Raw genomic sequence first — 56,192 nt, 5'->3', positions numbered from 1 at the left:
CGCCACATAATGCAATCAATAACCGTTTCATTATCGTGCCCTCGATACCAGCCAATCCTGAGCAACCTGATGACAATCGCCACTGCTGGCAATCCGTTCAATGGCGGATACCAAACGAATATTGCCGTACATCACATCAAAGCCTTGCTCACAGCGCACCACCAGTGCAGGCACTTGCGTAATGCCGTATTGTGTAAAGGTTTTCGGGTCGATTTGTACGCCCCCCTCCCCGCTATCTTTGGTTAATTCAAATACCGCCGTGGCGGTTTTGCGAAAGTCATTGTCAATCAAGCCATTAATCAAGGTGGGGATACCAAGCTGCGTGGCCTCCGGCACCATCTGTTTGAGTCCCGCTTCAGGAATAGAAAACGACACAAAATAGATAAACGGACTTTCCTGAGCTGCTTGAGCTTTAGCCACATCGGCAACTTGTTGCTGCGCTTGCTGCTGTTTGGCTAATAAGCTATCAATCCAGGCTTTATCCTTGGCCGAAATTTCAGGGGGTTTAAAACCATCCGTCGGCAAGGACTGTTCGAGCATGGCCGCGCTTTGGTCGCGTAGCTGTTCTAAAAACTGTTGGTCATCCGTTAAGGCATAACCAACTGGCGCAAGCACCAAGCTTACGAATAAAAAGAAAACGGATTTCATGAAAAGGACCTCGTGTTAGAGGAAAACGCAGTTACGTTTACGCCAAATGAGATAACCGAAGTTTTTACGACTGTTGGGTGAGGCATGCCCCGTTTGCCAGCGCATCACGGACCGACCAAAAGGATGACATTGCGCGGTATCCGGGTACATATTCACCATTTGATAGCGATAACGGTCTTTCGGGATAATCGGGGACGGATAGGTGTAGCACACCTCCTGATTTTTCCCAACGCTGTTCATCACCAACCCTTGCCGATGTAATTTAAACGCCATGCGCTCAGACAGCAGAACCGAGGAAGCCTGTGGGCTAAATTCATTCCCCGTATACCCCGTAAACGGATACATACTGCCTTGAGAACCCGCACACCAAAAGAGCGCATTTAAGGGCTTGCTGCCAATACTGGCAATCGCATCCGCAGCACACGCCCCTTGCGCGATAGGATTGGCAAACACAAACGCTTCAGGGGCAATAATCGACGACAACGAACTGTCATTCCACAAGGGATCTAACTCCGACAAATAGGCGATATCCATATCCCCGCGCTCTAAACAGCCTGCCGAGGTAATGATATTGAGCCAATAGGTCAGCGGGTATTTGTACCAATGCACATGGTAGAACGCCCCTTGAGTGGCAGGGTCATTTTGCGTACCTTTGCCCCCGCCCATTTTACCGACATTGATGTTAAAGCCGCCTAAATTCACCATGCAATACGGTGAACGCGTCACATCCGTTAGGGCAAAGGGCTCCCAATAGCCAATGGCAAGACCAATGCGGTATAAAATTCCCATCGGGCAAATCTGTATCGGCATCGAAGGGTTTTCTGTATCCGGTGCCACACCTGGGAAAACGGGGACATTACCAATGGTCATTGGAAACAGGCAATCCCAACAAATATCGGTGATCGGGTTGACAAAATTCCCCTCGCACATCGCATCGGCTTTGGCTAGCGTTGTCACACTCACACAGCCAAGGACGCAAATACTCAATAACCAACGGATGAATTTACTCATCGCCCCTCCTGCATTGCTACTGAGACGATTTTGAGTTTGTCGCCCTCTTGTGTGACGACGGCGGGAATATACTGAAGCCCGAGCTGACGACTTAAACTGCCCCCTTGGTCAAAGAACACACGCGTATTCAGCGCCTGTGTGGCCTCCTTGATATTGCCGTTGGTTAAAATGACTTTATAACGCAAGGTCGCGGGCTGCTGTGCATTCATCCACGCGATTTGGCGCGGATCATCCGCATCTAAAAAGTACAAGGTTTGCCCGAGTGCCACGTGACTGAGTGGGTTTATTTTGTCGCCTTGGCGGGCAAACACCACGCCATTGTGATCGGCATAATCCCCTTGAACCGTGAACGTCGGGTCGTACCACAGTGTGTGTGCTTCAGTATCCGTACTGAGCCAATCCACAGGCGGTGGACGCAGGGTATTTTCAATCACGCGATCTTTAAAATCCTGCTGCATCTGCGCGATTTCCCCCGTACCCTCCATCTGCTTTAACCGCCCCTGAATAAAGTCCAACATACTTTGCTCTTGAACGGGGTACACATCCCCCCAGACACCGAGGCCTTTGGCGGTAACAAGACAAGGTAAACAAAACAGCAATACCATTGTAGACTGTCGCATTCGCTTCATTTCCCCTCCTTATTGCGCCATTTTGTCGACGATCGCGGCTTGAATATCGACAGTGATATCTTCTGCGCCCATCACCACCGCAGGGGTGACTAAAATCAGGGCCTGATGGGTGTGTTGGTACTCGGATAAACTGTCACTGAGCGCCACTTGAAAACGGTGGGTGGCTTCCGCGATTTGCTGTTCATTCAATGGGTTTTCTGCATTAAATTGCAGGGCCATCTGTTGCTGATACTGGTTGACCGTGCCTGTCATGTCGAAAGTGACGGTGACTGGGGCAAGCCAGCGCACCACAAACACCGAAATACTGAAACTCAGTACCACCGCAATGACCATAAAAAAGCTCATGGCTTTTAAGCATTGTTTGCGGCGACGGTTCATGCCCCGTGCAGGCGTTTTGACTGCCTTGTCGACTAATGTCGTGTTTGACTCTGCCATTGGGATAAGGTCTCCATTTCTTGTGGGAATTTGCGTTGAGCTAGTGCCAATAACGCCGCTTGTTGTGACAGTCCTTCCGCCATGCGGTTTTCACGAAATTGGAAGTCATCCCCATCGGTTGAGTACAATGCCCGGCTAATCGGATCGGTTACCAACCGATGGAATGAGGAGCGCCCCGCAATTCGCAGCATAAAGGCACTAAAGTGTGCATCCCCTGCGGCAGGGAACCCTTCAATAATGGTGCGTTCAACAGGATTGAACTGGTCGGGGTTCTTCTGATTGTATTTACGGAACGCTTCCATATTTTGGCGCAAGATAATTTTGAAGGAGGAGTTACTCCACGCGGCTTTCGCGGCGGTGCTGGCGCCATCACCGTCAAAGTCGTCAATCCCTTGCGAGATGGTAATGTAAGAGCCACCGTATTTACGGGCAGTTCGATAGCCGCCTTCAATAAAGTCGGCGACAAAGGAGCTCTTGTTATCCAGCAGTTTCCAACCTTCATCAATGGCCGCGAGTTTTTTGATACTGCGCGGAGTTAAATACATTCGTTGTTGGATGAATATCATCATGGAAAACATGACCGCCGCTAACAGGTCGGGCTTGTTTTGCAGTCCACCCATTTCAAGTACGGTAAAACGCACCTGCTCATTCAGTGCCGGTTTGTCACTGTTAAAATACGCCCCGTACAGCCCTTTGGTGGTGTATTTTTTCAATGCCACAATGATTTCTTGCATCTTATTTTGAACCGTACTTTGCGGATCAAAATAAGCGGCTTTCACTTCGGCTTCGAGGTAATCATGAACGTCATCAATCAGGACTTTATTCCCTTTACGTCCATTTGGCCCTTTTCCTTCCCATACCTCTTGAACGGCATTAAGTAAGATGGATTTGGACACGTCATCCATATCACCGGAAGGATTCGCCAACACGATGAGCAGGTCACGAATACTTTCTGCAGCCTCTTTAATGTCCACGACCCCCGCAAAAGGATTAAACTTAAGGTCACGGGCATCAACATAAACGCCCCCGAGGCTGTGACACAGTTCTTTATACGAATCCCCCATATCCAACACATACGCCCAACCGCCTGCATCAAGCACTTGACGAATAAGCGCTTGCATGAGGAACGATTTACCACTGCCTGACGTCCCACAAACGGCGGCATTAAAGTTGTCGTTACCGAGACCTGAACCCCGCTCAAAAATGTCGAGAAAGGAGAGTTGATGCCGATACGACGGGATAGGTAAGCCTTTTTGACAAATTCGATTATCAGCCACCACAGGCAATAAATTGGCGACATTAAAGGTTTTGGCCCTCAGCGTGCCGCCAGAACGTACCATATCCCCCCACAGCCCTTCTTGCATCACAAAAGGGAACAGCGCCAAGTAGTTGCGTAATTGCATAAAGGTCGGTGGACACAGCTTCAAATAATTGGTGGTGTAGGTATTCATCAACGCCATTTCTGCTTTTAACGCTTTATCATCATCGTCTTCGCAAAATAAAGTGATACCGTAACTGAAACGTGCGAGGGCAATTTGATTGGTATCCAGCCCACTCTGTAGCCCCTTCCACTCATCGGCTTTACGCTTAACCCCAGGCACCCAATTGATGTACTTGGAGTTAGCCCGACTGTTATTGGTAATAAATTTTCGCTTGGCCTCATTTTGGGTTTTCACCAAATCTTCAACATACACGGTCATGGTAATGGCGAACGGGCAGGACACACTGGACGCAGGATCAAGCAAATTACTCAAGTTATCGCCCGTTTGCCACAAGGCAAACTGTGTCGGGTTTTTCTCCAACATATAATTCATGATACGGGTTTGGCTTTTTTGACCTTTTTCCATCGATAACGACTGATGAATGGCGTCGGGGCGGATTTCTAGCGTTAACGAACGGTCAGCACATTGGTCGTTGAGCGATTCATACGGATCAACTTTGCTACTTGGCAATGAAATCTGGTCATGCCGAAAGTTGCTGATTTCACGTACCAGTTGCAGTAACCCTTTATCGTTCATTTGCTCACAGTGCAGGGATGCGCCAGCCAAGGACTCCATGACGATACTGAGGGTTTGATTTACTTTTTGTAACGTCAGGGCATCGGCTTTTTTATGCTCTTCGGCATAACACACAAACAAACGGTAATTGCGTAGTGATAACGGCAGATTGAGCTTGTTATCTAACCCCACCAAGGCACCGCGCTCGTAAAACGCACGCGTGATATGGTTAAACTTCTCCGCTTCTTCACCTTGCCACCCAAAGTCTTTCAGACCATAGCCTAGCTGTTCACTGATGCACTTACTGCCCAATAACATAAAGGTTAAGGGGATTTTGCGTGGGAGCTTATTACGCAAAAAATAATCCAGTGCATCGACAATTTTGTCATTGGCCCCCACTAAGGGTGTGCACTCTAACGCAAAACCAATGGTGGTTTTATTGATAAACAGACCGGATTTGGCATCGTAGTTGCGATACGGTAAAAGGCTGCAAAAGGAGGGGTAATCCATATTCTCCAATGCCTCTGCCGCCCGTTTATTTCCATCCGGCTCTCGCCATGCGGTAAATAAATTTTTGAATAACGCTTCTTGCAATGATACCGGTTCGGGCTCGTCATCAAACACAATGTCTTTTGACTTAGGGAGAAACGGGGCAAGTAGCTTATCGATTAAGGATGGTTTTTCGTTCATCTTACTGGACTCTCCACTGACCATCTTTCACCACAAAAGAGACAACCGCAGGCTGATACAGGTTATCTTGTTCATCTATCCACGGGGCTATCCATAAGCGAGCCGTCGTGGTCGGTAATCGTTGAGGCGGTGCCATACCAATATCACTCCAACTCGCCCAGGCTTGTGCCGTGTGTTGAATGGGGGGTAGTGTATTGGATGGCACGGATTTTTTAACGGATGCGGATGAAGGCTTGAATGCACCTAATGCCCCCACATTTTGTGAAGAAGCGCGATTATCCTGCACCACAGTACGAACAGACTGAGCTGGAGACGCGGTTGTCACAACTGGCACAGTCGGGGTTGCCAACGGTGCTAACCGCGGCAGTTCGACTCGCTTTTGGGATATGCCCTCCCCATTAGCAGGATGGTTCCACGTGAAATTTTGCTGTGCTGCCTTTTGATTGGCTTCTTCCATCGTCATGCAGCTATCTTGCGCGGTGGCATTACAATCAAAGGAATCTTTCATGCCCGCTGTACAACCGGCGAGCAAGGTTAATGCGCCTAGAATTAGGAATTTTTTCATAAAATGAACCTTATAAATGAATGACAAAAAGAAGTGTTTTGTGGAGAAATAACGATGAATTTGTGTCGCCGCTTATTCAGTGACGAATAAAAATATTTTTATTCATAACCATTTAATTAAATACGGTTAATTAACGGATAATCATGTACTTTTTGAGACAAGTGAGTTTCTAGGAATTTGAATTTAAACGAAAGACGTTACTTGATGATTTTATACCAAAGCCTAAACCCGTGAAATTTAACACCACCAAGGCTTCCAATAGTTGGAGGGACCTCATATTCCAAGGATTCGATATTAATGATATCGGTTATATTATTTTCATTTAGCCATTGGTTCATTTCATCATTCATTAGCCGTCGGTCACGCCTAACACTTTTTAAATTAGAAATAATAACCCCATCTATCGTAAAATCTTTAAACTGTATATCCATTATTAATCCTGTTGATAATTTGAGAAAACGAACCCGATGGCTGAAATGAATTTAATCCTTCTCTTCGCATTGTTCGGGTATTACACTGATTTTAGGGGTATTCCAAATTTAGCTTCACCTGCACGGATAGCCCCATTTAGTGCTAACCCTAAGAATATAATGGCAATCACAAGTATCGGAAAAGTCATTGATTCCATTACTACCTGCCCCCTTAGCCTGTTATTTAATGGTTTCAAAGCTGCGGTTATCGACGACTTTGGGAACTTCTTTGTTGAGGATTTTAAGAAGTAATACCGAACGTGCTTCCCCATCGGGTTCGTTATAAATCGCTTGAATACCCACAAAAATACCGTCCGTAATGACGACTTCATCCCCTTTTTGCGGTAAGTTATCACTCATCTCTTTCACGAAATCAGGTACAACCAGTGTCGCAATCACTTCATTAGGTACAACCACGGGGTTCTGACCAAAGCGGACAAAGTAGTTCACGCCACGTGTCGAGCCAATCGTCGAAAAGTGAATGACTTCATAATCAAACTTCACAAATAAATAATTGGGAAATAACGGCTCCATCACTTTCTTACGGCGATTCCTCACCATTTTCTCAGTTTTGTAGGTTGGGTTATGTACAGTCACCCCTTGACGCTCAAGGTGCTCAATCGCGCGTAAAACCTGGTCACGTTTACAATATAATAAATACCACTTTTCCATGATGACTCACTTTAGTTGATGGTCAGCACTCAGGATTTGTACAACCCAAACACTTAACCCGCTGTAAATCGCTAAAAAGATGACCGAGTCCCAACTCACATGATGGGAAACAAATAACGCGGCCGGAGAAATCGTAATGAGCGTCATAAGTAACGAACTCAAACGCATCCGCTTTTTTAGCTGACGAATTCGGTTTTGCATTGGGCTGTACCTGAATGATGACAATGAAAATTAAGAATAAATACTGAAAGGACTTCGGTTACTGTGGGATAGTCTCAGCGGGGACGGCATCCCCTAAAGAAATCCGCTCTAATGCTTGTTTTGAAACGGTGATACCTTGATTAATGGAGTTTTCCAGCGAGTTCCCCGCTTGTTTTTGCGATTTGGCTTTCTTCATTTGTTCAATAAACTTCAACTGAAAACCTTCCTGGAACACCACCGTAATTTCAATGCCTGCCCCGATGGGAATAACCGGATGGTATTGCTCAGCACGTTTAATGAAATATTCCGACAACATTTTTCCGGATTGCTGTACACCGCCACCGACACCACCGCGTGCCACATCGGCCATCGTGGTTGTGCTACTGGCACCAATACCCACCGTTTTATCACCCACTTTTGAAAAACCGGAACCGACCGCTTCAAGAAAGCCACCGCCAAAGGCGTAGCCGACTAACTCACCATTTCGGATGACCGGCTCGCCTTTAATCCCATTTTTCCCCATAAAAGAGACGTGGCCTTTAAAGGGCATATCGATGGTATGACCAAACAGTTTGCAAGACAGTCGGTCGGTACGCACCAATCCGCGTTCACTGGAAATATCGCCATACACCCCAGCGGTAACGGCACAACCACTTAAATCATACTCTTCGTTATTCGGCATAATCAGTTTACCCGTTAACCGAAATTGCATTGGAGAGGGATTACTGTTTCCCGTCACAGACGCATTCGCATCAGCCCCTTCAATCACCATCGCTTTGGCAAAACTGCCTGATGGGATGTAGGGCAAATCCGGTAAATCGGTGTTTTCCTGCTCATCCTCATACTCAATCGTCATCGAGGATAAACCTTGTTTTAGTACGGGATTCACATTAATTTGTGGTTGCCCGACTGGATATTGCCCCCCTTGATAAAATGCCGTTGGCGGCGGAATGATTGGCTGACTGGCTTGTGCATTCGGTGTGGGTAGTGTTCCTACGGGCAGTTGCTGCGGTTGTGGCAAACCGTTATTGCTATTACCGTGTATGAAATCGTTTCCCATTTTCGTGAGTTCTTCACCTAAGGCAGTTAATTCTTTATCCTGCTCAGTAATTTTATCGCGATACGCACGGTTTTCTTGTTCCAGTTTCGCAATACGGGCGTTCACTTGCTTCATTTGCTTATCCATTTGAGAGGCCGTGGATTGCAAATCGGCCATCGCCGATTTTCCCACATTCTTATCAAAGGATGATGTCACGACGCCTGTCATATTGGGGGCAGGCCGCGATTGTTTTGCGGCCGCTTTTGGCTTCGAAGGTAAGCTCATGTACCAAGCTGCGCCACCAATCCCCGTTAATCCCAAGGCCAATAACACAAACAGAGCCGTTTGTTTTCGCTTTGCACGAACATTAATATTTGCCATTTTCAACCTCATTACTAACGGTTAACCAGACCGTTGCTGTGGCACCCGCCAACACAGTATCGCTATAGGGATAGATAACCACAGAGCGGACATTGTGCTGATTGAACAACCGCTCACTTAGCGGTTGTGAGACGGCGCTGGTGTTCATCACATCCAGTTGGTATACCCGTAGCTCTCCCCCATTCCACATTTTGTTTGCTGTCACCCGATAGGCTGACGGTAATGCGAATGACGGTAAAGCCGTCACAGGCGCAGGAATAAACCCATTCGGCGTTTGTTGGTTCAGTAACGCTTTGTGAATTTCAACCAAGACACGTGGATACGGTAAAGCCCTCTCCCAACGTTTAGCGACGGCACTTTGTGCCGGTTGATTGGAGATAAACTGCAACACGCGACCATCACGCTTTTGCGGAACAGCCACAACCGACACCGTTAAGCCCCCTGCCGTTCTGACGTAAAACGTAAAGGGCTTAGTTTGCGCGGTCATTAATACCACGCCCCCATTCGCAACACCTGTTGCCCCTTTTTGATTGCCATTGATAAACATGCCTTGAGCACTGTCGATGGCCACAATTCTGTCACCTGGCACAACCAACATATTCGGTTCACTGTTGCTAAAAGCCACCTTCACTTGTGAATCCGGAGACACCGGAATTTGGGTTGGCAACTGCGCTGTTGGTTCGGCACGCACTGTCGAGACAAAACCACAAAATGCTAACGCTAAACAGAGAAGCTTTATCGGATTACTTTTTTTCTTCATCAATAATGTCCTCAAAGCTGATCACTTCACTAATTCCATTGACATACTTGATATGCAACCGTAATTTTTTATGTTCAGGTAACGATTCGCGCTTACCTATCCACGTTTTTAGCTCACCTTGAATATCAATAATGCCGTCAGCGGGATAGACTTCCATTTTGGTCATGTAAAATGCCGAGGTGACGTTGTTATTGATGATTTCTTTGGCTTCGACCGCCAACACATCTTGCATTTCAGGTCGCGCCTCTTTGGCTACATACCGTAATAACGATTGATGGTTTGCTTTCACTGATTCCGGACTGACGTTATAGCGTAAAAAAAGTAACGACTGTGCGACGGATTCAAGGTAGTTCGCATCCGCATGCGAGCGCGTTAAGGTAAATGGGGTATCAAAAAACATCGGGATATACGTTTCTTGTCGACTATTGAGTAAATCATCTAATCTCAGCCACGCGAAAATATTACCTGTCAAACTGAGGCCTAACATAAAGGTCAGTGTAATAAACAATAACGAGGTGTATTTCGTGGCGGATTTAGCTGCGCTCAGTTTCATGGCAGCCTCCTTCCTATTTTAAATAAAGTCTGAACGCAGAGTCAGGGAGAGATTTATAAATGCTTTTAAAGCAGTAAGCGGGTAAGTACCAATAACAGGCATTGAGTAACCACTGACTTCCCCGCCCTTTTTTGAAGTACCTCAGGGCATACCAGAGCAACGTACCAACCACAAGGCCAGTCATGTAATGTCCGTCATAAAAGCCCCATAACATGGGGCCTAGTAGAACGGCGGTTTCATCATTGGGTAATGGAAGAATACCGCCTTGCTCGGTTAACGTCTGAGGGAAAATGAATCGCTGGGCACGTTCGTTTTCCATCATCCAACTCCTAATCCATTAACCGCCTGTTGATGGTGCTTCGATTAAACCAAAGACGATTTTAGTTCCCACAATGAAAACAGGAATGAGCAGGAGTAACGCGGGGTTTTGTGCTCGCATAAAGGCTAAGAATACCAACACCGCTTCACCGATCATGATGTAGTACATCACCGATGACCCTTCACCGAAGGTATCGCCTGCATCCTCTGCCCCTGCGGCCGCTAAATCGGCGGCTTGTGCGAAGCCACGTGCGGCCATCCATAAGAGTAATGGTGAAGCAACATATTTATACAGCGATTTAGCGACTTTAGAATTCAGTGAATTCCAAGCTCGTGCAAAAATACCTTTTCTTTTTGTTACCGGTGATTCAATAGCAATTTGACTCATACGTTTTCCTTGTTAATAGATATTTCAGTATTTTCAAAATAAACTCCTAAAGAGTTTCGAATAACTTCTGAGCTTTTAGCTCGCTTTATTCCTTCGTTAATCTCAAAGAAATAAAGCGAGATAAAAATTCATTTAATTTAAATGCGCTACCGCCCCAGCCCGACAAATCCATTTTTAATGGCAAAGTCTTCCCGCTGTCTTTTTATTTAACAGTTTATATAATCAAAAAAAATTAGGCTGAGATTATTTCCCAATAATTATCATCTATTTTTTCAATGTTTTTTAAGCTATGAGCAAGACGTATCCTAATTTCTTCTTTTTTAGTTCTTCCAGATAATTCAATTGCTTTAACTAACCATTCTTCTGTTACTAAACTAATATCAACACTAATCTTTTTATGTTTGTTTGCATTCATATCCTTACCCATCCCTTTGGACTGAATTTATATTACACAAATAAAAATCAATGTCTTGGGACAGCTGTCCCAAATAAAGGGGGGTGATTGTGATGATATTCACAAAAACACCCCTAAAAAGCATATAAAACCATAAATAATTAAAAATAAAATATTTAAATCTAACTTTTTCTATATTAAAATCTTTCCATCTTCACTTAAGCGAAAATTAATAAGTTCTACCGTATTTTTATCAATATAATTACACCATCCATATTTCCTGGCTATTGCTCGCAAATTTTTTTGATTTAAAACTCCTGAATTGGTGTAATATTTATTTAATGAGTTTTCAACTTGTTTTTTATTTAAATGGCTAAACTCGGCAATCCATCTAATAGACTTTCCTGTTAAAAAAAGCCAAATAATATGCCAAGATATTCTCTCTTCTTTCTTTGTTTCATTATTCACAGTTAAAGAAACAGGATTAATATTATTATAATTGTCAATTGGGAAACCATCATCAACAAAAAAACCATCAGCAATATTAATTGTGTTAAAAATAGTTTCATGGCTAAAGAAATCACTAAACTTGCTGAAAGTTGTTATTGTGTAGTTTTTATCATTAAATGATATACATTTAATATGAACATAAAAAAGATAATAAAATTCAGATTTAAGCTTATAGGCGAAAAAAAGTGATTTGCTGTTTTTGTTAGTGATCACTTGTTTCTCCAAAGCCTCTAATTTTTTTAATTTGGGAAAGTTTTTCAAAAGAAGAGGTGATTTTGATGGAATATTAACCATCTGACAGAAATCATCACTGACATGAGTGATATCATGTTGGCTATTACGGATATAAAAGAGACGTTTATCATTAAATTGATAAATGATATCAAAAATCACTTGAGATCCACATTGCGGATCAATATTATTGAAGGTAGTCATTTAACCGTCCTTAACTGTGGGGTTATTTGATTAGCCCAATAATCGAGCTGTAACTCGATTATTGGGTGATTCTATTTATTCTAAATATACCATGTTAGTAATAATTAAATCAATTAATATATTTTTATTTTAATAAAAATATATCCTATTTTACTCGCTATTTGATTAGATTCACGTAATGTAAATAAGCTATTTTAAGTTATCCTTATATTCGCTCTTACATTACCATTTTTTAATTGCTATCAGGAAAATACTCATCTAATATTGATTGAGTTCTGTTTTTAAAATCTTCAATATATTCTCGATAGTTATATCGATTATCATTTTTTATTTCTTCTAAATCAAACATCATTTTGAATAAAATTTGAATACATTGACGTGATTTAGTCACCTCTTCCAATAATTGTTTTTTATAACGCTCCTCTAAAGATAAACCATCATCCCCTTCTTTGTCTTTTTCTAAGTTCTCAACAACGCGCAATCCAATATCCAGTAATTCAGAGCCAACACTGGAAATGTTTGCATCAGCACCATCGTTTTTTCGTTTATCCACAATATTACGAATTCCATCTAACGTTTTTTGCTTCATATATATATGTTGACGTGGCATTCTTTTATTTCCTTAGTTTTTACTAGCCTCTATTTGTGGGCTACGGTCAATTAACACACAGCCCACAAATAGCCCACCAAATACAATCATGAAAAATAAATGACATATAAACAGTATATTACAATAGACCACCATTAGCCCACTAATTTTAGTGAAAAATTGTATATATTTGATATTATTAGCAATACACACAGAGTGCATCTATTTAGCCCACATATAGACGCTATTGGTGGGCTAGTAATGGGCTTAACACTAAGATTTTTAAAATTTTCACCGCTTTATTTTTAATTAACACCCTGATTTAATGATAAATTCTTGCAAAATGAAATTTTGCGTGGGGTGTGATGTCTTTCTTTCAGAGGAGCGTATTTATTGCTCCTCCTTTCTTTTGGCTTGCATTTAAATGGTGCTTTATTTTTTAATTAAAATGGGCGATTCTGAGTTAAGCGTATTTATTATTTTATGGGGTTTATATGCGAATGATCTGTATTCTCATTGCGTTAATTTTCTCACCTTTTTCATTTTCGTTTGATTGCTATGATAAAGCAGGAAAAGATTATCAAATTGACCCTGATTTATTACGCGCGGTTGCCTTTCGTGAAAGTTCATTCCAACCGAATGCAATTAATCAAGCATCATCGACACGATACGCGATTGGATTAATGCAAATTCATTCACAAAATTTTAATGAATTAGCCCAGTATGGCATTACAGAAAATCATTTAAGGCAAGACCCATGCATGAATATTTATACGGGTGCATTTTATCTCGCGAAATTTATTCGCATACAAGGGGATATTTGGAAAGGTGTGGGGGCTTATAATGCAGGGTTAAAAAAATCCGAGGCTCAAGAACAAAAAAGAAATCAATATGCGCTTGAGGTCTATCACATTTATCTTAACATTAAAAAAAATAACTAAACTTACTCCTTTTACTTTCTATTTTTAACGCTATAATCACGTTTAATATTAAGTAATGCATGTGGTTTAGTATTAAAACGAGAAACGCGCCTTTAGGCGCGCTTTCTTTAATAACTGTTTTTTCTTAATACTCGACCAATTTCTCCACCTATCCCATCATTCCCAATAATTTGTTCTCGTCCTATTTTGTATAATATTCCTTGATGATAATTTTCAACCGTCATTAGCGCGGTATCAAACTCATAAGACTCGCCATATTTATCAATCAATGATTTGATAGCCAATGCGATTATTTCATCACTGTAATCCCGATGTGTAAAAACATAATCAGCACCACCATAAACTACGTTAAAAGGTGATGTTTCACTATAATGATAATCGGTATAACTATCAAAACGCGATGTTTCATATTTATTGATTATAGATTCGACTTCCTCCACTGTCGGACCATCTGTCCAATTTACATGATAAGAACTGTAATACTGTTTACGTACTGAAAATTTTGTTTTTGGAAAATGTTTTTTTAACTCAGCACGGATATTTTTACCGACTATTTTGACTTTCTTATCTGAATTAGAGGTTATCTGTGTTAAGTGTGAATATTCTGTGTTGTTTTTTTGGAATTCGACACCTTGTTTAAATTCATTTATCTTTCGTTCTTCTTCGGCTTTTTCTGCTTGTTCATGTGCCTCAGCTTTTTCAATTAATGATTTAATGGTTTCTTGTTCAACCGTTTCATTTTCAATTTTCCATTGTACGCCGTGGAAAATACTTTCCGGTAAACGATTTGATTTATTCCCATTAAAGAATACGATATCAAATTCCGCATTGCCCCCTGTGACCATAACATTATACATATTCTTTATACTTTGTGGTTTTTGCTCGCCATGAATATTAACAATAACCCCCTTGCCGAGATTATATAAATTAGTGTAAACCACTTGACCAACCGATAATAATGTTTGCTGTTCCATATTCATTTACCTTTTTCTGATTTATTGATTGATGGTGTTCAATTAAGCGCAAGCCTAAGACTTGCGCGTGATAGACTTAATCAATGGCGTTTAATATTTTGGTTTGTGATTCAGGGGATAATGTGAAAATAAAATCCCGTAATTGATGAAAATAAGCAGAAATACGCTCACAATCTTCGTGATGCTCTTTTTCATAGGTCACAAATGAAAAATGACTTAACATCATTAAAGTGACAATAATTCCTGCTTCTTGAGCACTTACATCGTCCATAAATCCATTCGGTGAAGTGAGCATATAGCCTTTTGTCGGTTGCAGATAAAAACCGCCATTCGACAACGTATAAAAATCCCAATAACCGCCGTTATAGGCTACGGCGTTCCGAGTCATCCAGTTATAGATTGCATTTTCAAAGGCAATACAGTACCGCCCTAATTTTGAAGGTAAAAATTTTAAACGAGCTTGAGCATTCTTCACCTCAATTGTCGTGATAACGATTTGGTCTTTTCCATTTCTTTCGTTAGATTCTTGAGCTGCAAGGTTTTGTTGTTGAGTCATTTTAGTGTCTCCTTTGGGTTAATGATTTCTTTCGTTGAGTTCCTTCGCTGCAAAGGCCGTACATAGTCGAAACGAGGAAGGAAGCAAGGGCGGAAGCAAAATTGTTGGAAAGCGCAGCGACAAGAATTTTGCTGGAGTGCACTTTACGCTTGCTGGATGACGAGTTGAGTCTATGTTTAAGCCCGAGCGGAGGGGCTTGGCGAAAGATTAACAACACAGTAGCTGAAAATGACACAACCCGACTTGCGGCGAGAGAATCGAACCGCAAGGCGTCCTTTGAGCTTAACAACGTTAAGCGGTTTATCAGGGGCAGCTCCCGCAGGGAGCTTGCATCCCTGTCCTTTGCGCCACGCGTCAGCGTAAAAAGGCGCAGGGGTTGACGTTGTCGGATTGAGCCTGGCTCGATGCCAGGATTAAGCCGATGCGCAAAAAAGGGGAATAAATCCCCTTGAAATAACGTGAATTAGGCTGTTAAAAAGGATTTAAAGCGAAATGAATTTAACATTAACATCGGGGTATATAGCGTTTGACGAACGTCCAGCGTTAAACTGTTACCAATATTCACAATGGCAGGGATTCCCAATAATGCCAATTGGACGTAGCACATTCGGGCGGCAACCTCATCAATATCGGTACACACTGCGATCATTTGCATTTGTGGGTTGTAACCTTGTTGTAACACAGAATTGGCACAGGCAATCACCATTCCGCCCGCCCCGCACGTTGGCTCGGACACGCTGATATAGCCATTTTTTTCAATTATAGTGCTGCAATCACCGATGATAAGATTTGCCATTAGCTGGCTGATATGAAATGGGGTAAAAAATTGCCCCCATGCCCCTTCGCCTAACTCAAGGGACATAAACACCGCCCCTAAAAAATCGGTGGCTTGCTGGTCTAAGGCATTAACACAAATTGCCATTAATTTGGCGAACACATCTAAATCGGCTCTTTCATAACGCGCAATCACGTTAAAGTAAGTTTGCTCCAACTCAGGACACTGTTTCACGCTGTTTTCTAATGAAATCGCGGCAACATGAATAAAATCCCGAAACACGTCTAAGCGACTGTGATAACGTGCCGTTTGATTAAACAATTGAATAAACTCGGTGTGAAAATCTCGCTTTGACTTGGTGCTAGTTGTTAGGGTTGCTTTTTCGACTGTTTTGTCTGTCTTTGTGTCTATCTTATTGGGTGAGCCTGAAATGATAGGACTGGGGGTTTTTACAGGTTGGCTTAAATCTACATCAAAAAAACTCAATTGTGACATATCGACGCTCCAAAACTGCCCCTGAAAAGGGGCAGTGAGTTAACTTAAATCCACGATTTACGCAGTTCCAAACAGCGCAAGAGTTGCCCCAAACAATGGTTATTCATTGCAGGGATGCGAACGGGCTGTTTGCGTTTAAGCTGTTTGTCGATATGTCGCGCCATTGCCCGATAGGTAGGCTCAATATCACTAATCGCGATATCGTGACGCATGACCCGACGTTTTGACGCAACGGGCATTTGGGGCTTTACAGGGTTGGCAGCGTATGCCATGATATTTGTATTCATCGGATTTACTCCTTTGATTGGGTGAATACCTTGAGTTCCTACGCTAAAGTCGCTCAAGGCACGGATTAAGCAGGCGCAAGCCTGCTTTTTTCATTGTTGCGCTAGTAATCCAGCACAACGCACACGCGAAATAATTTGCGCGTGAGATAACGTTGATACATCCCTAAACGTGAAATAGCGCCCGTCCACTTTGACAAAAATGTCAGTCACGTTCCCCAAAAACATCTCTTGCAATTTAAAGGACTCAGTATTGTTATTGCCTTGCCAATCCAACGGGGGCATAACGGATAATGCATCCATAAATTGCATTAAGGTGATTTCTGTCGGGGCAGTTTTAGCCGCTTGTTCACGTCCTATCCAATACATCATTTCCGCGCTTTGGGTTTCTTGGTAACTGTCTGTTTCGTACTGCTCTAATGCGTGATACATACTGTTTCTCCTTTTATGATTTAGTGGTTGGTTCAATATCGAACTGGCTCGATATTGAATAGCGCGTTACGATTTCGCGCTATTCAATAGGTCGCTTTAACGGTATTGGCGAACCTGTTTTTTAAACGGTTTAAGGTGGTTGGCGCTTTCAATTTCGCGGTAAGTTAAATCGGTGTTTTTTGTTCCATCGGTTAAGGCATATTGGTAATTCATGTTCATTTTTTCCGCGAATTTCGTTTTTTTCAGAAAAGTGAAGAATTCAGCAATGGAATTGAAGTGATAAACGTCATCCGTTTGCCCTGTCACATTTTTCTTATGGGTTTCCGCAATAAAAATTTGATAATTCATGTTGATACTCCTTGTTTTTGGCTTTTAACTCATCTTTCTGGAGGTTTTGGCGTGGCGGTGTTGACGTTTACCGATGGCCTCGTAGTTCTCTTTGAAAGTGTTAATTCATCTTACTGTCAGTTCAGTCGCGGCAAGGGCGATGAAGCCCTCAAGGGAAAGGTTTTGCAGGGGCGCAACGCGGCGAAGCGAACCCTTGCAAGTTCTTGAGCTTAAGGGCGTAATCAATAGCCCTAGCGAATGGGCTGATAGTAAGAAAATAACCGTCGGGTGAGGAGGCAATCGGCCGACACGCAACGCGTGGCGTCTTTAACGGCCGTGCGAAGCACGAAATGCCGTGCAGTTAGGTTTCGCTTGCTATCCGAAGGACAGAGACGCTTGCGGCTCTGCGGAAACCCATTCGTTTTACGAATGGCGTTGAAGTGTAGGCGACAGCTCGAAGAAGTCGAGCTGCCGTAGGAACCCATAAGGGGTTATTGTATTTTTTTGATAAATGAATTTTGATTTAAATTTTTGTCAAAAATCTTCATCTCATTGTTTTTACAAATAAAAATAACGATACGCAATCGCAACCTCAGTAAAATCTCATTTTTTTTAACAAACCCCACGGATCTCAAACGCAAAGACTAGCGGGTTATCCTCGTTTTTTGAGAGATAAAGGGCTGTTCGGGTTTACCCGAACAGCCCTTTATTGCTTTCGTTCTTCAACGGTTCATAAAGGTCGATGACACTCCCCACAATAGACAGTTTTCAGGGAGGTTAATCGCATACCATCCAACTGTGTACTGTTATCCGTCATCTCGCCATTAAAGGCATCATTAACACCCACCTGACCCGAAGTATTATGCAGCAGATAAAAAGGTGCCATTGTAATAACAATGAACACATTGTGTTTGTTTGCTTTTTAATTGCATCATCAACTCACTAATTGGCTCTCAACCTTAAAATAGCACAAGACTGGTTGCTAAAAACGCCCCTTTAACGTCCTGACTGACAGGATAATAATAGGTGGCATACCCTTCTCTAGGCACCGCCTTGTAATAGCCCACGTTGATATCTTCACAGGCTAACCACGTTTCGCGGTCACTCTGTGAAATTTCATTCGCGGCAATTGCTGAATTAACGACCGTTTCTTTTGTGTGCTCACCGCGCATCATTAGCACCAAACTGTCTTCAGTTTCGAGTAAAACCACATTCCATTCATTCATCGTCAACACCCTTTTAACCGATTAATTTATTGGGAATGGCATAATTATCCAGTAATTGCTCACCGTATGATCGGGTATCGATATCGTCATTGAAATCCAAGAGCGCCGACCACAACGGGGCAAAATCAAGGTATTTTCGCAAGTTTAAATTGTTAAATCGCGTCGTCCAGTTTACAAGCAATTCAATCAAATCATACTCTTCAATCCCATCATGATTAAACCGGTTGTACCACGATTTAAACTCACTGGGGGTAATAAAGGCTAACTCAATTTCAGCTTGAGCTAATCGATTTTGATACTGTTGCTGCGCTTTTATTTGGGCTTTTTGTCGGGCACGGCTCACAACTTGGACTTGAGACTGAATTTTACGCCCCTGCCGTTCACGGTCGCGGTAATCCAGCTCAGGAAAAAAATCTCGCACATGATGATCACATAACGGCAACGGACAAATATAACCACGAGACTGAATAAACGTATCAAGGGCGGCAAGATAGCGATTTTTTGACGGCATTTCACGTTTATCATCGAAAGATAACACCAATGTATAGTGCAAATCTTTTGCGGTTATTGACCCTTTATTCCCCGTAAAAATGCGAATTAACGCGCTCGCATAGGGAAATCGTTTTTGGTATTGCCCTTTTTGCATTTTATCTTCGACAAAAAGGATGGCTTTTGCAGCGGCATATTGACGGTCATTAAAAGGCACAAGGGCTAAATGGTTTGGAATAGTTGTCATGATTATTCACACTGCCCTTTCGGGCAGTGTCTCCATGTTGATTATTGCGCGTTATCGGTGTGGTGAGAGTCAGCGTTTGCATCGAGAAAACAGCTCGGCAACCAATGCGACTCTTTAAGGGTATTTTCAGCTAACTCAGCGGCATCCCCTTTTTTCATTTTGACGGCTTCAAGGGCTTTATCTGATGCGCCAGCCTCGGCTAAACAATCGCTGATTTGGTCTTTACTTATACGCCCAAAGAAGTTGGCTTTGGTTGGCTGCCACCACTGGCGAAAATCAAAAGCAATCACCTGTTCAATTGGACGCAAGGCTTTAGCTAACGTGTTATCGTGCGGAGCATGATGGTTCACTTCACTTAGGGTTTGCGCGGAACAAAATGCCAGTAATGCGACTAAATCCGCTTGCTCCCATGACAACAACCATGAAAAATCGGATTGCCACCCTTCGGGGAAACGGGCTGACCATGACTCAAATTGCGTATTGATTAATTGCAATGCTTCGCTGTCTTGGGCGGTCGGGGCATTTTTGAGTAACTCCTCCTGAGTACATGAAAACTTAATGTTAAACGCGGTTTTGGCATACCCTGAACCAAACACCTGAATGCACGCATCATGAACCAAAATCGCCAGTGCCACGTTCGGGTGCTGTGTTAATGCCGCTTGAACCGCTAAGGTGCGCTCTGAGGACAAACTTTTGCACAACGCTGCGCTGTAGGTAGAAACCGTCTCAACTAGAGTCGTTGATTGCTCACTCACACTTTCAGTTTCGCTTTCCACTTCACTGCACTGTGACTCTTGCTGTGCTAAGTCAATGACGCCACGGATGACACAGGGTTCTCCATCACGGTCAAGGTAGACCACTACGCCTTTTGTTGCTTTTCCATCGGCTGTCCACGCCTGATTTTTGGTACGATCTTTAATGTCTTCGATTTGCTTTTCGCAGTCTGCCACGGCTTGGCAAAGGTCAGCTTGTTCATTTTCATCATTCGTTTCCCATGATTGCTGACGTAAATCTGTTTCACGAGCACGCAATTCAGCCAGTAAATCCGCAAATTCAGGGGAAATGACCGCCTCGGGTGCATGACTAATAGACAAGGTTTCCCCGTCATTACCGTAAAAACTCGGACGCTCTAAACGTGCAATACCGAACTGCCAACCCTCAATATCCGCTAACAGTTCCGCACAGACAGTGAGTTTATCGAGTGCTAATTTTTCTAATAATGGGGCATTTTCAATAAATCCGGCTTCGGTAAAGAGGTCAATTTCAAGGGTTCCCCCTGCTTGCTCGTAGGCATCCAACCCAACAAACTTCACCAATCGATTATTTTCGACAGGGGTTTTGGTTTCTTCGACCGCTTCTCGTAAGTAACGTGGCTCTTTTTTCCAACCTATTGCATTGTTCCACACCATGACTTGGCGGTCATGGTCAGGGGTTCCGGCTAACGCTTGCAGCTGGTCTAGGGTGATATTGTCCGCATCCAATTCGGCTAATAGCTCGGGCGCCATGTTTGCTAAACGCAGACATTTTTTCACGTGGTGAGTGCTAAACCCTAATAAGTCACCGATTTCAGACGCATTTTTTCCTGTTTTTTGTAGCTCGATAAACGCATGAAGTTGGTCGGCTGGATGCATGGCTTCACGTTGGCTGTTCTCCGTCAGGGAAATAATCAGCGCATCGGACTCTGAAACCACTTTGACAGGCACAGGGAAACTCGACGCTAAATGCCCTTTTGTCACCAATTGTTGTAACGCCAGTAAACGACGTTGACCCGCTGCAACCCCGTAGACGTCATTGTCCATCGGGTAAACCACCAAGTTTTGTAACACCCCGACCGCTTGAATACTGTCTGCCAGTTCTGACAAGGCTTTTTCATCGACTGGGCGTTTACGGACATTGAGTTCACTCTGTACCAATACCGATAACGGCAATACATGCGCTTCCATGCTGTCCAACGCCTGATAAATTGCGTCGGCTTGTGCGGATTTTGTGCCTTTTTTCGCTTTACGTTGTTTCGGGTTAATGATAGTTTCTAATGTAGACATAATTGATACCTCTATTGTTTTTAATGTGTCTTTGCTAAGGGAGGCTCATGAACTCCCTTAGTACCTAAGAAGCCTGAATCAGTTCAGGACGCAGATAGAACATGTTGTTTAAATTGTCACTAAAGCCAATCGGATAGCCGTCTTTCATAAAAATACTGTTGGAATCGAACGCATCACTGTGCAGCGTGATTTCTTCGTCGTATAACTCCGGTGAAATACCCCCCTCGAATAACTCCAATAACCGTGTTAATGGCGCAATGTAATGCAATAAATCCGCTTTCTGCTCATGCGTCAGTGGGGTTTTAACCCTTCTTTCGTTAGATTCTGGAGCTGCAAGGTTTTGATGTGATGACATTTTTTAATCCTCCTTTGTATTAATGATTTCTTTCGTCGAGTTCCTCCGCTGCAAAGGCCGTACATAGCCGAGACGAGGAAGGAAGCAAGGGCGGAGACAAAATTGTTGGAAAGCGCAGCGACAAGAATTTTGGTGGAGTGCACTTTACGCTTGCTGTATGACGAGATGAGGCTATGTTTTAGGCCAAGCGGAGGGGCTCGATGAAAGATTAATCACACAGGTGATGAAAATGGCAGCACCCGACTTGCAGCGAGAGAAGCGAACGGCAAGTCGCCATTAACGCTTAGCGCAGCTAAGCAGTGAACCAGGGGCGGTCCCGCAGGGAGCTGCACCCCTGCCCTTTGCGCCACGTTGAAAACGGTAAAAGGCGCAGCGGTTGACCTTTCAAGCCGGTTGTCCCCATTTTCCACATTTGGCGAGCCAGTGAGCGCGCCCCAAACAGGCGCGAGAACGAGAGTGTACGGGGAACCTGCGCCAACTGTGTGTAAATGGGGTCAATCCGGCGTTCGGCTTAATACTGGCTCAACGCCAAAATAAAGCCGTTGCCCCAAAACTCAAAATGGGCGTATCCACAAAATCAGTGGATAACTTGAAATAGCCCTGTTAATAACAAGGATAATGGTTTGATTAATGAATGAATATCAGAGCTGTTTAAAAAAGCATCACTTGATGATTAGCATTTTACGATGGGAATATCCGACAATTGAGTTGTCCAGCGGGGTGATAGAAATTGCTGCTTCATTTTCCATAAAGCGGATTGCGATTGTATTCCCTGGCCTGCAAACCAGATAGCGCCTTTTCCTCGATTAATCCGGTCAATTGTCCGCATTAACTCACCACTTTTACGAAAACTATGGCCACTTTCAAACAAATTCAGTTGCACTTGCCCTGAAGGGGTAAACTCACTGAGCAATATCCCACTTTTACTGTATTTCACATTCGGAAGCCAAAGTCGGTCAAACAAAGCGACAGCCGCCTGAATAATCTCGCGCGTATCTTGGGTAGGATAAACCAAGGCTTGGGTTTCTTGTCGATAATAGTACGGGTCATGATGGGAAAAGTGGCTACTCTGTACCCACAATGTGACTAACCGACAATACTGTTTTTCTTCACGTAGTTTTTCTGCTGCACGTTCGGCAAATGCGCACACTGATTGGCGAACTAACTCGTAGTCCATGACTTTATGGCCAAACGAACGAGAGCAAATAATTTGTTGCTTGGCGGGTGCGATTTCTTCCAGCTGAAGACAGGACTCCCCGTTCAACTCTCGTACCGTTCGCTCTAAAACGACGGAATACAGTCTACGCGCCTGGGACGTTGGCAGCCGACTTAAATCCAAGGCAGTTTCTATCCCACTTTGATTTAAGCGTTTTGCCAGTTTACGGCCAATTCCCCAAACATCCCCTACTGGCACGAGTGCCATGAGTTTTTTCTGACGACTGGGCGCACTTAAATCGACAACTCCACCTGTTTTTTTCCATGTTTTGGCGGCGTGATTTGCGAGTTTAGCTAGCGTTTTGGTACTGGAAATCCCCACTCCTACAGGCAAGTGAGCACACCGGAATACATCCTCTTTTAATTTATGGCCAAGCTCATGCCAGGAATACAACGTATCCATGCCTGTCAGGTTACAAAAACATTCGTCAATACTGTAAACCTCAATTTGAGGCACAATTTGAGCGACTACCGCCATAAACCGGTTACTAAAATCGGCATAAAGCGGGTACAGTTGGCTAAGAATTCCCGCTAAAAATAGGCGAGTAAGTGAGCAACCATTCTGCCGCATGGGTTGCTGGCGTCTAACACCAGAAAAATCCCCCTGCCCAACCCGCTGTCTATTTTTTAAGGTGGGCATTCATCTACATGTCTAATTTTTTACCAATTTGATCGCTAAGATGTACTAATTTGATTACCGAGGGAGACTGACGGACTAATTACTTAGGGGCTTAATCGTACAATCTCCACTCGACACCACACAACTCACTTCTGGACATTTCTGAGTTGCATTTTAGCTAATTTAGAAAAACATGAATTAGATAAAGTATGGAAATTTCACTCGCTTTGATGATGGTGCTCACTGATAGGGTATTCAAAACTACTGAACCGCTCAATGGCCAATATTGGTTTGCTTCAACTGTTTAAGCGCCCATCGATCAACTGATACGCACCACTTAAGCAATCATATACATATGCTAACGCAGCAACACGGTTATTTTCATGGGGTTGAATACCTATTTTTGAAGCCCACTTAACTGAAGACCCTTGCTTCATAAGGGATAAAAAATTCTTTCCAATATCAGTACCAGAATCTCCATAAAGACTAGGTGCACTGTAGTTCCACTCATTTCTAATTGCGCTAGGTAAAGCCCACCTGTCATTAGATGAAGATACAATATCCTTTAGCAGTTGACATGCTGTATTGTGTTTATCCGATACTTTTATAGGATTGATTAGGCTACTTACATTTGTCCAAGCGACTTGATGAGGTCTAGCTCCCGTTTTAATGATATCTAGTTTAATTTCATTAAAATTATTACCTTGAGAAGCCATTACAGCAAAGCTACTTGGGCCATCAATGTTAAACATCGATGATGTACCTGCTTGAGCTGCACTTAATAATCGGGTTTGATCTTCTTCTGTCAGGTTGGTTATGAATTTTCCTGCAATCCTTGAAATCTCATTGCACATGAAGTAGCAAGCATAATAAGTTGTAACAACACACCATGCAGCTTGTAGATCACCATTAACCTGTTCAGTTAAGTGTTTAATTTGGTTTTCTACACGAACTTTTCCAAAGTGAAAGTCCGTTAGAATTGCATTTAGATAGTCACTCTTCGGCATGGTAACCTCAAGGCGGCTTGAGTTGATCACTTGAACATCTATATCGACAATAGAGCTAACTAGGGCTTTTTTGAAGCTATTAGCCATCGAATAACTTGATGGCTTATCACTTCTTTGGAATCCCAGTGAAGTAAGCCTGCCTAATACTTCCTTTGATATTTCAGAACTGATCATGATTAAAACAAATCTTGAACCGAGCCAAGTTTGTGGCTATGAATTTCAATTAGCTCTTGCATTTCATCACTCATTTTCTTGATAGCATCACGGTTTGTGCCTGTATGAATAGCAAAGTTGAATGGTTTTAAACCTTCTAAGACTTCCTTTAGTGCGGAGGCAGAGTAGCTTTTTGAATACATCATTGAAAGGCCGCAAACTTGTCCAAAGATGCTAAATACAGCTTCAAAATATGCTGCTGTAGTTAGCTTTTCGCTGCTCCCTAATGTGCTTTCAAGAACACCTTGTACAGCGGAGGTATAGTTTGATAATAGACGTTTTTTATCATCGTAAGCCAAGCTAGATAATGGATGAACTTTCAATATAGGGTCTAAGGCTGCTTGAAATGGAACATGCGAGATTTTACCTCTAGAACTAGAGGTTGCACTGAGTTTTCCGTAAAGGGGAGAATCAGGCTCATTTCCAAGCTCATCGAATAATCGGGCTCTAACAGCATCGAGCGAGTCCTCTTCAGCCAAAAACTTTAACAACTCAAGACGAAGTGTTTTAGGCACGCCTTTCTGGTTAGAGTTTATATCTATAAAGTATTGAACTTCGTTAGTGTGTTCTAAACCTTTAAAAATACACACGGGTAGTTCAATATCTTGCTCTGCCAAATGAGCGCCATATAATCGATGCTGACCATCAATAACGAATAAAGAGTTAGGAATCAGTTCCATCGATAATTCAGAATTACTGAATGATATAACTGAGTTTTCTTGAGCACTCAGAATTACGGCCCCTGGGATTAGATTCCCTGAATCTAAATATTCCGCGATCAGCTTAGCTCGTGGTTCTGACAAATGACGCTGATACCCCTTTTGTGCATCCTCATCTACTCGAGAAACTGTGGCAACTTGCAAAATTTCACTAGCCTTCATTGCCGTAAGGTATAAATCAATATCATCATTACCTATGCTGAATGCCATTTTATTAATTTGAGTCATCAATTTAGTCCTTTTTCTTATTTTTTTTATGATACCAAGAACAACATCTTGTGTCTTAAATTCTGAAAGTTAAGTCACCCGTTTGTGTAGACAAATTACTGGTATTACAAAAAGTAAGTCAAATGGTGCTTTGGTGAAATGTATTTAAACGCTCACAACACACTTAGGGGCAGAGGTGAGTTAGAGCAACCTGTCGGACCTAATTGCATCGTGATTTGAATTTGACAGGTTGAGTCCAGACTAGGATGACCTCGCCACTGTCAGGGTGTGGCCTACTTATAAATGAGGGATATTTCTCCGTACTAATCCACATAAGACAATAGTCAAAGCCGAAGTCATCTGGAAACGACCTATTTTGTTCAATCACATTAACACCTAAATCATCCGTTATTCACACTGCTAAGCCTTCCCCCAGGGGGTTACGCGTTCATACATCTACTTTTTCAAGATATTTCTTAACCAATAGTAAAAATTGTAACCGCCCCTCATCTCGACGTCTAATTTATACAACCTGAAACATTACAACATGTGATGTCTAAAGTATTTCCCAACTGTAAGTGGATAATTTGAAGAAAATACAACTACTTGCTTTTGTTTGATTATCTGTTTGATTTCAAAATAAGGCGCTCCCATGCGGATATAAGGTTTCGCTTCAGCTGAACGCGCAATGACGCACCCATCGTTATTCGAAAGGCAAATAATTGGCTTTCCTTTTAAATCAGGCCTAAAGACAGATTCACAGGCGGTGTACATGGAATTAACATCGATGAGCGCAAACATATCTTTCACCGACAGGTATGCACGGCATAACGAACGACACCGAAAATTTGCACGTCCGTATCGTCATTGATGGGGATAGAGGGAAATTGGCTGTTAGCGGGAATAAGCGCTTTAGTCGGTGTGATTTGCAGGTACTTACAGGTGAATTCACCATTGTATTCGGCGACTACAATTTCCCCATGACTGGCAGTAAGGTGACTTTCAACGACTAATAAGTCACCGTCAAAAATCCCCGCATCCTTCATCGAATCCCCTGAAGCACGAAGAAAATAGGTGCTTTCAGGATAGCGAATAAGTTCAGCATCGAGCGATAAACGACGTTCGACGTAGTCTTGAGCGGGACTGGGAAAACCACAGGCAACTAGACTCTCGAAAATAGGAATTTGCATAGGGCACCAATACTGTATAAATACACAGTATAAGTATACTTTACTCCATTTTAAAAAACAAACATGTGAATTTATAATTCACATCTACTATTTCGCATGCGAAATGGTTTTCTAATTCCTTCTATACAAACGTAATACATCAGATGTTAATTTATAATGCTGCTTACCCCACCGTCCAAAAATGTTCTCCTCAATATAATCTCGGTTATTTTTGTCACCTTGATCTCTATAGTAGTATATTAAAATGATTCCTTTATCTTTTAGATAGTTTGCAACTTGAGTTATATTTGTCCTTACATAACCAGTATTTGATTGGAACAAATCAAGATCAATACCATCGAATCCGTTATCAAAAGCATCAAGTAAATATGCTAGCAAGGATGATGATATTGAACGACGTCCTGAAGATGTAATTATTTTTTCTAGTCCCGAAAAAGTCATTTTCTTTTTTTATGCCTTCTAAAATTTGCATCTTCCTCTATGGCTGCAGTAATCCAGCCTGCTGCAATATCTTTATTTATATGTTTAGGTAGATAACTTAACATCTCAGCTATACTATTTTTCTTATATAACCGTTGTAATAGAGATGCCATTCCGCACCATTCTACATGTGTGCTTGGTTTCCATTCATTAGCAAATAATAATAGAAGAGCGCTTTGTGCAGCCCAAAGTGGCGTGTTTGTCGGTGTTGTTTTTGTCCATTGGATTAATGCAGAACCTGGAATTGATTTAGACCTTTCAGTAAGACCGAGTTCAATAGCTGTTTGACATAATATTTTTGATTTTTCTGTTGCTGTACCAGATATTTGCAATAACCATGTTTTAATAATCTGGCCACGAAACTCTGTGGCCATAGTTGAAAATGGCGTACCTATCATTTGATCTGTACTAACCCTTTTACTATTAATTTATCAACATTGACAGAGTTGATGCTATTTTCAAGCTTTACCCATACAACCCCGTCACTTTCAGGCTTTTTATCCGTGAGAATAATACCTATCTTGTTATCAAACTCCACCTGAACATGCCACACATCATTTGTATTAACTTGAGATTTTGAATGAGAAACTTGTTTTGATTTCGCATGCGAAATTTTTTCTTTATCTCTATTTTTTATTTTACTTAATTCATCTTTTGCTTCATTACGAGAAACACCATTTTTTCTTGCTTTTTCAACAAGTTTTTCAGCAATTTTGGGGTTAATTTCATTTATCTGAGTAAGTGTATATGCTAAGTCTACATCTAAAGTTACTTTATCTTTTAGTAATGTGGTAACACTTTCAGGAGCACTTATTAATTTTAAATGTTTACTCACAAATGATGTAGGTTTACCTACAGTTTTTGCTATTTCTTCTCCAGTCATTCCATGAACTGTTTTAAGCTCATTAAATGCTACTGCTGTTGCTAAAGGTTTAAGGCCGGATTGTTGTAGGTTTTCTATCAACTGACCAATAATTCGAAATTTATCGTTTTTGGGTGGAGAACCGACATAAATATCAATAAAGGTATCTCCTCTTTTTTTTGCTGTTCGCCAACGAGTTTCACCCATCCAAATCCTATAACCAGTCCTATCTTTTGGATAACAACGCGGTGGTGTTAATATCCCTACAGTGTTAAATGTATCAGCCATTCCCTCTATTATGGAGTCATCAAAATCTTCCTCTGGACGAACTTGACTCTCTGCATAAACTTCATCTATTGAAACTCTAATTATTTGCCCTTCCGTTTCTAATTCAGGGCGGGCAATATCAGTCATAATTTGGTGAGCAGCAATATCTCTGATTTCCTCATTAGGTGACTTAGTTTCAATAACTTTGTTAATTGCTTCGGTTGCCGATTTACGATTTTGATCACGTAGTCGACTCAAAAATTGTTTTTTAGCCATTTAATTTATCCTACCTGTTTCACAATTCGTTTTGCTAATTCTTCATATTGAATTGCTGGTTTAGATTTAGGCTCATATTCTTTAAATGTCATACCTAATTCTATAGCTTCTTTTGCTGTTGCTTGAGCAAACGAAATATAAGCTAAGATATAATCTTGGGTATAACCTTTATCTTCAAGTATTTCGACTAGCATATTAAGGTTATGAGTATCCACAGCCCCCAAATAACCATCAAAAAGTGGTTTTGAATAGTTCGCAACTGTAGCTTGAGTCACATAGGTTCCCAAAAATTGTAACGATGGATTATAGTTTTTCTTTATTTTTTGCATGTAAGTTAATTGTTTAGCTACAGCATTCCTTGATTGTTTTTCTAGTAAGGTTGGAATTAATAAATAATCAGCAGCCATATGACTTGCTACCATTACATTAGAATATGAAGGGGCTGAGTCTATAAAAATAAAATCATATTTTTCCTTCAATTCTAATATACGATCTCGGAAATCAAACATACAATCAGAGTGTCTATAGTTAACCTCATTAAGTTCACTCGTTGTGCCTATGAAGTCACGTCCATCATCTAGAGTTATCGGTTTAATGTCAGTATTAGAAAAAAACAATTGATAGGTATTAGCCTCACCAGGGGTGAACTCATGCTTTAATGGTTCTTTTTCAATTTCCAATGGAAGTTCATTCGGAAAGGTACGTTCTGTTAACCCTGTAGTCCAATCCGCATCAATTTCTAGAACTGAATACCCCATTTTTTGCAAGTTGAAAGATATTTCATTAGTAGATTGAGACTTAACTACACCACCTTTCTGGCTGCACACTACTATTAGCTTGCCAAGTTTTTTTCCTGTTTTGAGTTCCATATTAGAATCCTTAGTATTTCGCATGCGAAATGTTGAGAAAGGTGTGGTGTGACAAGAATATACTTATATTAATATCAATTTTCATATCCACTCCTATGAGTCAGGCGTTTCGCCTAAAAAGACACAACTTCATGTATCTTTGAAAGCTATGAATCTAAATTCATATCTTGAGGGGATTATATCATAAATTCATTGCATATCAATATTGATATGCAATGAATTTCGCAAGCGAAATTTTCTAAAAAATTATCTTATGCTTACATTAAGAACCTTCAACATACCATTTAAGTATAACTAAATGATAAGTATATCCTAGTTTACAATTTACATATCATTTGAATTACATTTACCCCTTTAACGATACATTATTATTTAAGTCATAATGGAAGAATCTTGAATGGGAGAATGAATAAAGTTTGACGTCATTTGATATTATTAAACAAACTTATCTCGCAGAAAAAAATCAATTCTGACAGTTGGCTTTGAGCGAACTGTGGAAATTTGCAGATTGTTTTACATCTGATGAAGGCATTACTTAAAGGGGGGAGTCAACTGGGAGCAGGTCAGATTAATATCTTTTTACAATTCGACTATGGGAAAAACGATGAGGCTTTACATAATAGGAAACGGATTTGACATTCGACATGGCTTACCAACAGGATACAAGCACTTTAAGTCGTATGTGGCAAAAAATGACCAAGAACTATATGATTCGATAGAAGAATACATACCAGCTGGAGACGAGTGGAACGAGTTAGAAAGTGCTTTAGGTGAAATTGATTATGAGCTTATCCTTCAAAACAGTGAGATGTTTTTGGCTTCGTACAATACCGATGATTGGAGCGATGCCTACCATCACGATTACCAATATGAAGTAGATAAAATCACACGGATGCTGTCAGCTCGCTTGAAGAAGCAATTCGCTGATTGGGTTAAAGGGATTAACATAGCCGATGCTTACAATTCTGAGCAATACATCCCCCCCATACCAAGAGAAAGTCTCTATTTTTCATTTAATTATACAAATACCTTGCAGCAAATCTATGCCGTTCCAGACGAGCAAATTATACATATTCACGGCAATTGTAGTTACGATGACGATCTCATACTAGGTCACAGTTTTAGGGAGGAAAAGTCACTAAATCCATATATAGGACCGGATCAAGATACAAGAATAGCAGAGGCGTACGACAGCATAGACGAATACTTCGGAAATACATTCAAGCCCAGCGAAGACATAATTGAAGACATAATTAAAGAAGAGAGTGTTTTTTTCTCGTCGCTTAAAAATGTGGATGAGGTCATTGTCTTAGGCCATTCGCTTGCCGAAGTTGACGGTAAATACTTCGCTGAAATAAATAAATGCATCCAAGAAAACGCTCGATGGATAGTTGCTTTATATAGAGGTGAGGAAAAGTCAGGCAGCTTAGAAGATTATGATGTCAGAGACTCAAATATTTCTTACGTGCAGTATGAAGACATCTGAGTGAAACACATATCATTCTACCCAAAACTGGCTATTGAGTCCGCTATGAGCGAGAAGCGGAAGCTCATCTTATAAATGCTGATCAGAGAACTAGACCGAAGTAAGGGTTGGATGAACGTTCATGCTTACTATGAGATCGTAACGCATCGTAGTTCAATACTCTTAGTGAGTAGATAGTTATTATTGTTCAGATAAGTATGGGAATCTCTAGGGAAGTGTGATGGAAATCATGGTAAGGCATTGATTTTTATAGTATTATAAGAGGTGCTTTATTGCTAAAATAGTTACAAGGGAAACAATGAGCACAGATAAAATAAATAAAAAGTCTATTTCCCCAAAGAAAAACATAGGCTTTACTGAAACTGAAAGAAAATTAGCGGCTATTTGTGATAAAACTTTTCTAAAGCTCTGGTCTTGGACCAGTTTATATAGTAATGAAGGTATCAAGCAAAATGGAAAAGGGAAGGAAATCTGCGATCTTCTGGTTTATTACAATAATACAGTCATTATTTTTTCGGATAAAGAAGTTAAATACACTGAAGATAGAGAAAAAAATATTCCTGAAGAGGATGGTACTTCTGTAGCTTGGAAGCGTTGGAAAAGAAGAGCAGTTGATAATTCAGTAAAGCAGATTGAAGGGGCAGAAAGTTGGATTCGCACACATTATGACCGAATTTATTTTACTGAACAATGTTTGTCGAGTGATAAATTTCCGTTTATAAATAGCGAAAGCATCAATCAACTAAATGTCTATCGTGTTGCCATCGCTAACGGCTGCCAATATCCGCTTTATCTAGGTAATGGTATTCATGATGGTATCATCACTAACTGTAGAGATCGTCATGGTAACTATATACACGTTTTTGATAGCTCAACCATTGAAGCTCTAACACAAGAGCTAAGTACCGTAAATGAATTCGTAGGATACCTAGAGGAAAAAGAACGCGCAGCACGAGAAGGATTTTTTACCAACTATGATAAGTTGATAGAACTTGATTTGTTAGCGACATATATCCTAAGCCCATCCATAAGTAGGGATGCAGGTTTATACTTTAAGGAAGAAGGGTTTAAAATTGAGAGGTTTAATGAGCTTAACAAGGCTAGTGATTACTTAAATGGAAAGCAGGAAGATCGGGTTTCACTTATTTTTGATGATTTAATTGAGTATATCTCTGATCAATTTGTAAGAGGAGAAGTTATCTGTACAGGTTTAACTAAGTTCGAAGCAAACCAAAAAGTATTGGAGGTTCTATGTGATTTTGATCGGTTAAGTCGTAGAGAACTTTCCAAAAGTATTATTGCTAAGTTCAAAGAAACTTTAGGGCGGGCTATTAGTAGTCGGGCTATTTTATTGGGAGAGGATGACTCATCTTATACTCGTAATTCCATTTTTGCCGTTGTTATTTTCCCAAAGGCAGTATGTAAAAAAATGAGTAAAGTAGAATATGAGGAGGAAAGACGTTTGATTGCCCAAGCCTACGCTATTTATTATCAACAGAAGACATCAATGAACAGAGATATTGTAGTGGCTGTGTTTGATAATATTTCAGAACCTCCAGTGATGTGGAACACAAACTATAGAAGCTTTATGGCTAGAGTATATAAAAAAGACTTCGCGCTGGTTTATCGTGAGAAGAGAAATGTTACTGAGCAAGAAATTGACTTATTTCATGAAATGCAAAATAAATGGGGTATATTAAAATCCTCCCCAATAAATAGTTTTCGAGGCAGGGCTTATCAGTTTCATGACTAATTAATATTCATAATGGAAATTAAATTTTTGAGATTTATTGTAAGGCATGGATTAATAAAAACCTGAGCGTCTCATTTAAAATGAACTGCAACCTGTATGTTAACACGGAAAAATGTAAGCAACGTCCGCTCCTGGCTGTGAGTTCAACCGGTGGATGCAACACACAGCACAAACCTGCCACCTAGTAATATTAGGTGTTTTTCACCTCTCTAGAGAAAGTGTATTTCATAATACATCTCAGATATGCAATAACTCATTGGTGTAATTTAGGTATACCTTTTCAACACCATCCAATTCTGGTACTGTTTAACCTATTAATTACCACTTAAATAGAACTGGTTCTCTATAATGACCTCAGCAGTACAAAATCGCTTTGTTAGAGCTTACCTTCGAGCATCAACATCAGAACAAGATGCAACTCGAGCTCAAAACTCAATGGAAGCATTCGCTAAAGAACGAAGGCTGTCAATTTGTAATTACTACATTGAAAATGAATCAGGTTCACGTTTAGATCGCCCAGAGTTGTTTCGGCTTCTTAAGGATTGTCAAACTCAAGATATTTTATTAATTGAAGATGTTGACCGGCTCTCTAGGTTAACTATGGATGATTGGAATAAATTGAAAAAAATGATCCACCAAAAAGATATCCGTGTCATGGCTATTAATGTACCGACAACTTGGCTATCTGCAAATATGAATGATTTTGATAGTCGAATGTTTGCCGCTATTAACGATATGTTACTTGATATGTTAGCCGCAGTTGCACGACGTGATTATGAGCAACGTCGTGAAAGACAAAAACAGGGAATAGAAAAAGCTAAAAAAGAAGGAAAATATAAAGGTCGTCAGGTAAATCAAAATCGATATGATGCAATCAACCGTTTACTCGATAGCGGCCACTCATGGAGCCAAGTTCAAAAAGTTTTAGGCTGTAGCAGAGGTACTATAAGTCGAGCAATTAAACAGTCTATTTAAAGAAAGTAAAAATTGAATTTATAATGAGCATAAACGTATGCCAATACATTGAATTGGTATAATCATCATTTAGGTATTTTAAAAAGAAAGGGGTTTAAAATGAGTATTTTCAGTAAAATCAAAGAAATAGAAACAAAATATAGTATAAAAATACACGAAGGCGAAAATTTTAAGCAAGCGTTGTATAATGGGCATATAAGTGATAGTGATGATTATCTAATTGATAAAATTGAACTAGCAGCAAAGCATTACCCAAATTTAGATCTTGCTTTGTCTACATACGAATCTGACAATTCATCACCTAGGCAATTTTGTTATACTATTGTCATTCCTGTTGTATAAAAAAACACCAAATTAATGGTATCGGAATTTACGGTGATTCCGGCGTGGAACCCAAATAAGATGTACATCGCAATATGAAATCAATATCTAGTCTTAACCCATTGGATTATATGAGCTTACAAGGTGTAGTCGGACAAACCGTTGTTTAAATCAAAATACCCCTTATTGAAACTTAATTACGGCATCGAAGTATTTTGTAACAAAAAACCCGCATTTGCGGGCTTTTTGTTACAAGCTCAATAGGGATGTTATACTAAATTTTTTGACATTTTTTATTATCGGGTGAGCAGCGTAATCCGCGACATATCTTGCAGTAGGATTGAGGAATTTTTTCTCCATTTTGAACTATACGAAACCCAAAAACTTCTTCGATTTCATTGATGCTATCGGCTGTCACTTCACAACAAGGACACTCAGCATATATTTCGTAAGCCATTTAATTCTCCTGTAATTAACTATCTTTATTTTTTCTATCATTCTGCCATTAATTTTTTTTAATACTTTCGAAACTTGCTTAAAGGGGTTTCGCTCCCATTTCATCGAAAAGTCCAAGTTTAGCTCATAGCCCTTTGATATCAAGGGCTATAGGCGATGTTCCATGCAGTAATATTAAATAGTTATTTTAATTTTTAAATGGTTTATCGACTTGATACAAGTCAGAGATAAACATCGCATCGCCATCAATATCATAAAAATGCGTTTTGATGGAAAATGGCGTAAAACTTTGCTGATCATAAAAGAAGTTATTTCGAATAAACACCTTATCCATCTGTGCATTAATATGCAATGCGAGTGCATTTTTAGATTCTGTATCTAGAGTTTCAGCCTTTTTAAATTTAGCGATATCATCTGCCAATTGCATATCTAGGGTAAGCATAAATGTATTATTTAATACTTGAAAGGTTATCGGATCTAAATAAGGCTGATAACCCCATTCGATAAAGTGATGATATAACTGTAATGTATGCTGGTTAAATAACCTGATACTATTCATTTCGTACAAATTTTCGATCCGTCCAGCCCCGATAATTTCATTATTTTTAAGGCTTAACGATAGCTCCGTGGATTTACCTTCTAGAATAACAAAAGCAAAAAAATCATGCGTCAAGATCGAATGCAAATCATCAAGTTCCGTAAAGACTTCATGTTTTTTATGTGTCCATAATTTTTCAGCAAGATGACATACAGAGAGCCACACCGCATCTTCATGTTTTTTGAAGTCAAATACATTTCCTTCTGTATCGTTTGACGTTGCGGTGTTTCGCCGTGCACTGTCCACTAAATCCGAGTAGGACTTATAGCCTATTGATAAACTGAGTGCATCGCGGATCGTCCGCGATAAATAGGGCTGCTTAGGAAAAAGAGGTTTAATCACGTCATAGACAAAAGAGTGTAAGACCTCAAAAGAGGAAAGCATCGATGACGTCATCGCCATTTTAACGGGATTAATGGGCGTCAGAAATTGAGTTGTATTCATACTATATACCTTATTTTTAATGAAGGTAATCAGGAACCGTCTACGCCAGCCTATACCTTCAAAAAATAAAGTAAGGGAGGTTTAAAATAAAAATCAGTGCGATGGCCGTAGAGCTCATGCCCTTATACTAAATCAAATTTTCGCACTCAGGGCAACCCCTATTTTTCAGCCCTAAATTTTCCTCTGGTGATCGGTCAGAGTGATTCGCTATTTTTTTAACCACACCCTCACGTCGTAAATTCCCCTACCAATTGCACATTTGCCGTCAATAGCGGGTAAAACGCAATTCTCATTCCTGCCTTGCGTATCAAAAGGATGCCGAAAACCCCACATCTAGTGATAATGAAGTTCAAACACCCCAATATGCAGCAAAAGTAGTAAATTGCACACTCTAGCGGTAAAACGCAAAATGACTAAAATCCTCCACACCCCCGAAAAAAATCGACCGCACAGAAGGCCTGCTACGATGAAAAAAGAGTATAGGTAAAGCAATCGGCTGGCTAAAAGAAAAAATCACGTAAAATGGCGTAGAATTGGAATTTGGCGGAGGGCAAAAAGTGACACGCTAGAGAAGTGTCACTCACAGAGGAAATGCATTCTTTAGAAAAAAGCGATAAATCAATTCGTTTACTGGGATTGGGGAGGCGTTAATAGCGTTAAGCAACGGTCGAGGATAACGGGATTATTGAGGATCAGGATTTTTTGGGGTTCCACGCCTGAACCACTGATTTTTCCGATACCTAGTATCAGTTAGGGTTGTCACAAAAACGGACGATTGATTGGCAATTGTTAAACTACAATTTTAACGATTTAAAATCGTCACATACCCACTAGTCAGCTACTTTATATAAAGGTGATAATTGCATTTTTTTATGTAACTCTTCATTCCAAAGACTAACAATCCATATTTTTTCACGGTCATTTTGACGTTTAATAGAGTTAACTATATTACATAAAGCCATATGGCAAATTTTATATTCTTCTGTAGATAAAGATGTGAAATCGACAGTTAGATCATAATCGAAGGAATCAAATATCTTATCGATAATATATGCATGTGATTGCAGCTCTTTTTTTAACTCATCCGATAATATTGTTAAGGACGGAGTTCCTAAGCCTACAGACAAACCACTACCCAAGTAATACATACCAGCCATATATCACCTCATTAATACAATTTAATTTTTTTCTTGGGTTGATAAAGTATTTATATGTTCTTATAATTTTGCTTGATTTTGAGAATTCAATATTCTCATATCAATAGCTACTATGTCAGCTTTTGCTAAATGAACTCGGATTTGTTCCACTTAGGTAATTTTTGCAACAAGCCCCTCGAATATCCCTTCAAAGTCTTTAGCCGCTAAATTGGAAAGTTTATACATTATGAGCGTTCTTCACTTTCTTAGCGCTGAGTTAAAAATGCGCAAATTTATTATTTGCAACAAGCCCATATTTCTTACTCCTCGCTTTATGACAAATTTGTAATCATTTTTTAATCAATGACCCATAGTTATAATGGTAGTATTAATATAAATAAACTGATAGAGAGTAAATTTGTTATGAAAAAATTAATATTAGTAATCTTAACTAGTGCGTTATGTATGACAGCTGCAGCTTCTTATGCAGACAGCATGGCTAAGGACAGCATGGCTAAGGACAGCATGGCTAAGGACAGCATGGCTAAGGACAGCATGGCTAAGGACAGCATGGCTAAGGACAGCATGGCTAAAGACGGCATGGCTAAAGACAGCATGGCTAAAGACAGCATGGCTAAAGACAGCATGGCTAAAGACAGCATGGCTAAAGACAGCATGGCTAAAGACAGCATGGCTAAAGACAGCATGGCTAAAGACAGCATGGCTAAAGACAGCATGGCTAAAGACAGCATGGCTAAAGACAGCATGGCTAAAGACAGCATGGCTAAAGACAGCATGGCTAAAGACAGCATGGCTAAAGACAGCATGGCTAAAGATGATAAAATGTAATGCTGTATTAATAAATAATAGCTAAATATTCATATAAGTACCTTTTTTAGGTTATCTTTCTGATAAAACTAGAAAGGGTACTTTAATCTTCAGCATGAAGATAATTCTATTAAAATATTTGTCAACTTACTTTTCAAACTCGTCAAAATAAAAGTGCTTTAACGGCTCCATTTGTTGATGAAGAATTCGGATAACAAAAATATCATCGGTTCTATATCGGTAAAAAATTGCATGCTTAGAGTGGTTATGACGCCTAACCCCAACTGCAATTTCTGTACACTCGATTCCTATCAATGGATTGCTGCTAATCACTTCTAATACATCGTGTAAATTTTTGGTGTATTCATCCGCTTTCCTAACACCAAAATTCACGAGGGTATACTCGAATATCCCTTCAAAGTCTTTAGCCGCTAAATTGGAAAGTTTATACATTATGAGCATTCTTCACTTTCTTAGCGATATCTTGGAGCGTTAACGACGACTCACCACTTTGCTCACCGGCATCAATTAACATCTTCAATGCTGCTGTTTGTTTTTCTTGGACCTCAAGTAAACGTAGAGCAGAGCGAACGACTTCACTTGTTGAGCCATATCTTCCAGACGAAATGAGTTGATTAACAAACTCATCCAGTTGAGCTCCGATTGTTACACTTGTTGTACGAGCCATAAAATTACCTTTGTGTTAATTATTAACACAAAAATTTTAGTTGACCCATTTTATAAAATCAAGTCAATTCAATCTATAGCTTTAGGGTATACCCCAGAGCGATAACCTAAAATGCATCAAATCACTATCAATGCAATAACCTATATGCGATACTTTTTATGGGATAACTTAAATGCGATAGATAGGTGAAAAAATGTTCATCCGTGCTTACCTTCGAGCCTCCTCTGAAGATCAATATGCAGATAGAGCAAAAAAGATGCTCAATGATTTTGTTGAAGAACGAGGTGGACGAATTGCGAATTATTATCGCGAACACATCAGCGGAACAAAATTAGAACGCCCCGAACTCTCTCGTTTACTCAGTGACAGTCAACAGGGTGATATTTTGCTCGTTGAACAAATTGACCGACTGACCCGATTAAATAACGCAGATTGGTTAAAACTGAAAAAACAAATTGAGCACCATGAGTTACGCATTGTGAGTTTAGATATTCCGACATCTTGGCAAGCTCTAAATAATCAAGATCTGACACAGAATGATCCTATCACTCAAGCCGTCCTTTCGGCCATTAACACCATGTTAATTGATCTAATGGCCGCCATGTCCCACAAAGATTGGATTAGCCGCCGGGAACGCCAAAAACAAGGTATTGAACGTGCACAATCATTAGGTAAATACAAAGGGAAGCAACCCGATAGAGAACGCCATGATAAGGTAATTTATTATCGAAAAATCAAAGGACTCAGTATTCGAGAAACCGCGGAAGCGACTGGCTATAGTCGTTCTCAAGTGTGCCGTATTCAGTTAAATGACAAACAGAAATCATAAAGACAATTTATTTCATTTTCTGTTATTGGTGAGGGGGTTCGCAGCACATAAGATACTGCGAACAGAAAAATATCACTGCAAGGAAATCAGATCTTCACGGCTTAAACCGGTACTTTCAATAATCAGTTCAAGGCTGACACCATTTTTCAAGAGATTACGCGCCATCATAATCTGCGCTTCACGCATCCCTTCTTCACGGCCTTCTTCACGGCCTTTTTCCCAGCCGATTTTTTCGCCTTTATCTTGTAAGCGTTGTGCAATGTTCACAATGACCTCCTGATGCTTATCTGCCTGTTCACTCAATTGCTGGACAATATGTTCAAAGTTCGGCGAATCCAGCGCAATGAACAGGTAATTGAGGATAGTGATGATGTCGTTATCACTATTATACTGTTGATTCAATGCTTGTGCCAATAACGGGATAACTCGGTCAAATTCATCCCGCAAATATTTGTGCTTCATCGCCAGCTCCATCACGGCCACTTTGCGATGATTCACCAGCTCATTATCATCAATCACCGTCACATCGACCAACGGGAACGGTTGGGTATACAACGTATTGGCGATATCGGGTAACGGAAAACAATCGGTCCACAACTGGGAATACGGATAGGGTGAGCGGCCACCGTGATAAAACAGCACCGGAACCACCAACGGCAGCGTTTTATTCCCTTGCTGAAGGTGTTGATTCATGGCTAAAAACGCATAATGCATCAATCGCCACGCCATCAGCTTATCCGGCGTCGATTGATGCTCGACCAACAGGTAGATATACCCTTCACCTTCAGTGGTTTGTACCGAGTAAAGCACATCCGATAAGCGGGAGCGTAATTGCTTATCAATAAACGAAGAATTGGTCAGTGACAAGGTACTAAAATCACACAGCGCTTTGATGTGCTCCGGCAAATGTATCTCAAAAAAGTCCTTAGCACTGTCAACTTGCGTCATAAAGCCTTTGAAAGCGGCATCATGGGCTGTCGGGGTCTGTTTGGGTTTCATCAATCCGCCTTTCACACGTCACATCTTAAGTGGCTAGGATACTCAAAATGACGACGCTTGTCCGCTTTTTGACGTCGAGGTATGTTCGTTGGCCACTTGTCCAATACGCACGACTTCAGACACAAGGTGATTCACGCGCCAAAGGAGTTTTACGATGAGCAAACGCATGACTGAAAGCCAGATTGTGGCGATTTTAAAAGAAGCCGAAGCGGGTATGCCGGTGAAAGATATTTGTCGTAAGTACGGCATCAGTAATTCAACGTTTTATAAATGGCGCGAAAAATACGGCGGTATGGAAGCGTCTGATGTGCGCCGCTTGAAAGAGCTTGAAGAAGAGAACCGTCGACGTAAGCAGATGTATGCTGAGTTGAGTCTCAAGTCACAGATGCAAGAAGACATCATAAAAAAGCTCTAGCGCCTGTGGCAGAACGGAAAGTCTGGGCACACGAGTTACAGGTGCAGTATAACGCAAGCGTAGTGAAGTGCTGTCATGTGGTTGGTATCAGTCGTACCGCTTACTATTACGAGCCAAAGCTGACCGATGATGACGAAATCATTGATGCCTTGAATGCTTTAATCGACAAGCATTATCGGTGGGGGTTCCCGAAGTGCTTTAAACGCCTTCGAAAGCTAGGCCACAGTTGGAACCACAAACGTGTTTATCGCGTTTATAAGGAGCTAAAACTGAACCTACGACGCAAAGGCAAAAAGCGACTGCCCAACCGTAACCCAGAGCCGTTAGCTGCACCGAATGCATTGGGAAAATCTTGGTCAATGGACTTTATGAGTGACAGCTTGCACAACAAAGTCAGGTTCCGCACATTTAACGTTATTGATGACTTTAATCGCGAAGTTTTAGGTATTGATATTGCGACCAGCATGCCGTCATTGCGTGTCATACGCTATCTTGACCAACTTGCTGAGTGGCACGGTTACCCTGAGAAAATTCGGGTTGATAATGGCAGCGAATTCACCTCGGAAGTGTTTGTAAATTGGGCAAAAGCACATGACATTATGATTGATTACATTAAACCCGGTTGCCCATATCAAAACGCATACATTGAACGATTTAACCGAACTTATCGCGATGATGTACTCAATTGCTACATTTTCAACAACCTGAACGAAGTGAAGCAAATAACCGAAGACTGGATTGAGCTATACAACAACGAACGGCCGCACGATTCACTCAATGACATGACGCCATTTGAGTACCGAAGTGCGGCATAAATATTCTACGAGATGACTGTGTTATAAATGGGGTATTTACATCGTGTAAATACCCCACACTTTTTTACGTTCCAAAAATTTAAAATAAAGCAATACTAGAGATTTACCCTCCTTCATTTTTATTTTCAAACTCCTTTTTAAACAATAAAACTTCACTCATTTTTACTTTTCCATGACGATTTCTTTTTGGGAGTTTCAATCCATCTAAATCACCAGTGGTTCGGTATAACATAGCCAAATATTCAGGTTTAATTCCTATATGGGGTTGTGTGCCCATTTCATCGAAAAGTCCAAAGTTTGCTTGTAGCCCTTTGATATCAAGGACTACAGCCGATATATAGTTTAATAATATTAATAGACTATGCCGCTAAGCTTAACGACTCTTCTGAAATAAGAGGATCTAAATTCTCCAGTAATCTTTCCAGTACAATATTATCTTTTTTAAGGCCAAAGGTGTAATTACCGGCCAGCTGTATATGCTGCCATGCGACAGGTGATAACTCAGCTATCATATTCACCGCTTCTTGATTATTTTCACGCGCAAATTTTTCAATCAAACTGGATAATAATGCAGAATTATAATAAATAATGCAGTTAGCAATGATACGAGCACAATCATTCCATTGTTCTATCTGGTAATCATCGCCACCTCTGAATTGATTACCATTAATTGACGCAATTGCACGCCGTAATTGATGGTAAGCCTCACCCCGATTAAGTGCTTGTTGGACAAACTGCCTGAGCATTTTGTCATCAACATAATCGAGAACGTATAAACACTTAATTATTCGGTCATATTCACGAAGAGCCGCTAAGGTGCGATTGTTTTTCTTACTGTTAGAAAGCTTAGTAATCACCGTGCTTTGTGTCGTCGTTTTACGGCTTAATGAACAAATTATCCATTGAATATTTTCCCACTCTTCTTGAATGAGTGATAAGTTGAGCGATTTTTTAAGTTTCAGGGAAAGGATTTCATCATACTCGATCTCAAACAATTCATTAAAAACGTGTTTAAATTTTGCGTATCGCGGGGCAAACTGATATCCAAAGAGATCAAGGATAGCAAAGTTTACGTTGTTAACGCCATGCGTGTCTGTTGCTAATGTTTTGGGCTGAATATGACTGGTATTATTATAGAGTAAATCGAATGCGTGGTGGGCCTCATATTCATTGGCTGAAATCACTTTCGTGTTTATTGGTATATGATTTGAAACTAATGTGAGTGCCGATACACCTTTCCCTTTTCGGAAGTATTTGGCAGAAAAACGGGCTTTAAATGTATTGATTCGGCAACCATGTTTTTGGCCATCAATGCTACCAAATGGGGCACTTTCGTTAATCGTATAATAGTTGAAAATGGGGAGTTTTGCTAAAGCATCAGATATCATATCATTAGCTTCACTCGTTGTTTCAGGTCTAATATACCCATCATTGACGGCTCTAAGCACACCGATGGCTCTATCTGATATTGATGACATATGATGAACACCATAGTTTGAGCCATTTCCAAATATGCAAGCGAGTAAATCACCCTCTTTGGCCTTAGTGTTTTTCTTTTTTGATGCGATATTTTTGAATGCATCTAAGTAACCCGTTTTTTGATGAACATAGTCCATAATTTCAATGATCCCCATATGTTGGAGCTGGTTATATATGGGATTATCAATATCATCTTTCCAGCGTTTATTCGCCAGTTTCCATGTTAACTGATTTGAACGTGGTTGAAGTGTCACGAAATCATTGGCTCCATCATGGATATTACGACCAATACGCTCCATTTGATCGCTCAATTTTTGCTTTAATTCCGAAAGCGTTTGTTCTATTGCCGTATTGAGCCGAGTTAATCCTGTTTTTTGAATGATAACATGGCTTTTTTTCCACTCGGAGGCTGAAATCAAATCATCGTCTAAACGCTTGTTATTTGCGCTTTCATTGATGTAAATATGATTACTCTCAATCATCCTAGCCACTTTTTGGTATAAATAGTATTCAAATCGTTGAGTATTAACCTGTTCATCTATCAAGATAAAAGGTTTATCGTTTTTTAATAGTAATCGCTGATCGGCGGTAGAAATGTGCTTATCTTTTTGAAGTTCTAATTTTGCTGTTAATAATTGGGAAGACAGCAGTTGTAATTCTGGTTCGCATTCGATATCAATAGCGAGAAAAAGTGATCTCATCGTATTCGCAATTTTTCTGTATTGTGTATCAATGTATAGCCACTCATAATGGGTTTTATCAAAACTATTCTTATTAAGATGTTGACTTATTAACTGAATTTCATCTTTAGAGATCATTGTAAATGCATTTTGGCGAATATCACCAAATTGCGTATTGTCACTGACGGTTTCATCAACAAATAGGTGTAAAATATTACCCGCATGCATTAACTTTTCACGAATAATTTCCAGTTCTTCTGCAATGCGTAACTTAGCTGAAGCACTCGCAGCTTCCCTTTGCTTTCTCGTCACATACAAAAAAGCCGTTACCAATTTATCATTAGTTTCTTGATAGCGAAAAAATAGATAACAAACCAGATATAACATGCCTTGCCATTCGGGAAATCGACGAATTTTATAAATCGATTGATGTTGAATAATCGATGCATAATAGCTTAAATTACCTAATGATAATCCCAATTCACCAACAAGACGTTTTACGTCGGGATACACACTTTTTATGGTGTTATGCGTTTCAATTTCACTTGCGAGCTCTGTAGGTGTAAAGTTTTTAGCTGCGCCTTGTTGGCCAGATAGACTATTTAAGACCCCTTTTGTATGCAGTATCTTCTTTAATTTTTTATGTATTATTGGTGGCACGCTATTTGACAGGATCAACTCCGTACGATGCCTCTCATTAGCTAAAACTGTGGTGATCATATTTTGCAAAGTGGAATAACCCACTAATCCAATTCTGTTTTGTCCTAAAAAAGCAAGGCATTCATCAAAAATATATTTTGGATATGTACAGATTGTTGCAACATCACTCAAACGCTCTATCAAGGCTTGTTTATCTCGTTTTAATAACCGCGAAAAACCCAGTATTTCATGCATTTTAGCAATCAATGTTGCTCGAGTGCTTTTAGCAATAAAGGGATATTTCGGTTTTCTATTTGGAAAATGTGTCGCATAAATATAGTCAACATCGTGTTTAACCTCTCGTAGTTTAAATTGAGCGACAACAGGCTTCGCGCGAAAATAACCAATCAGAAGAATTAAATATATTTTCGTTTCAATTTTTCCCATTTTAGCGAGGATTTTTTTGATACTCGGATCTAATGAAAAATATTCTTCACGCTCAATTTGATTAAATATTGGACGAGAATAGAGCTCATGAATTTCCTGTTCAGTCAAAATTTGAATACGGCCTGATTTAATCTCTTTCATTGTGGTTATGTTCTATCCTCTAAAAATAAACAACATCATATAATGGATGCGCGCGTAATCGATACAGAAGTGCAATTTAAGTCTACCTTAACTTCACTAAGTAAACTCTAGTGTAGTAAGTATGAAAAACCGATGTATAATGCACTGACATAACAACACCAATGTATAGTGCACCAATGAATACAAATACACGAATTTATGGGTATCTTCGCGCATCAACGCATGAGCAAGATGCGTCTAGAGCAAAAAAAGAACTACTTAGGTTTGTGGAAGGAATGGGGCTGCAAATTGCCTGCTGGTTTGAGGAGAATGAGTCGGGTGCTCAACTTCACCGACCAGAACTCTTCCGCTTGCTCAATGTGGCCATGGCAGGTGATATTATCTTAGTTGAACAAGTGGATAGAATTAGCCGCTTGAATACGGATGACTGGGAAAAATTAAAATATCTCATTGGACATAAAGGGCTAAAGATTGTGTCTTTAGATCTTCCAACCAGTTATCAATTTATGAGTAGCACTGATGCGTTTACAGAACGAATGCTCGCGGCTCTTAACGGTATGATGTTAGACATGCTGGCTGCAATTGCGAGAAAGGATTATGAGGATAGACGCCGTCGCCAAGCCCAAGGAGTGCAAAAAGCCAAACAAGAAGGAAAATATAAAGGTCGCCCGATCAATAAAATATTACACCAAAATATTAAAGGCTTGCTGATGGAAGGGAAAAGCTATAGTCAGATAGAAAACCTGATAGGTTGTTCAAGACATACGATTTCAAAGGTATCAAAATCGATGAAAGCAGCGAAATAAATGACTTATCCATAGTTATGATATCAATGTGTTACGAGCAAAATTTGGGCTTTTCGATGAAGTGGGCTAGCCCCCCTAAAAGAGCCCATAGTAAACATAAACTTCAAAAAAGCTTGATTTGTGGGCACATCAGGCACACAATAAAAGAGTGATAACACATGAGGATAATAATATGATTTCTGATACGACTGTTAAAGCTAGAATTTCTCAAGATGTCAAAGAACGAGCTGTATCTGCACTTGCAAAGATGGGCTTAAATACATCTGATCTTATCCGTATGGTTATGATTCGTGTTGCCGATGAAGGAAAACTACCATTTGATATCAAAACACCAAATGTTGTGACTAAAGAGGCAATTGAAGAATTAGAAAAAGGGAATGGAAAAGCATTTTCTTCAACCAATGCACTTTTCGATGATTTGGGGATCTGATGCTAACTCCTATTCGTTCTAGTGCTTTTAAGGCGGATGTTAAGCGACAAAAAAAAAGAGGGAAGGATTTAAACAAGCTAAAAGTATTAATTGAGTTACTAATAAAGGAAGAACAGATCCCTGCGGACTATGTAGACCACCCTTTAACAGGTAATTGGCGAGGATATAGAGATGCTCATATTGAAGGCGATTGGCTACTAATTTATAAAATTACTGGTCAAGAATTAAAGTTAGCGAGAACGGGTTCTCACCAAGATATTTTTAGCCAATATTAATCTACTTAACGGGGCATGAAGCACTCGTGTATAGGAAGTTACTGTAGTTCGACTATGGTTATGGGGTTCTACGCCGCGCCGGAATTTCCGGTCTACTATTTTAGCGGTCTTTCGGAACCTCGATAACACCATCAGCAATCCCCTGAGCCAGTCGCTCCATCCATTTCGCAAACCAAAAATATCCTGAATATTGCTGACAGAAGTAGTTCATCTGTACCTTTGATGTGCTGTCCATCACCAGCTTAACGTAGGATAATTTCCGTTTCCCAAGCGAACCCCTACTTATTTACCCTGCTTAGTGCTTCACTCCTCTGTCGATTTTTGCAACGTAATTAGAGTCGTATGCCCTCCAACAGAATGTTCTACAAAACCACCTTTGTCGAGATCATTAGTAGAATGGAACATATGTTCAATCTCAGAAACTTGGAGCTTAAATTTACCGCCTAAAGGATGAATAATCGTCTCAGCCAATGAAGCTAATTTGGGAAGGCTATTAGGGTTGACATGATCACCGACATGCAATGACATAAAAGGCTCAAAACTTTCAAAAATTTCTTCATGGTAAATATCACAACTACGATCATAAATCTGAAAAATTAGAAGATAGCGCATACAAACCTCATGAAAAAGTTAAGTAAGGTAAGAATACGCTAAGATAACAAAACTAAGGAAGAAGAAAAAGATTTTCAGGCTGGGCGTTTCAGGCAGCTTTTCCATCCCATTGCGCCATCTTGAGCGCTACTAAAGCCGCAAACGTAAATTTACCCAGCCAACGATTTTTTTCTTCAAAGGTAATTGAGGGATTGGGTGTCTTTGTCATACGGTTAGTGATTGGGGTTCCACGCCGGAACCGCCGAAAAATCCGACACCATTAATTTGATGTTTTTTTTATGCATATTTCTCATTGATGGGACCTTAATCGGGGTTTGAAGCCTAACCGTGCGGAAACGTACGTTAAGGAAGTAACTATATGATTTTAAGTCTATAAAGCCGTTATGTTGTCGAATAGATTTACTTTGATTACCGAGTTTATTAACGTCGGAAGTGTCTGAAACTGATGGATACTGCCATCAATGAAAAGAGTAAACAAAACCCTCGTTTTCTTTACTCGCCAAACCCGCTAAAAAAATAAACTTAGCGTACGATCTCGTACGGTTAGGCTTCAAACCCCTCATAACGCAGAATCGATTTTCTGTCCGTTTTTCGACTCTCAATGTTCGAGTGAAGTCTAATTTGCATTTTCACACTCTATCTAGATGTATTTAATCGCACGATTTCAATGAATTAGTGGACACATTGACTATAAATAAAAAATCACATTCCTTTTCGTCCAGGTCATCATGTCAGTCAAATCACGAAAAATGTTAACCCTATTCACCAAACGGGCATGGGATTAAACAAAATTGACACTCATTAATGTCTAAGTGACAAACAATTCAGGGGGCAGTGACAGGGTAGCTGCGATAACTGCCAACCATTCGGAAAACGTACACTAATTAGCGTACGTTTTCGTTCCATTGGCCCTCAGGAGCCAATGCAGCTCAATTTTACAAGGTTCATTAGGTGCGGATTCAGACGCCGTATAGATTCATGCAAGCCAACAATATCTTCAAAATCTGTGTTGCAAAAAAGGAGTGACCATAGATTCCTAGCCATGTACGGTAAAAATCCAACTCCATGTTATACTGTGCATTTTTAGATTAACATTGTATACCTTCAGTTAAGAAAGAGTTTTTCTAACACCATCTCACTTATTGGGATAAATAAAATTATGCTTAAACCTAACATATCAATTAGTTATATTTTATTTTCGATGTTTTTTTTTCCTTCAATAGTATTAAGTAAAAACACATCAATTATTGACTCTCAACTATTCGGTGACATCAGCAAGTACATAGATACACCAAAAGCCACCTATTATGCAGCACCATCAATTCAAGATTTGGTCAAAATTTGTAATAATGGAGCCCAAAAAGGTTCAAGCAACGAATACTCTCACTGTTTGGGATTTTTGGAAGCGGCGCAGCAGTACGTAACAAAAGGAACAGGGAACTGTCCATCCATCTCATTAAAAGATATTCTTGATAACATCAAATATCAGATTGATAAGTATGAAGAAATAAATACGACAAAGAGATGGGTTTATGACAATAAAAATAAAACAAAATTTGAAGTAACAAGCCTAAAACCAAATTATATTAATCCATGGCAACAACCAGCATTTCCATTTATTACTGATGCACTTATAGAACTAGGATGTAAAAAACCTTCGAATACAACACAATAAATTCTACATTATTCTATGCTATAAATAAATCAGAATGGGTTCTACGCAGGAATCCCATTCTATACCCACCACGGCATTTTAAGATGATCCGCTATTACGATTTTTTAGCCAATCGCAAACGTGAGCGTTTATTACCTAAAGTGTATGACGCTGTAGATATGATACATCCTAACGTGATAGCAACAACGTATAGTGTGGCAAATTTTCATCGAACTGACCACAAAGATGGTGCTGTTTGATTACTTCACTAAATTGTTTTCTCTCCCCAAGCACCCAAAACTCTACTGAGTTAACCTGTTTCCCCTCATCACTGAACCCCGCTATTAAAGCAGATCCGAGCTTGCATGCTAATATTATCAATAATATCGAAGAGTTTGCAGAGAGCATGAGGAATAGCTTAGGTGAAGTCGATGAAGAGGATATTAGTGCTTATGCACACAGTGTAGCCGACAGCATGGAAGAATTTCTACCTTTAACAGAGGATGAAATTAATAGCATTGAATTTATGAAATAAAGAAATTAAAAATAAGCTTAATATTCAGTTGATTAGTATGTTGAATATTAAGTTTTTAATTTTAACAAACCATTATAACGCTATGTTTTTAAAAGCGTTTTAAGAATCAATCAGACAAACCGTTCTTTAAGTCAAAACACCCCATTAAATGGTTATGGGCCAATCAGGTTGCTTTGAGAAAAAACAGTTGTTGATTTTGCCCCTCTTGATAAAGCAACGTATAGATGTTGTGCATTCATGTTATCAGCGTTAAGAATTAGTGAATGATCACACTCTAGCCCTTTCAGTAGCAGTGTCGATCCAATTGCGCGGCGAGATATTCGTCGATCGCCATGTAGCCTGAGTTGCTCACGAATTGATGAAGCGGCGTCCAATATGGTCTGGTCAGGCATAGAGCTTGAAAGTGAAATAGTGTCTTTCAGCGCTGAAAATGCAGCCTTGCGATAAACTTTAGCTCCTTGTTTAGACTCTAATTGCAGCAAAGCCGTCAGAATATTATTGCGAGAGCTATTCTGGAGAACATTGAGGAGAGCAGTCTCCAGTGAAGTGATAGGTATTCGACTTCTCCCTGCTTGAATAGTGCGTAATCTTTGTAGGGTCTGTGGCCTTTGCACATTGGTCATCATCTCACCCGAGTAGGTAAGAATGGCATCAACCAAATCTATGCCTTGCGCACTATCAAAAGAGCGAGCAGCATTAGCTACATCGTCGAGTTGCACTGGCTCAACGACATCAATATTCCTACTACTTTGAGCATATTTATGCCTAGATCTTGCATTTATTGAATCACCGATTACGAGCAAAGATTCATTTTGAGCTCTATTAAAAATATCATATTGAGCAGCTTGTTGAGCTTGTAAGTCAGTGCTTGCAACACCGGACAATGGCTTGTGGTGAACATAACCAGGGCATGTCGAAAGATCTATTTTATTACCTTGGATCAATATATTTCGGCAATCGAGTACCCACTGTCCAAGACCATGGGAACCAGCATTATTCCACCTCCATGGTACTGTTAATTCATGTATTTGAGGAAACCTTGCTTGAACCTCTGTGTTCCAGTCAGGCATCCTTCCTGCGAAGTTAAATATACACTGCATCGGATCGCCGAAAACTGTCGTCGGAATTAATGACGATAGCTCTGTTACTACCTGATGTTGCACCAAGTTACAGTCTTGGTACTCATCAACAAGTAGTCGTGAATATGATGCTCTTAGAATGTCGTTTACGTTCCCATTTTGGAGTAACGCAAGAACACTTCTTCTTAACTCTGGATAGAATGCCTTTGGATTTTCAGGAGAGGTTTGTATAGGACATGAAACAGGAAAGTTTTTTGCTAATTTCAAAGCCCAACCATCTATTGTTGTAACAAAGAAGTTCTTTGTTGGGACAGATAATTTTTTCAACCTTAGTTTTAGAGCGGCTACACCTGCCGTCGTATGAGTTAAGACAAGATATGGCTTGTTTGGTTTTATCACCAGAGTATCAGTGATCAACTGGGTTTTACCGCACCCTGCCGGAGCCACTATAGAGCCAACATCATTATCGAAAATTGCTTCTATGCTCATTATCAATCACCTTGCTCTAGAGCCCATCGAAACAGTTGGTTAGTCGTAGTTGTGAGAGCTTCTGAAAATTGAGCATAATTGGGAGCAATCACATTCCGTGCAAACGTTTCTGCTGGTTCGATATCTTTGAACCATGACTTTTTTTTTGCAGCTTTGGCTAAAATCGCTCGATAACTCTCTTGAAAGTGATTTAGACAAACATCAAGCGTTATTTGGTTTTGTGAGTGAGCAATAATATGGTCTTCGATTGCTGCTTGGCCTTTTCGCTGAATTGCAATAGCCAGTAATTGAGGAATCACCTGAGCCGGACAAGCCATAAAAAGCACATCTTCAGTTGCAGAATTATTACCCCACTCATAGATAGCGATGCCTTTACTCGCAGCCAGTTGAGAAGGTCCTACATGTTCCTGAGCTTTGTCTGAGTCTTTAAATATGGCGGTGGGATAACCTAATTGAGCAAAAATTTCCGCTCTTACGAACATGCTATCTCCACCGCCATCGGCACAATGGACACCACATGCGTTAATACTACGGTAATTCGTGCTTTGATTGTGAAGATCAATTCCTCGAACATATCCAATTTCTGTTTTACCTTCACAAACGATTACAGCTTTACTGAAGAATGATTCAGCGCAAGCACGCAAAGTCGATTGTTGCTCATCGTTTCCTTCAAGGCTATGAAGTTTATGAGATTCTTGGGTATTACCAAAAACTTGAGTAGCTAAAGATACTTTTCTTAATACATTTAATTGTTGAGCCTGTAGCTCTCGGAGAACATATGGTGAATGTGTAGTAATGAACACCTGCTGAGTTGGCTGTGTATCTTTGGAACCTAACTCATTTAGCAAACGAGTTATTCTATATGGTTCTAGCCCATATTCTGCTTCATCAACTAAAATAATGTTTGATTTGCTTGCAGCCTTTTGTAACCCACTAATAAGCAATCTAGATGAGCCAGTGCCTAGTTGACGTAAAGGGGTATTGTCATCATTGTGAAGGCTTATAGCGCCGTTTGAAAGGGATACTCCATTGACATCTAATAGCGCTTTAAGTTTACCGACTGGTACTCCCAATCCATTTGCGATTTTTTGTACTTTTAATAGAACATCATTAACACCATCAACTTGCTGATCTGCGAAGTGTTGTCTAGTTTGTCTTCCTAATTCTGCAAGTGTTGCTGAAACATCGAGGGTATCTTCTGAGAGTTTATTGAGGATAGAGCTGTTACCCCAAGCGAGGTGTTGATATGTAGTAGTTCCAAGTCTAGCTGGGCTTAGTAACTCTTTATGCTTCCATTGCAGACGCTTCTCTAAACCTTCACTTTCTGCTCTTTCTGAGTACAAGCGCCAGTCTGGGTATAAATCCTGATCAACTATTAGTTTAATGGTAAGAACTGTTTCATCACCCGGTTGTGGTTCATCGTGTATTTCAAGTGATGTGTGGTTAAAACCACGAAGAAAAAAGCCGTATTTATCAATATTCATGAGCTCACCATCTAGGCAACCGATAGTGACTGTTATCACGATAGGCTCTTGAGTATTTAGACCATGAAAATCAGCATCAGTAAAATTATAACTTCGTCTCGCTCCGAGCGCTAAGTCTATAGCATCTAGAATTGTGGATTTTCCCGTGTCACCTGGGCCAATTATACAGTTAAGCCCAGGTTTTGGATGCCACTTAAACTCTTTTATGCTTCTAAAATTCTGTATTGTTATTGCTCTTATTACTGACATCTTTTAGCCTCTTAAAAATGGGAACGCATTTTTCTTTACCACTGTAGTTTTTAAACTTGTTGGAACTAGAGTTGATATCAATTTGTATATAACATAACCTTAACGTAGGATATTTTCTGTTTTCCAAGCGGGCCCCAATTAGTGGAACTAAAAACTCGGAAATCCTAACATCATATCTATCAAAATTTAGAATTTTAGCGCTTTCAATCGTTTTGCAGCCGCTATAAATTCTTTAGACTGTTTTTCATCTACGACAACAGGCACAAATCTGCGCTTATATAATTGCATCAATAGAAGAGTTCTGTGACGGCCATCAAAAACACCAAACTCATCATTTAACCCTTCAGGATAAGTTACATTCCCTTGGGCTATGTAAGTTTTAATTCTGTGCCAACGGCGAGGGTCTATACAAAAAGCACCTTTCCCAAGGTTTTTTAAAAAAAGAAGCCCGTCTACTTCTATTATTATTGGTTTTTTCTGATGTTGAAGAGGAAGTTTAGCTATATGTTCAGGCTTGAGTAGCGATGGTAATTCGAAATTAATTTCCTCAAAAGGTGGGTATGAAAAATTAGACATATCTTGAGGAATTTCTTCAAATGAATTGAATTGAAATTTTGTCATATATGTATCTAAACGTTCAATATCCATTTTAGAAAACCAATTAATATCTGGAGAAAAATTTTTTTCTCGCTCTCTAATCATTTTGATTTTTTCACCAAAACAGTCGTTTAAGCTTATGTTGATTTTTCTCATGGAGTATATCCTTTTTTAGCTTAAATTTCGAACAACTGAGTCTCATAGGGACTAAAGCCTAACTATACACAAACTGTGCGTTAAGTGTATTTTTGAGAAAAACTCTGCAAATCCATACCCTACAGTAAGAACAACAACGTATAGTGTGGCAAATTTTCATCGAACTGACCGCAAAGATGGTGTTGTTTGAAGACTTCGCTAAATTGTTTTTTATCACCCAGCACCCAAAACGCCACCGAGTCTATCTGTTTTCCTTCATCACTGAATCCAGTGGTTAAAGCAGAGGCAGTAACATAGAAGGTGGGAATTGCAGTGACTATCGGCTTTTTCGCAATCAGTTTTTGCCAGCGGTCTTCACTGAGTACCACACTGTCCCAGCCCAAATCTTTAAGCAGCTCGGTCGCGTAGGTTAAACGAAACAAATCACTTTGCCTGGTAATATCACAACAACACGAACGCCACAGATATTCTAACCGTGATTTTAATTTTGAGGTCATTAGCCATTGTTGGCCAAGGTGAATGAGCCATTCAAAATCATGAACGACACAACGATGAAACCGTTTTTGTTTCAGGGCCGTTTGTAGCCAGCGAAGCAGAAAAAGATTTTCGGACTGGGCGTTTCGGGCAGCTTTTCCATCCCACTGCGCCAGCTTGAGCGCGACTAAAGCGGAAAAGGCTAATTTACCTAACCAATGATTTTTTTCTTCAACAGAAATCGGGGGATTTATTACTTTTGTCATGTGTGTCGTGATTGTTGTTTAGCGAGTCTTTGTATGCGTTTTAACGTATCGGCCACATCCGATTCCGTGACAGCCCCGTTAGGTTGGCCGTCTTTATCATAACGTACTGCACCAGGCATAATCGTCGTGCGGTATTTGACACTGTGACTAATGGCCGCCAGGCTGCGTTTCAATTTTTTATATGAAATAGGCAGTTCACGGACTTTTTTGTCCGCAAATAAGGCCTCTCGTGTCCCCACTGCCATGGGTCGAAGTTGTCCATCGGGAAAGAGTTGTGGCCAATAGGCTGAAATATTGGCAATCGCCTCCTCTAACGGCAGATGTTGTTTTGGTGGCGTTGGAGGAATGACTTTCTTTTCTAACGGGATGACAACCGCTTTCTGTTTTTTCGCAGGGGTTACTTTTTTAGTCGATTGAGTTGGCGCTGTTTTGGCGGGTTTATGGGGTTTACGCTGTGTGTTAACCACCACCTGTTTACGGCGACGTTGAATAACCGGTTCAGTACTTTCCGAGTCTTTTTCTATCGCCGGACGTTTTAACGTCAGTGTTTTGCGTTCCATTCCAACCTCACACCAAAATCGTGTTTATCATCAATGCATTAATCGCAGATTATCATGAAATTTAACCGAAATCACCCGCCCGTAGGGCTGTAGACGGCAGAAATAGTCACAAAGAACGAATAGTGGTTAGGGCCGTCGAGACCCGCGTGAGCGGTTACGTGCTGTTTAATCCCCCAATCTACCCCCTGTCCTGGTTGAGCCGATTGAAACTAACACCGTCATTTTGCGTATTTGACCCTTTGAAAAACGCAGTGAGACGGGCAAGAGGCGTAGCCTCGATGAACGGCTGTAGCTGCGCGTTAAGGTGGCCAAAGGCCAGCTTTACGGGGGCAATGGCACGATATTGACACCGTAATCTGAGCGACAGCCATTTATGGCTTGTAAGCGAAGGCTTTATTGGGTTTATCTCTTTAGAGTGTGCGGCTTGAAAAAGCAGAGCCGCAACTCCTTTTATTAAAAAGGACGTTTAGTTCAGAACCTAAAAACGAATTTAACTTTAAAACCCCAAACTGATTCGAAGTTAATTGCAGAGAATAAACCCATTCGAAGTTAATGGGGTAAATATCCAACGAAAATAGTCGAGGTGTCATCGTTGAGATGAATGGAGAGATTAGAACAACGAATTTCCTGTTCAAAAAACAGGCTATCCAGATTTGGGGCGAACGAAACCACCGCCAGTCAAGGCGGTAAATTTAGGGGGGGGGAATTAGGCGTCGGGTAGGTGTTCCAGATAATGCAGGTAAATGGCCTGCCCTTGAACACTCGGATACAAGGCTTTCATTTTCCGCTCAAAGGCCATGACGGCCGCAATAGGCTGCGTCACCTTCCAGGCTTCAAAGCGACGCCAGGCGGCATGCTCTTGACTTTCAGGCGCACGCGTACTTTGGGCTAAGGCTTTCTTTTCCTTCAGCGCTTTGGCTAAATGTTTTTTCTCTTGTTTCAGGGCTTCATCTTTCCCAACCACAAGGGTTTTGAGCTTGTTGAGCAGGTTGCGAAGTTTGTGCTTAGTGTCCAGTGACGCCACATTCGCACGCGCAAGTCGCAAGACATGTTGGGCGTAGCGTTTTTGGTAGCTCTCTTTTAATCCCTTTTTTTCCATCCAACGGCTAAAGCTGGCGACCACTTCCCGCAGCTCTAATGCGGAAAATCCGAGTCCATGGAAAAATTCAGGGCGTATCCAAATACGCATCGCTTTGTATTGCTTCGCCTCGACATCAAAATCGCGGTCAATGACAATCAGGTTGGCTTGTTCCCAGTCGCGCAAGGCATGCAGTATCGGGTCGTAACTTTTACGACCACTGTCATAGCGATACAGCTGTCCACATAACTCCGCCAACTTCTCCACGGAGCACATTACTTCGAACAACGCATCACTTTCAGGGTTGTAATCCGCATAGGCGATCATGGCCATCGCTAATGCATCAAAGGTTTCTCGACGCTCTGAACGCACCGATATCCGCTGCTTTCGGCTATATCGCAGTTGGTAAATATGGGGGTTGCGGTTCCAATCGTGACGCTTTAATGCGGCTGCAAAGCGACGCACAGGCACTAATTTCGGTAATTGCCCTAAAAATTTTGGCGCATAATGCCGATGAATTTTACCGACGGAACAAGGGATTGCAGGAATTGAGATCCCATTAGACAT

Annotated in this window: 65 protein-coding genes and 4 pseudogenes (1 of these 69 running past the window's edge); 14 read left to right on the top strand and 55 right to left on the bottom strand. The window is 40.6% G+C overall.

Annotated features, from left to right (window positions below):
- From P3L37_RS21320 to P3L37_RS21235, 18 genes are all read right to left on the bottom strand, one after another.
- On the bottom strand, positions 1-31 hold the start of the coding sequence (locus P3L37_RS21320; RefSeq protein WP_140172754.1) for a conjugal transfer protein TraN. 1,808 nt of this gene lie to the left of the window's left edge; the window shows 31 of its 1,839 coding nt (coding positions 1-31); it begins with the start codon at positions 29-31; its stop codon lies beyond the left edge, outside the window.
- Entirely contained in the window at positions 31-648 is a 618-nt protein-coding gene (gene trbC / locus P3L37_RS21315; protein ID WP_140172755.1) for a type-F conjugative transfer system pilin assembly protein TrbC, read from the bottom strand. Before trbC ends, P3L37_RS21320 begins: the two co-directional genes overlap by 1 nt.
- Before the next feature lie 15 nt (positions 649-663).
- Positions 664-1,659, bottom strand: a complete 996-nt coding sequence (gene traU / locus P3L37_RS21310) for a conjugal transfer pilus assembly protein TraU (protein ID WP_140172756.1) — start codon at positions 1,657-1,659, stop codon at positions 664-666.
- Positions 1,656-2,279 (bottom strand): type-F conjugative transfer system protein TraW, encoded by a 624-nt coding sequence (traW, locus tag P3L37_RS21305; RefSeq protein ID WP_140172791.1) that lies wholly within the window; start codon positions 2,277-2,279, stop codon positions 1,656-1,658. The genes traU and traW overlap by 4 nt, the downstream gene beginning before the upstream one ends.
- Positions 2,280-2,297: 18 nt before the next feature.
- Positions 2,298-2,723 carry a type-F conjugative transfer system protein TrbI gene (gene trbI, locus P3L37_RS21300; protein ID WP_140172757.1) on the bottom strand — a complete coding sequence of 142 codons (426 nt, stop codon included), beginning with the start codon at positions 2,721-2,723 and terminating at the stop codon, positions 2,298-2,300.
- The gene (traC, locus tag P3L37_RS21295) at positions 2,699-5,344 is read right to left on the bottom strand and encodes a type IV secretion system protein TraC (protein WP_272667554.1); all 2,646 of its coding nucleotides are present in this window, start codon (positions 5,342-5,344) and stop codon (positions 2,699-2,701) included. Before traC ends, trbI begins: the two co-directional genes overlap by 25 nt.
- Positions 5,345-5,411: 67 nt before the next feature.
- Positions 5,412-5,975 (bottom strand): type IV conjugative transfer system lipoprotein TraV, encoded by a 564-nt coding sequence (gene traV, locus P3L37_RS21290; protein WP_140172759.1) that lies wholly within the window; start codon positions 5,973-5,975, stop codon positions 5,412-5,414.
- 197 nt (positions 5,976-6,172) lie between these two features.
- On the bottom strand, positions 6,173-6,406 hold the full coding sequence (locus P3L37_RS21285) for a hypothetical protein (RefSeq protein ID WP_140172760.1): 234 nt from the start codon (positions 6,404-6,406) through the stop codon (positions 6,173-6,175).
- Positions 6,407-6,625: 219 nt separating this feature from the next.
- Entirely contained in the window at positions 6,626-7,117 is a 492-nt protein-coding gene (rfaH, locus tag P3L37_RS21280) for a transcription/translation regulatory transformer protein RfaH (RefSeq protein ID WP_140172761.1), read from the bottom strand.
- Positions 7,118-7,123: 6 nt separating this feature from the next.
- Positions 7,124-7,318, bottom strand: coding sequence for a hypothetical protein (locus tag P3L37_RS21275; protein WP_140172762.1), 195 nt, complete (start codon positions 7,316-7,318; stop codon positions 7,124-7,126).
- Positions 7,319-7,376: 58 nt separating this feature from the next.
- Positions 7,377-8,738, bottom strand: coding sequence for a TrbI/VirB10 family protein (locus P3L37_RS21270; RefSeq protein WP_140172763.1), 1,362 nt, complete (start codon positions 8,736-8,738; stop codon positions 7,377-7,379).
- On the bottom strand, positions 8,725-9,498 hold the full coding sequence (locus tag P3L37_RS21265; protein ID WP_109913044.1) for a type-F conjugative transfer system secretin TraK: 774 nt from the start codon (positions 9,496-9,498) through the stop codon (positions 8,725-8,727). The genes P3L37_RS21270 and P3L37_RS21265 overlap by 14 nt, the downstream gene beginning before the upstream one ends.
- Positions 9,482-10,051 carry a type IV conjugative transfer system protein TraE gene (gene traE / locus P3L37_RS21260; protein ID WP_140172764.1) on the bottom strand — a complete coding sequence of 190 codons (570 nt, stop codon included), beginning with the start codon at positions 10,049-10,051 and terminating at the stop codon, positions 9,482-9,484. The genes P3L37_RS21265 and traE overlap by 17 nt, the downstream gene beginning before the upstream one ends.
- A 13-nt stretch (positions 10,052-10,064) precedes the next feature.
- Positions 10,065-10,370: a type IV conjugative transfer system protein TraL gene (gene traL / locus P3L37_RS21255; protein ID WP_140172765.1), complete on the bottom strand. Its 306-nt coding sequence runs from the start codon at positions 10,368-10,370 to the stop codon at positions 10,065-10,067.
- Positions 10,371-10,388: 18 nt separating this feature from the next.
- Positions 10,389-10,757, bottom strand: coding sequence for a type IV conjugative transfer system pilin TraA (locus P3L37_RS21250; protein ID WP_140172766.1), 369 nt, complete (start codon positions 10,755-10,757; stop codon positions 10,389-10,391).
- 232 nt (positions 10,758-10,989) lie between these two features.
- A complete protein-coding gene (locus tag P3L37_RS21245) occupies positions 10,990-11,172 on the bottom strand; it encodes a TraY domain-containing protein (protein WP_180359551.1) in 183 nt (60 codons plus the stop codon).
- A gap of 171 nt (positions 11,173-11,343) precedes the next feature.
- Positions 11,344-12,096, bottom strand: coding sequence for a hypothetical protein (locus P3L37_RS21240; protein ID WP_140172768.1), 753 nt, complete (start codon positions 12,094-12,096; stop codon positions 11,344-11,346).
- 232 nt (positions 12,097-12,328) lie between these two features.
- On the bottom strand, positions 12,329-12,706 hold the full coding sequence (locus P3L37_RS21235; RefSeq protein WP_140172769.1) for a relaxosome protein TraM: 378 nt from the start codon (positions 12,704-12,706) through the stop codon (positions 12,329-12,331).
- Between the two features lie 473 nt (positions 12,707-13,179).
- Between P3L37_RS21235 and P3L37_RS21230 the strand changes: the two genes are divergently transcribed.
- A complete protein-coding gene (locus P3L37_RS21230) occupies positions 13,180-13,626 on the top strand; it encodes a transglycosylase SLT domain-containing protein (RefSeq protein WP_140172770.1) in 447 nt (148 codons plus the stop codon).
- A gap of 107 nt (positions 13,627-13,733) precedes the next feature.
- Here the strand turns inward: P3L37_RS21230 and P3L37_RS21225 are convergent, their stop codons facing one another.
- From P3L37_RS21225 to P3L37_RS21135, 19 genes and pseudogenes are all read right to left on the bottom strand, one after another.
- Positions 13,734-14,600 (bottom strand): LPD29 domain-containing protein, encoded by an 867-nt coding sequence (locus P3L37_RS21225; RefSeq protein ID WP_140172771.1) that lies wholly within the window; start codon positions 14,598-14,600, stop codon positions 13,734-13,736.
- Positions 14,601-14,676: 76 nt separating this feature from the next.
- Positions 14,677-15,156, bottom strand: a complete 480-nt coding sequence (locus P3L37_RS21220) for an antirestriction protein (protein ID WP_140172772.1) — start codon at positions 15,154-15,156, stop codon at positions 14,677-14,679.
- Positions 15,157-15,619: 463 nt separating this feature from the next.
- Positions 15,620-16,426 (bottom strand): N-6 DNA methylase, encoded by an 807-nt coding sequence (locus P3L37_RS21215; RefSeq protein ID WP_257468653.1) that lies wholly within the window; start codon positions 16,424-16,426, stop codon positions 15,620-15,622.
- Positions 16,427-16,470: 44 nt separating this feature from the next.
- Positions 16,471-16,713: a hypothetical protein gene (locus P3L37_RS21210; protein ID WP_140172773.1), complete on the bottom strand. Its 243-nt coding sequence runs from the start codon at positions 16,711-16,713 to the stop codon at positions 16,471-16,473.
- 90 nt (positions 16,714-16,803) lie between these two features.
- Positions 16,804-17,142, bottom strand: coding sequence for a hypothetical protein (locus P3L37_RS21205; RefSeq protein ID WP_140172774.1), 339 nt, complete (start codon positions 17,140-17,142; stop codon positions 16,804-16,806).
- A gap of 96 nt (positions 17,143-17,238) precedes the next feature.
- On the bottom strand, positions 17,239-17,490 hold the full coding sequence (locus P3L37_RS21200; RefSeq protein WP_140172775.1) for a hypothetical protein: 252 nt from the start codon (positions 17,488-17,490) through the stop codon (positions 17,239-17,241).
- Between the two features lie 938 nt (positions 17,491-18,428).
- Entirely contained in the window at positions 18,429-18,695 is a 267-nt protein-coding gene (locus tag P3L37_RS21195) for a hypothetical protein (RefSeq protein WP_140172776.1), read from the bottom strand.
- A gap of 13 nt (positions 18,696-18,708) precedes the next feature.
- Positions 18,709-19,431 (bottom strand): plasmid SOS inhibition protein A, encoded by a 723-nt coding sequence (locus P3L37_RS21190; protein ID WP_140172777.1) that lies wholly within the window; start codon positions 19,429-19,431, stop codon positions 18,709-18,711.
- 41 nt (positions 19,432-19,472) lie between these two features.
- Positions 19,473-21,473, bottom strand: coding sequence for a ParB/RepB/Spo0J family partition protein (locus tag P3L37_RS21185; RefSeq protein ID WP_140172778.1), 2,001 nt, complete (start codon positions 21,471-21,473; stop codon positions 19,473-19,475).
- Positions 21,474-21,537: 64 nt separating this feature from the next.
- On the bottom strand, positions 21,538-21,828 hold the full coding sequence (locus P3L37_RS21180; protein ID WP_140172779.1) for a hypothetical protein: 291 nt from the start codon (positions 21,826-21,828) through the stop codon (positions 21,538-21,540).
- Positions 21,829-22,501: 673 nt separating this feature from the next.
- Positions 22,502-23,683: a translesion error-prone DNA polymerase V subunit UmuC gene (gene umuC / locus P3L37_RS21175; RefSeq protein WP_140172781.1), complete on the bottom strand. Its 1,182-nt coding sequence runs from the start codon at positions 23,681-23,683 to the stop codon at positions 22,502-22,504.
- 275 nt (positions 23,684-23,958) lie between these two features.
- Positions 23,959-24,843: a hypothetical protein gene (locus P3L37_RS21170; RefSeq protein ID WP_140172782.1), complete on the bottom strand. Its 885-nt coding sequence runs from the start codon at positions 24,841-24,843 to the stop codon at positions 23,959-23,961.
- Between the two features lie 2 nt (positions 24,844-24,845).
- Positions 24,846-25,829, bottom strand: a complete 984-nt coding sequence (locus P3L37_RS21165) for a DGQHR domain-containing protein (RefSeq protein ID WP_071979582.1) — start codon at positions 25,827-25,829, stop codon at positions 24,846-24,848.
- Positions 25,830-26,384: 555 nt separating this feature from the next.
- A pseudogene (locus P3L37_RS21160) lies at positions 26,385-26,609 on the bottom strand (SOS mutagenesis and repair protein); the annotation flags it as partial.
- A gap of 5 nt (positions 26,610-26,614) precedes the next feature.
- Positions 26,615-26,998, bottom strand: coding sequence for a translesion error-prone DNA polymerase V autoproteolytic subunit (umuD, locus tag P3L37_RS21155; RefSeq protein WP_140172784.1), 384 nt, complete (start codon positions 26,996-26,998; stop codon positions 26,615-26,617).
- A 111-nt stretch (positions 26,999-27,109) separates the two neighbouring features.
- Complete coding sequence (locus tag P3L37_RS21150; protein ID WP_071548935.1) at positions 27,110-27,439, bottom strand: hypothetical protein; 330 nt, start codon at positions 27,437-27,439, stop codon at positions 27,110-27,112.
- Positions 27,436-27,876, bottom strand: coding sequence for a hypothetical protein (locus P3L37_RS21145; protein WP_140172785.1), 441 nt, complete (start codon positions 27,874-27,876; stop codon positions 27,436-27,438). Before P3L37_RS21145 ends, P3L37_RS21150 begins: the two co-directional genes overlap by 4 nt.
- Entirely contained in the window at positions 27,873-28,883 is a 1,011-nt protein-coding gene (locus tag P3L37_RS21140) for a ParB/RepB/Spo0J family partition protein (RefSeq protein ID WP_140172786.1), read from the bottom strand. Before P3L37_RS21140 ends, P3L37_RS21145 begins: the two co-directional genes overlap by 4 nt.
- A 5-nt stretch (positions 28,884-28,888) precedes the next feature.
- Entirely contained in the window at positions 28,889-29,752 is an 864-nt protein-coding gene (locus P3L37_RS21135; RefSeq protein WP_071548932.1) for a ParA family protein, read from the bottom strand.
- A gap of 604 nt (positions 29,753-30,356) precedes the next feature.
- Here P3L37_RS21135 and P3L37_RS21130 point away from each other — a divergent pair.
- The 4 genes from P3L37_RS21130 to P3L37_RS21115 all read left to right on the top strand — a co-directional run bounded on the left by P3L37_RS21130 (position 30,357) and on the right by P3L37_RS21115 (position 34,308).
- Positions 30,357-31,238, top strand: a complete 882-nt coding sequence (locus P3L37_RS21130) for a bacteriophage abortive infection AbiH family protein (RefSeq protein WP_140172787.1) — start codon at positions 30,357-30,359, stop codon at positions 31,236-31,238.
- Between the two features lie 298 nt (positions 31,239-31,536).
- Positions 31,537-32,991, top strand: a complete 1,455-nt coding sequence (locus tag P3L37_RS21125) for a hypothetical protein (protein WP_140172788.1) — start codon at positions 31,537-31,539, stop codon at positions 32,989-32,991.
- Between the two features lie 348 nt (positions 32,992-33,339).
- Positions 33,340-33,966: a recombinase family protein gene (locus tag P3L37_RS21120; protein WP_220693744.1), complete on the top strand. Its 627-nt coding sequence runs from the start codon at positions 33,340-33,342 to the stop codon at positions 33,964-33,966.
- A 99-nt stretch (positions 33,967-34,065) separates the two neighbouring features.
- Positions 34,066-34,308: a hypothetical protein gene (locus tag P3L37_RS21115; protein ID WP_140172923.1), complete on the top strand. Its 243-nt coding sequence runs from the start codon at positions 34,066-34,068 to the stop codon at positions 34,306-34,308.
- Between the two features lie 253 nt (positions 34,309-34,561).
- On the opposite strand, the gene P3L37_RS21110 is transcribed toward P3L37_RS21115, so the two are convergent.
- From P3L37_RS21110 to P3L37_RS21455, 4 genes are all read right to left on the bottom strand, one after another.
- The gene (locus tag P3L37_RS21110) at positions 34,562-34,744 is read right to left on the bottom strand and encodes a hemagglutinin (protein ID WP_140172924.1); all 183 of its coding nucleotides are present in this window, start codon (positions 34,742-34,744) and stop codon (positions 34,562-34,564) included.
- Between the two features lie 186 nt (positions 34,745-34,930).
- Positions 34,931-35,785: a hypothetical protein gene (locus P3L37_RS21105; protein WP_140172925.1), complete on the bottom strand. Its 855-nt coding sequence runs from the start codon at positions 35,783-35,785 to the stop codon at positions 34,931-34,933.
- Positions 35,786-36,615: 830 nt separating this feature from the next.
- Complete coding sequence (locus tag P3L37_RS21100) at positions 36,616-36,942, bottom strand: hypothetical protein (RefSeq protein WP_140172926.1); 327 nt, start codon at positions 36,940-36,942, stop codon at positions 36,616-36,618.
- A gap of 60 nt (positions 36,943-37,002) precedes the next feature.
- Positions 37,003-37,092 (bottom strand): hypothetical protein, encoded by a 90-nt coding sequence (locus P3L37_RS21455; RefSeq protein ID WP_375547323.1) that lies wholly within the window; start codon positions 37,090-37,092, stop codon positions 37,003-37,005.
- 192 nt (positions 37,093-37,284) lie between these two features.
- Between P3L37_RS21455 and P3L37_RS21095 the strand changes: the two are divergent.
- Positions 37,285-37,749 (top strand): annotated as a pseudogene (locus P3L37_RS21095) (pentapeptide MXKDX repeat protein); the annotation flags it as partial.
- Here the strand turns inward: P3L37_RS21095 and P3L37_RS21450 are convergent.
- From P3L37_RS21450 to P3L37_RS21085, 3 genes and pseudogenes are all read right to left on the bottom strand, one after another.
- Positions 37,720-37,782 (bottom strand): annotated as a pseudogene (locus tag P3L37_RS21450) (hypothetical protein); the annotation flags it as partial. The pseudogenes P3L37_RS21095 and P3L37_RS21450 overlap by 30 nt on opposite strands.
- 114 nt (positions 37,783-37,896) lie before the next feature.
- Positions 37,897-38,202 carry a type II toxin-antitoxin system RelE/ParE family toxin gene (locus P3L37_RS21090; protein ID WP_140172927.1) on the bottom strand — a complete coding sequence of 102 codons (306 nt, stop codon included), beginning with the start codon at positions 38,200-38,202 and terminating at the stop codon, positions 37,897-37,899.
- Positions 38,195-38,437 carry a type II toxin-antitoxin system ParD family antitoxin gene (locus P3L37_RS21085; RefSeq protein ID WP_071548927.1) on the bottom strand — a complete coding sequence of 81 codons (243 nt, stop codon included), beginning with the start codon at positions 38,435-38,437 and terminating at the stop codon, positions 38,195-38,197. The genes P3L37_RS21090 and P3L37_RS21085 overlap by 8 nt, the downstream gene beginning before the upstream one ends.
- A gap of 193 nt (positions 38,438-38,630) precedes the next feature.
- Here P3L37_RS21085 and P3L37_RS21080 point away from each other — a divergent pair, with 193 nt between their 5' ends.
- Positions 38,631-39,266, top strand: a complete 636-nt coding sequence (locus tag P3L37_RS21080; protein WP_125894910.1) for a recombinase family protein — start codon at positions 38,631-38,633, stop codon at positions 39,264-39,266.
- 72 nt (positions 39,267-39,338) lie between these two features.
- Here P3L37_RS21080 and P3L37_RS21075 read toward each other — a convergent pair whose 3' ends face one another.
- Positions 39,339-40,265 carry an Rpn family recombination-promoting nuclease/putative transposase gene (locus P3L37_RS21075; RefSeq protein WP_125894908.1) on the bottom strand — a complete coding sequence of 309 codons (927 nt, stop codon included), beginning with the start codon at positions 40,263-40,265 and terminating at the stop codon, positions 39,339-39,341.
- Between the two features lie 154 nt (positions 40,266-40,419).
- Between P3L37_RS21075 and P3L37_RS21070 the strand changes: the two genes are divergently transcribed.
- A protein-coding gene (locus P3L37_RS21070) for an IS3 family transposase (RefSeq protein ID WP_404932935.1) occupies positions 40,420-41,495 on the top strand; the annotation gives its coding sequence in 2 pieces (ribosomal slippage) (positions 40,420-40,669 and positions 40,669-41,495; 1,077 coding nt in all).
- A 103-nt stretch (positions 41,496-41,598) separates the two neighbouring features.
- Here P3L37_RS21070 and P3L37_RS21065 read toward each other — a convergent pair.
- Together P3L37_RS21065 and P3L37_RS21060 are read right to left on the bottom strand one after the other, a co-directional pair.
- Positions 41,599-41,772 (bottom strand): hypothetical protein, encoded by a 174-nt coding sequence (locus P3L37_RS21065; RefSeq protein ID WP_180359558.1) that lies wholly within the window; start codon positions 41,770-41,772, stop codon positions 41,599-41,601.
- A gap of 82 nt (positions 41,773-41,854) precedes the next feature.
- The gene (locus P3L37_RS21060; RefSeq protein ID WP_316927676.1) at positions 41,855-44,881 is read right to left on the bottom strand and encodes a Tn3 family transposase; all 3,027 of its coding nucleotides are present in this window, start codon (positions 44,879-44,881) and stop codon (positions 41,855-41,857) included.
- Positions 44,882-45,057: 176 nt separating this feature from the next.
- On the opposite strand from P3L37_RS21060, the gene P3L37_RS21055 reads away from it, so the two are divergent.
- The 3 genes from P3L37_RS21055 (at position 45,058) to P3L37_RS21045 (ending at position 46,392) form a co-directional block, all read left to right on the top strand.
- The gene (locus P3L37_RS21055) at positions 45,058-45,687 is read left to right on the top strand and encodes a recombinase family protein (RefSeq protein ID WP_180359559.1); all 630 of its coding nucleotides are present in this window, start codon (positions 45,058-45,060) and stop codon (positions 45,685-45,687) included.
- Between the two features lie 172 nt (positions 45,688-45,859).
- Positions 45,860-46,117: a type II toxin-antitoxin system RelB/DinJ family antitoxin gene (locus P3L37_RS21050; protein ID WP_140172930.1), complete on the top strand. Its 258-nt coding sequence runs from the start codon at positions 45,860-45,862 to the stop codon at positions 46,115-46,117.
- Positions 46,117-46,392 carry a type II toxin-antitoxin system YafQ family toxin gene (locus tag P3L37_RS21045; RefSeq protein ID WP_140172931.1) on the top strand — a complete coding sequence of 92 codons (276 nt, stop codon included), beginning with the start codon at positions 46,117-46,119 and terminating at the stop codon, positions 46,390-46,392. The genes P3L37_RS21050 and P3L37_RS21045 overlap by 1 nt, the downstream gene beginning before the upstream one ends.
- Before the next feature lie 100 nt (positions 46,393-46,492).
- Here the strand turns inward: P3L37_RS21045 and P3L37_RS21040 are convergent.
- Positions 46,493-46,636, bottom strand: a pseudogene (locus P3L37_RS21040) (arylsulfatase regulator); the annotation flags it as partial.
- A 59-nt stretch (positions 46,637-46,695) separates the two neighbouring features.
- Positions 46,696-47,004, bottom strand: coding sequence for a hypothetical protein (locus P3L37_RS21035; protein ID WP_140172933.1), 309 nt, complete (start codon positions 47,002-47,004; stop codon positions 46,696-46,698).
- 1,159 nt (positions 47,005-48,163) lie between these two features.
- Here P3L37_RS21035 and P3L37_RS21030 point away from each other — a divergent pair.
- From P3L37_RS21030 to P3L37_RS21020, 3 genes are all read left to right on the top strand, one after another.
- The gene (locus P3L37_RS21030) at positions 48,164-48,679 is read left to right on the top strand and encodes a hypothetical protein (RefSeq protein ID WP_125894902.1); all 516 of its coding nucleotides are present in this window, start codon (positions 48,164-48,166) and stop codon (positions 48,677-48,679) included.
- Between the two features lie 83 nt (positions 48,680-48,762).
- On the top strand, positions 48,763-48,918 hold the full coding sequence (locus tag P3L37_RS21025; protein ID WP_164529214.1) for a hypothetical protein: 156 nt from the start codon (positions 48,763-48,765) through the stop codon (positions 48,916-48,918).
- The gene (locus P3L37_RS21020) at positions 48,915-49,193 is read left to right on the top strand and encodes a hypothetical protein (protein ID WP_180359560.1); all 279 of its coding nucleotides are present in this window, start codon (positions 48,915-48,917) and stop codon (positions 49,191-49,193) included. The genes P3L37_RS21025 and P3L37_RS21020 overlap by 4 nt, the downstream gene beginning before the upstream one ends.
- Positions 49,194-49,345: 152 nt before the next feature.
- Here P3L37_RS21020 and P3L37_RS21015 read toward each other — a convergent pair whose 3' ends face one another.
- From P3L37_RS21015 to P3L37_RS20990, 6 genes are all read right to left on the bottom strand, one after another.
- Positions 49,346-50,761, bottom strand: a complete 1,416-nt coding sequence (locus P3L37_RS21015; RefSeq protein WP_094962749.1) for a UvrD-helicase domain-containing protein — start codon at positions 50,759-50,761, stop codon at positions 49,346-49,348.
- A 2-nt stretch (positions 50,762-50,763) separates the two neighbouring features.
- On the bottom strand, positions 50,764-52,494 hold the full coding sequence (locus P3L37_RS21010) for an ATP-dependent nuclease (RefSeq protein WP_140172934.1): 1,731 nt from the start codon (positions 52,492-52,494) through the stop codon (positions 50,764-50,766).
- A gap of 186 nt (positions 52,495-52,680) precedes the next feature.
- A complete protein-coding gene (locus P3L37_RS21005) occupies positions 52,681-53,247 on the bottom strand; it encodes a hypothetical protein (RefSeq protein WP_238789268.1) in 567 nt (188 codons plus the stop codon).
- Positions 53,248-53,366: 119 nt separating this feature from the next.
- Positions 53,367-53,987 (bottom strand): DUF2913 family protein, encoded by a 621-nt coding sequence (locus P3L37_RS21000; protein ID WP_140172935.1) that lies wholly within the window; start codon positions 53,985-53,987, stop codon positions 53,367-53,369.
- Positions 53,984-54,547: a ProQ/FINO family protein gene (locus P3L37_RS20995; RefSeq protein WP_257468674.1), complete on the bottom strand. Its 564-nt coding sequence runs from the start codon at positions 54,545-54,547 to the stop codon at positions 53,984-53,986. The genes P3L37_RS21000 and P3L37_RS20995 overlap by 4 nt, the downstream gene beginning before the upstream one ends.
- A gap of 706 nt (positions 54,548-55,253) precedes the next feature.
- Positions 55,254-56,192 carry a RepA family replication protein gene (locus P3L37_RS20990; protein WP_140172940.1) on the bottom strand — a complete coding sequence of 313 codons (939 nt, stop codon included), beginning with the start codon at positions 56,190-56,192 and terminating at the stop codon, positions 55,254-55,256.

The sequence above is a fragment of the Providencia sp. PROV114 genome (assembly GCF_032704305.1).
GTDB lineage: Bacteria > Pseudomonadota > Gammaproteobacteria > Enterobacterales > Enterobacteriaceae > Providencia > Providencia rettgeri.
This window is presented reverse-complemented; position numbering and strand designations above follow the sequence as displayed.

What these genes read in the sequence shown, in the direction of transcription:
- P3L37_RS21145 (WP_140172785.1), bottom strand. Translation starts at nt 27,876, where the DNA reads ATGATAGGTACGCCATTTTCAACTATGGCCACAGAGTTTCGTGGCCAG.
- P3L37_RS21130 (WP_140172787.1), top strand. Translation starts at nt 30,357, where the DNA reads ATGAGGCTTTACATAATAGGAAACGGATTTGACATTCGACATGGCTTA.
- trbC (WP_140172755.1), bottom strand. Translation starts at nt 648, where the DNA reads ATGAAATCCGTTTTCTTTTTATTCGTAAGCTTGGTGCTTGCGCCAGTT.
- P3L37_RS21105 (WP_140172925.1), bottom strand. Translation starts at nt 35,785, where the DNA reads ATGAATACAACTCAATTTCTGACGCCCATTAATCCCGTTAAAATGGCG.
- P3L37_RS21240 (WP_140172768.1), bottom strand. Translation starts at nt 12,096, where the DNA reads ATGACTACCTTCAATAATATTGATCCGCAATGTGGATCTCAAGTGATT.
- P3L37_RS21015 (WP_094962749.1), bottom strand. Translation starts at nt 50,761, where the DNA reads ATGAGCATAGAAGCAATTTTCGATAATGATGTTGGCTCTATAGTGGCT.
- P3L37_RS21285 (WP_140172760.1), bottom strand. Translation starts at nt 6,406, where the DNA reads ATGGATATACAGTTTAAAGATTTTACGATAGATGGGGTTATTATTTCT.
- P3L37_RS21205 (WP_140172774.1), bottom strand. Translation starts at nt 17,142, where the DNA reads ATGTATCACGCATTAGAGCAGTACGAAACAGACAGTTACCAAGAAACC.
- rfaH (WP_140172761.1), bottom strand. Translation starts at nt 7,117, where the DNA reads ATGGAAAAGTGGTATTTATTATATTGTAAACGTGACCAGGTTTTACGC.
- P3L37_RS21185 (WP_140172778.1), bottom strand. Translation starts at nt 21,473, where the DNA reads ATGTCTACATTAGAAACTATCATTAACCCGAAACAACGTAAAGCGAAA.
- traU (WP_140172756.1), bottom strand. Translation starts at nt 1,659, where the DNA reads ATGAGTAAATTCATCCGTTGGTTATTGAGTATTTGCGTCCTTGGCTGT.
- P3L37_RS21010 (WP_140172934.1), bottom strand. Translation starts at nt 52,494, where the DNA reads ATGTCAGTAATAAGAGCAATAACAATACAGAATTTTAGAAGCATAAAA.
- P3L37_RS21140 (WP_140172786.1), bottom strand. Translation starts at nt 28,883, where the DNA reads ATGGCTAAAAAACAATTTTTGAGTCGACTACGTGATCAAAATCGTAAA.
- P3L37_RS21235 (WP_140172769.1), bottom strand. Translation starts at nt 12,706, where the DNA reads ATGCCACGTCAACATATATATATGAAGCAAAAAACGTTAGATGGAATT.
- P3L37_RS21090 (WP_140172927.1), bottom strand. Translation starts at nt 38,202, where the DNA reads ATGTATAAACTTTCCAATTTAGCGGCTAAAGACTTTGAAGGGATATTC.
- P3L37_RS21120 (WP_220693744.1), top strand. Translation starts at nt 33,340, where the DNA reads ATGACCTCAGCAGTACAAAATCGCTTTGTTAGAGCTTACCTTCGAGCA.
- P3L37_RS21245 (WP_180359551.1), bottom strand. Translation starts at nt 11,172, where the DNA reads ATGAATGCAAACAAACATAAAAAGATTAGTGTTGATATTAGTTTAGTA.
- P3L37_RS20990 (WP_140172940.1), bottom strand. Translation starts at nt 56,192, where the DNA reads ATGTCTAATGGGATCTCAATTCCTGCAATCCCTTGTTCCGTCGGTAAA.
- P3L37_RS21110 (WP_140172924.1), bottom strand. Translation starts at nt 34,744, where the DNA reads ATGGCTTACGAAATATATGCTGAGTGTCCTTGTTGTGAAGTGACAGCC.
- P3L37_RS21195 (WP_140172776.1), bottom strand. Translation starts at nt 18,695, where the DNA reads ATGAATGAATGGAATGTGGTTTTACTCGAAACTGAAGACAGTTTGGTG.
- P3L37_RS21230 (WP_140172770.1), top strand. Translation starts at nt 13,180, where the DNA reads ATGCGAATGATCTGTATTCTCATTGCGTTAATTTTCTCACCTTTTTCA.
- P3L37_RS21080 (WP_125894910.1), top strand. Translation starts at nt 38,631, where the DNA reads ATGTTCATCCGTGCTTACCTTCGAGCCTCCTCTGAAGATCAATATGCA.
- P3L37_RS21075 (WP_125894908.1), bottom strand. Translation starts at nt 40,265, where the DNA reads ATGAAACCCAAACAGACCCCGACAGCCCATGATGCCGCTTTCAAAGGC.
- P3L37_RS21005 (WP_238789268.1), bottom strand. Translation starts at nt 53,247, where the DNA reads ATGAGAAAAATCAACATAAGCTTAAACGACTGTTTTGGTGAAAAAATC.
- P3L37_RS21065 (WP_180359558.1), bottom strand. Translation starts at nt 41,772, where the DNA reads ATGGGCACACAACCCCATATAGGAATTAAACCTGAATATTTGGCTATG.
- trbI (WP_140172757.1), bottom strand. Translation starts at nt 2,723, where the DNA reads ATGGCAGAGTCAAACACGACATTAGTCGACAAGGCAGTCAAAACGCCT.
- P3L37_RS21085 (WP_071548927.1), bottom strand. Translation starts at nt 38,437, where the DNA reads ATGGCTCGTACAACAAGTGTAACAATCGGAGCTCAACTGGATGAGTTT.
- P3L37_RS21220 (WP_140172772.1), bottom strand. Translation starts at nt 15,156, where the DNA reads ATGACTCAACAACAAAACCTTGCAGCTCAAGAATCTAACGAAAGAAAT.
- P3L37_RS21225 (WP_140172771.1), bottom strand. Translation starts at nt 14,600, where the DNA reads ATGGAACAGCAAACATTATTATCGGTTGGTCAAGTGGTTTACACTAAT.
- P3L37_RS21035 (WP_140172933.1), bottom strand. Translation starts at nt 47,004, where the DNA reads ATGCGCTATCTTCTAATTTTTCAGATTTATGATCGTAGTTGTGATATT.
- P3L37_RS21115 (WP_140172923.1), top strand. Translation starts at nt 34,066, where the DNA reads ATGAGTATTTTCAGTAAAATCAAAGAAATAGAAACAAAATATAGTATA.
- umuD (WP_140172784.1), bottom strand. Translation starts at nt 26,998, where the DNA reads ATGCAAATTCCTATTTTCGAGAGTCTAGTTGCCTGTGGTTTTCCCAGT.
- traE (WP_140172764.1), bottom strand. Translation starts at nt 10,051, where the DNA reads ATGAAACTGAGCGCAGCTAAATCCGCCACGAAATACACCTCGTTATTG.
- P3L37_RS21100 (WP_140172926.1), bottom strand. Translation starts at nt 36,942, where the DNA reads ATGGCTGGTATGTATTACTTGGGTAGTGGTTTGTCTGTAGGCTTAGGA.
- P3L37_RS21050 (WP_140172930.1), top strand. Translation starts at nt 45,860, where the DNA reads ATGATTTCTGATACGACTGTTAAAGCTAGAATTTCTCAAGATGTCAAA.
- P3L37_RS21180 (WP_140172779.1), bottom strand. Translation starts at nt 21,828, where the DNA reads ATGTCATCACATCAAAACCTTGCAGCTCCAGAATCTAACGAAAGAAGG.
- umuC (WP_140172781.1), bottom strand. Translation starts at nt 23,683, where the DNA reads ATGCCCACCTTAAAAAATAGACAGCGGGTTGGGCAGGGGGATTTTTCT.
- P3L37_RS21045 (WP_140172931.1), top strand. Translation starts at nt 46,117, where the DNA reads ATGCTAACTCCTATTCGTTCTAGTGCTTTTAAGGCGGATGTTAAGCGA.
- P3L37_RS21135 (WP_071548932.1), bottom strand. Translation starts at nt 29,752, where the DNA reads ATGGAACTCAAAACAGGAAAAAAACTTGGCAAGCTAATAGTAGTGTGC.
- P3L37_RS21215 (WP_257468653.1), bottom strand. Translation starts at nt 16,426, where the DNA reads ATGTCACAATTGAGTTTTTTTGATGTAGATTTAAGCCAACCTGTAAAA.
- P3L37_RS21210 (WP_140172773.1), bottom strand. Translation starts at nt 16,713, where the DNA reads ATGAATACAAATATCATGGCATACGCTGCCAACCCTGTAAAGCCCCAA.
- traW (WP_140172791.1), bottom strand. Translation starts at nt 2,279, where the DNA reads ATGCGACAGTCTACAATGGTATTGCTGTTTTGTTTACCTTGTCTTGTT.
- P3L37_RS21030 (WP_125894902.1), top strand. Translation starts at nt 48,164, where the DNA reads ATGCTTAAACCTAACATATCAATTAGTTATATTTTATTTTCGATGTTT.
- P3L37_RS21200 (WP_140172775.1), bottom strand. Translation starts at nt 17,490, where the DNA reads ATGAATTATCAAATTTTTATTGCGGAAACCCATAAGAAAAATGTGACA.
- P3L37_RS21000 (WP_140172935.1), bottom strand. Translation starts at nt 53,987, where the DNA reads ATGACAAAAGTAATAAATCCCCCGATTTCTGTTGAAGAAAAAAATCAT.
- P3L37_RS21170 (WP_140172782.1), bottom strand. Translation starts at nt 24,843, where the DNA reads ATGATCAGTTCTGAAATATCAAAGGAAGTATTAGGCAGGCTTACTTCA.
- traL (WP_140172765.1), bottom strand. Translation starts at nt 10,370, where the DNA reads ATGGAAAACGAACGTGCCCAGCGATTCATTTTCCCTCAGACGTTAACC.
- P3L37_RS21275 (WP_140172762.1), bottom strand. Translation starts at nt 7,318, where the DNA reads ATGCAAAACCGAATTCGTCAGCTAAAAAAGCGGATGCGTTTGAGTTCG.
- P3L37_RS21025 (WP_164529214.1), top strand. Translation starts at nt 48,763, where the DNA reads ATGATCCGCTATTACGATTTTTTAGCCAATCGCAAACGTGAGCGTTTA.
- P3L37_RS21265 (WP_109913044.1), bottom strand. Translation starts at nt 9,498, where the DNA reads ATGAAGAAAAAAAGTAATCCGATAAAGCTTCTCTGTTTAGCGTTAGCA.
- P3L37_RS21270 (WP_140172763.1), bottom strand. Translation starts at nt 8,738, where the DNA reads ATGGCAAATATTAATGTTCGTGCAAAGCGAAAACAAACGGCTCTGTTT.
- P3L37_RS21060 (WP_316927676.1), bottom strand. Translation starts at nt 44,881, where the DNA reads ATGAAAGAGATTAAATCAGGCCGTATTCAAATTTTGACTGAACAGGAA.
- P3L37_RS20995 (WP_257468674.1), bottom strand. Translation starts at nt 54,547, where the DNA reads ATGGAACGCAAAACACTGACGTTAAAACGTCCGGCGATAGAAAAAGAC.
- P3L37_RS21150 (WP_071548935.1), bottom strand. Translation starts at nt 27,439, where the DNA reads ATGACTTTTTCGGGACTAGAAAAAATAATTACATCTTCAGGACGTCGT.
- P3L37_RS21165 (WP_071979582.1), bottom strand. Translation starts at nt 25,829, where the DNA reads ATGACTCAAATTAATAAAATGGCATTCAGCATAGGTAATGATGATATT.
- P3L37_RS21190 (WP_140172777.1), bottom strand. Translation starts at nt 19,431, where the DNA reads ATGACAACTATTCCAAACCATTTAGCCCTTGTGCCTTTTAATGACCGT.
- P3L37_RS21250 (WP_140172766.1), bottom strand. Translation starts at nt 10,757, where the DNA reads ATGAGTCAAATTGCTATTGAATCACCGGTAACAAAAAGAAAAGGTATT.
- P3L37_RS21055 (WP_180359559.1), top strand. Translation starts at nt 45,058, where the DNA reads ATGAATACAAATACACGAATTTATGGGTATCTTCGCGCATCAACGCAT.
- traV (WP_140172759.1), bottom strand. Translation starts at nt 5,975, where the DNA reads ATGAAAAAATTCCTAATTCTAGGCGCATTAACCTTGCTCGCCGGTTGT.
- P3L37_RS21125 (WP_140172788.1), top strand. Translation starts at nt 31,537, where the DNA reads ATGAGCACAGATAAAATAAATAAAAAGTCTATTTCCCCAAAGAAAAAC.